Annotated in this window: 46 protein-coding genes, 1 rRNA gene and 2 riboswitches (1 of these 49 running past the window's edge); of the genes, 23 read left to right on the top strand and 24 right to left on the bottom strand. The window is 62.4% G+C overall.

Features of this window, described 5'->3' with window-relative positions:
- Positions 1-803 carry the 3' portion of a DUF1853 family protein gene (locus tag F6S08_RS14205; protein ID WP_074846412.1) on the top strand. It extends 145 nt beyond the left edge of the window, so only the last 803 of its 948 coding nucleotides appear in the window; its start codon lies beyond the left edge, outside the window; the stop codon is at positions 801-803.
- 63 nt (positions 804-866) lie between these two features.
- On the opposite strand, the gene F6S08_RS14200 is transcribed toward F6S08_RS14205, so the two are convergent.
- The 4 genes from F6S08_RS14200 to cobW form a co-directional block, all read right to left on the bottom strand.
- Complete coding sequence (locus F6S08_RS14200) at positions 867-1,469, bottom strand: vWA domain-containing protein (RefSeq protein ID WP_137212488.1); 603 nt, start codon at positions 1,467-1,469, stop codon at positions 867-869.
- 53 nt (positions 1,470-1,522) lie between these two features.
- Positions 1,523-2,521, bottom strand: a complete 999-nt coding sequence (locus F6S08_RS14195) for an ATP-binding protein (RefSeq protein ID WP_065947748.1) — start codon at positions 2,519-2,521, stop codon at positions 1,523-1,525.
- A 125-nt stretch (positions 2,522-2,646) separates the two neighbouring features.
- The gene (gene cobN, locus F6S08_RS14190; protein ID WP_315871766.1) at positions 2,647-6,408 is read right to left on the bottom strand and encodes a cobaltochelatase subunit CobN; all 3,762 of its coding nucleotides are present in this window, start codon (positions 6,406-6,408) and stop codon (positions 2,647-2,649) included.
- Between the two features lie 3 nt (positions 6,409-6,411).
- Entirely contained in the window at positions 6,412-7,473 is a 1,062-nt protein-coding gene (gene cobW / locus F6S08_RS14185; RefSeq protein WP_065927903.1) for a cobalamin biosynthesis protein CobW, read from the bottom strand.
- A gap of 92 nt (positions 7,474-7,565) precedes the next feature.
- A riboswitch (cobalamin riboswitch) is annotated at positions 7,566-7,766 on the bottom strand.
- Positions 7,767-7,808: 42 nt separating this feature from the next.
- A riboswitch (cobalamin riboswitch) is annotated at positions 7,809-8,014 on the top strand.
- 96 nt (positions 8,015-8,110) lie between these two features.
- Between cobW and F6S08_RS14180 the strand changes: the two genes are divergently transcribed.
- The 4 genes from F6S08_RS14180 (at position 8,111) to cobM (ending at position 10,221) form a co-directional block, all read left to right on the top strand.
- Positions 8,111-8,299: a CbtB-domain containing protein gene (locus F6S08_RS14180; RefSeq protein ID WP_027606475.1), complete on the top strand. Its 189-nt coding sequence runs from the start codon at positions 8,111-8,113 to the stop codon at positions 8,297-8,299.
- Positions 8,300-8,310: 11 nt separating this feature from the next.
- Positions 8,311-9,015, top strand: a complete 705-nt coding sequence (locus F6S08_RS14175; RefSeq protein WP_065927904.1) for a CbtA family protein — start codon at positions 8,311-8,313, stop codon at positions 9,013-9,015.
- Positions 9,012-9,404: a cobalamin biosynthesis protein gene (locus F6S08_RS14170; protein WP_315871765.1), complete on the top strand. Its 393-nt coding sequence runs from the start codon at positions 9,012-9,014 to the stop codon at positions 9,402-9,404. The genes F6S08_RS14175 and F6S08_RS14170 overlap by 4 nt, the downstream gene beginning before the upstream one ends.
- 70 nt (positions 9,405-9,474) lie before the next feature.
- Positions 9,475-10,221 carry a precorrin-4 C(11)-methyltransferase gene (gene cobM, locus F6S08_RS14165; protein ID WP_315871764.1) on the top strand — a complete coding sequence of 249 codons (747 nt, stop codon included), beginning with the start codon at positions 9,475-9,477 and terminating at the stop codon, positions 10,219-10,221.
- Positions 10,222-10,727: 506 nt separating this feature from the next.
- Here the strand turns inward: cobM and nfuA are convergent.
- Complete coding sequence (nfuA, locus tag F6S08_RS14160; RefSeq protein ID WP_017136914.1) at positions 10,728-11,312, bottom strand: Fe-S biogenesis protein NfuA; 585 nt, start codon at positions 11,310-11,312, stop codon at positions 10,728-10,730.
- 93 nt (positions 11,313-11,405) lie between these two features.
- Positions 11,406-13,697, bottom strand: a complete 2,292-nt coding sequence (locus F6S08_RS14155; protein WP_315871763.1) for a fatty acid cis/trans isomerase — start codon at positions 13,695-13,697, stop codon at positions 11,406-11,408.
- A gap of 165 nt (positions 13,698-13,862) precedes the next feature.
- Between F6S08_RS14155 and metH the strand changes: the two genes are divergently transcribed.
- Together metH and F6S08_RS14145 are read left to right on the top strand one after the other, a co-directional pair.
- Positions 13,863-17,573 carry a methionine synthase gene (gene metH / locus F6S08_RS14150; RefSeq protein WP_315871762.1) on the top strand — a complete coding sequence of 1,237 codons (3,711 nt, stop codon included), beginning with the start codon at positions 13,863-13,865 and terminating at the stop codon, positions 17,571-17,573.
- 52 nt (positions 17,574-17,625) lie between these two features.
- On the top strand, positions 17,626-17,844 hold the full coding sequence (locus F6S08_RS14145) for a DUF2970 domain-containing protein (RefSeq protein ID WP_027606482.1): 219 nt from the start codon (positions 17,626-17,628) through the stop codon (positions 17,842-17,844).
- Here F6S08_RS14145 and F6S08_RS14140 read toward each other — a convergent pair.
- Positions 17,841-18,908: an ABC transporter substrate-binding protein gene (locus F6S08_RS14140; protein WP_065927909.1), complete on the bottom strand. Its 1,068-nt coding sequence runs from the start codon at positions 18,906-18,908 to the stop codon at positions 17,841-17,843. The two genes, F6S08_RS14145 and F6S08_RS14140, sit on opposite strands and share 4 nt — an antisense overlap.
- Positions 18,909-19,330: 422 nt before the next feature.
- Between F6S08_RS14140 and F6S08_RS14135 the strand changes: the two genes are divergently transcribed.
- From F6S08_RS14135 to poxB, 3 genes are all read left to right on the top strand, one after another.
- Positions 19,331-20,989: a nitrite/sulfite reductase gene (locus F6S08_RS14135; RefSeq protein WP_315871761.1), complete on the top strand. Its 1,659-nt coding sequence runs from the start codon at positions 19,331-19,333 to the stop codon at positions 20,987-20,989.
- Positions 20,973-21,467 carry a DUF934 domain-containing protein gene (locus F6S08_RS14130; RefSeq protein WP_003235539.1) on the top strand — a complete coding sequence of 165 codons (495 nt, stop codon included), beginning with the start codon at positions 20,973-20,975 and terminating at the stop codon, positions 21,465-21,467. The genes F6S08_RS14135 and F6S08_RS14130 overlap by 17 nt, the downstream gene beginning before the upstream one ends.
- 644 nt (positions 21,468-22,111) lie before the next feature.
- Positions 22,112-23,836, top strand: a complete 1,725-nt coding sequence (gene poxB / locus F6S08_RS14125; protein WP_315871760.1) for a ubiquinone-dependent pyruvate dehydrogenase — start codon at positions 22,112-22,114, stop codon at positions 23,834-23,836.
- A gap of 197 nt (positions 23,837-24,033) precedes the next feature.
- On the opposite strand, the gene ddlA is transcribed toward poxB, so the two are convergent.
- Positions 24,034-25,128, bottom strand: a complete 1,095-nt coding sequence (gene ddlA, locus F6S08_RS14120) for a D-alanine--D-alanine ligase (protein WP_065948495.1) — start codon at positions 25,126-25,128, stop codon at positions 24,034-24,036.
- A 44-nt stretch (positions 25,129-25,172) separates the two neighbouring features.
- Positions 25,173-25,811, bottom strand: a complete 639-nt coding sequence (locus tag F6S08_RS14115) for a LysE family transporter (RefSeq protein WP_065924002.1) — start codon at positions 25,809-25,811, stop codon at positions 25,173-25,175.
- Between the two features lie 137 nt (positions 25,812-25,948).
- Here F6S08_RS14115 and F6S08_RS14110 point away from each other — a divergent pair, with 137 nt between their 5' ends.
- On the top strand, positions 25,949-26,758 hold the full coding sequence (locus F6S08_RS14110; protein ID WP_065948496.1) for an AraC family transcriptional regulator: 810 nt from the start codon (positions 25,949-25,951) through the stop codon (positions 26,756-26,758).
- A gap of 6 nt (positions 26,759-26,764) precedes the next feature.
- Here the strand turns inward: F6S08_RS14110 and F6S08_RS14105 are convergent, their stop codons facing one another.
- Entirely contained in the window at positions 26,765-27,340 is a 576-nt protein-coding gene (locus tag F6S08_RS14105; protein ID WP_065924000.1) for a flavin reductase family protein, read from the bottom strand.
- Between the two features lie 110 nt (positions 27,341-27,450).
- Positions 27,451-27,783: a DUF2790 domain-containing protein gene (locus tag F6S08_RS14100; protein WP_065923999.1), complete on the bottom strand. Its 333-nt coding sequence runs from the start codon at positions 27,781-27,783 to the stop codon at positions 27,451-27,453.
- Positions 27,784-28,008: 225 nt separating this feature from the next.
- Between F6S08_RS14100 and F6S08_RS14095 the strand changes: the two genes are divergently transcribed.
- From F6S08_RS14095 to F6S08_RS14085, 3 genes are all read left to right on the top strand, one after another.
- A complete protein-coding gene (locus F6S08_RS14095; RefSeq protein ID WP_315871759.1) occupies positions 28,009-29,328 on the top strand; it encodes an OprD family porin in 1,320 nt (439 codons plus the stop codon).
- Between the two features lie 339 nt (positions 29,329-29,667).
- Positions 29,668-30,342 carry a heavy metal response regulator transcription factor gene (locus F6S08_RS14090; RefSeq protein WP_027606942.1) on the top strand — a complete coding sequence of 225 codons (675 nt, stop codon included), beginning with the start codon at positions 29,668-29,670 and terminating at the stop codon, positions 30,340-30,342.
- Entirely contained in the window at positions 30,339-31,775 is a 1,437-nt protein-coding gene (locus tag F6S08_RS14085; RefSeq protein WP_074843619.1) for a heavy metal sensor histidine kinase, read from the top strand. The genes F6S08_RS14090 and F6S08_RS14085 overlap by 4 nt, the downstream gene beginning before the upstream one ends.
- On the opposite strand, the gene F6S08_RS14080 is transcribed toward F6S08_RS14085, so the two are convergent.
- Genes F6S08_RS14080 through F6S08_RS14070 form a run of 3 tightly spaced genes read right to left on the bottom strand, consistent with a single transcriptional unit; the run spans position 31,699 to position 37,209 of the window.
- A complete protein-coding gene (locus tag F6S08_RS14080) occupies positions 31,699-34,845 on the bottom strand; it encodes a CusA/CzcA family heavy metal efflux RND transporter (RefSeq protein ID WP_137212641.1) in 3,147 nt (1,048 codons plus the stop codon). The two genes, F6S08_RS14085 and F6S08_RS14080, sit on opposite strands and share 77 nt — an antisense overlap.
- Positions 34,846-34,863: 18 nt before the next feature.
- Positions 34,864-35,970, bottom strand: coding sequence for an efflux RND transporter periplasmic adaptor subunit (locus F6S08_RS14075; RefSeq protein WP_065923995.1), 1,107 nt, complete (start codon positions 35,968-35,970; stop codon positions 34,864-34,866).
- A gap of 18 nt (positions 35,971-35,988) precedes the next feature.
- The gene (locus F6S08_RS14070; RefSeq protein WP_315871758.1) at positions 35,989-37,209 is read right to left on the bottom strand and encodes a TolC family protein; all 1,221 of its coding nucleotides are present in this window, start codon (positions 37,207-37,209) and stop codon (positions 35,989-35,991) included.
- Between the two features lie 185 nt (positions 37,210-37,394).
- Between F6S08_RS14070 and F6S08_RS14065 the strand changes: the two genes are divergently transcribed.
- Entirely contained in the window at positions 37,395-38,765 is a 1,371-nt protein-coding gene (locus tag F6S08_RS14065; RefSeq protein ID WP_315871757.1) for a gluconate:H+ symporter, read from the top strand.
- 3 nt (positions 38,766-38,768) lie between these two features.
- On the opposite strand, the gene F6S08_RS14060 is transcribed toward F6S08_RS14065, so the two are convergent.
- Positions 38,769-40,058 carry an MFS transporter gene (locus tag F6S08_RS14060; RefSeq protein ID WP_065923992.1) on the bottom strand — a complete coding sequence of 430 codons (1,290 nt, stop codon included), beginning with the start codon at positions 40,056-40,058 and terminating at the stop codon, positions 38,769-38,771.
- Between the two features lie 185 nt (positions 40,059-40,243).
- Here F6S08_RS14060 and F6S08_RS14055 point away from each other — a divergent pair, with 185 nt between their 5' ends.
- Positions 40,244-41,662: a short-chain fatty acid transporter gene (locus F6S08_RS14055; protein ID WP_027606949.1), complete on the top strand. Its 1,419-nt coding sequence runs from the start codon at positions 40,244-40,246 to the stop codon at positions 41,660-41,662.
- 38 nt (positions 41,663-41,700) lie between these two features.
- Here the strand turns inward: F6S08_RS14055 and F6S08_RS14050 are convergent, their stop codons facing one another.
- A complete protein-coding gene (locus F6S08_RS14050) occupies positions 41,701-42,045 on the bottom strand; it encodes a DUF86 domain-containing protein (protein ID WP_053134107.1) in 345 nt (114 codons plus the stop codon).
- Positions 42,042-42,332, bottom strand: coding sequence for a nucleotidyltransferase family protein (locus F6S08_RS14045; RefSeq protein WP_053134104.1), 291 nt, complete (start codon positions 42,330-42,332; stop codon positions 42,042-42,044). The genes F6S08_RS14050 and F6S08_RS14045 overlap by 4 nt, the downstream gene beginning before the upstream one ends.
- Before the next feature lie 158 nt (positions 42,333-42,490).
- Here F6S08_RS14045 and F6S08_RS14040 point away from each other — a divergent pair, with 158 nt between their 5' ends.
- The 3 genes from F6S08_RS14040 to F6S08_RS14030 all read left to right on the top strand — a co-directional run bounded on the left by F6S08_RS14040 (position 42,491) and on the right by F6S08_RS14030 (position 46,138).
- On the top strand, positions 42,491-44,191 hold the full coding sequence (locus F6S08_RS14040) for an acid phosphatase (protein ID WP_074843611.1): 1,701 nt from the start codon (positions 42,491-42,493) through the stop codon (positions 44,189-44,191).
- 121 nt (positions 44,192-44,312) lie between these two features.
- Entirely contained in the window at positions 44,313-45,482 is a 1,170-nt protein-coding gene (locus F6S08_RS14035; RefSeq protein ID WP_065923990.1) for a hypothetical protein, read from the top strand.
- 143 nt (positions 45,483-45,625) lie between these two features.
- Positions 45,626-46,138, top strand: a complete 513-nt coding sequence (locus F6S08_RS14030) for an SET domain-containing protein-lysine N-methyltransferase (protein ID WP_065948503.1) — start codon at positions 45,626-45,628, stop codon at positions 46,136-46,138.
- Here F6S08_RS14030 and can read toward each other — a convergent pair.
- On the bottom strand, positions 46,135-46,779 hold the full coding sequence (gene can, locus F6S08_RS14025; RefSeq protein ID WP_003188288.1) for a carbonate dehydratase: 645 nt from the start codon (positions 46,777-46,779) through the stop codon (positions 46,135-46,137). The two genes, F6S08_RS14030 and can, sit on opposite strands and share 4 nt — an antisense overlap.
- Before the next feature lie 151 nt (positions 46,780-46,930).
- On the opposite strand from can, the gene F6S08_RS14020 reads away from it, so the two are divergent.
- On the top strand, positions 46,931-47,335 hold the full coding sequence (locus tag F6S08_RS14020) for a serine kinase/phosphatase (RefSeq protein ID WP_065923988.1): 405 nt from the start codon (positions 46,931-46,933) through the stop codon (positions 47,333-47,335).
- A 74-nt stretch (positions 47,336-47,409) separates the two neighbouring features.
- Here F6S08_RS14020 and rimI read toward each other — a convergent pair whose 3' ends face one another.
- Entirely contained in the window at positions 47,410-47,862 is a 453-nt protein-coding gene (gene rimI, locus F6S08_RS14015) for a ribosomal protein S18-alanine N-acetyltransferase (protein ID WP_003188286.1), read from the bottom strand.
- On the bottom strand, positions 47,855-48,598 hold the full coding sequence (locus F6S08_RS14010) for an energy transducer TonB (RefSeq protein ID WP_065923987.1): 744 nt from the start codon (positions 48,596-48,598) through the stop codon (positions 47,855-47,857). The genes rimI and F6S08_RS14010 overlap by 8 nt, the downstream gene beginning before the upstream one ends.
- 187 nt (positions 48,599-48,785) lie before the next feature.
- On the opposite strand from F6S08_RS14010, the gene mksB reads away from it, so the two are divergent.
- Genes mksB through mksF form a run of 3 tightly spaced genes read left to right on the top strand, consistent with a single transcriptional unit; the run spans position 48,786 to position 53,597 of the window.
- The gene (gene mksB, locus F6S08_RS14005; protein WP_065948505.1) at positions 48,786-50,063 is read left to right on the top strand and encodes an Mks condensin complex protein MksB; all 1,278 of its coding nucleotides are present in this window, start codon (positions 48,786-48,788) and stop codon (positions 50,061-50,063) included.
- Positions 50,053-50,760: an Mks condensin complex protein MksE gene (gene mksE / locus F6S08_RS14000; RefSeq protein ID WP_065923985.1), complete on the top strand. Its 708-nt coding sequence runs from the start codon at positions 50,053-50,055 to the stop codon at positions 50,758-50,760. The genes mksB and mksE overlap by 11 nt, the downstream gene beginning before the upstream one ends.
- The gene (gene mksF, locus F6S08_RS13995; protein ID WP_315871756.1) at positions 50,757-53,597 is read left to right on the top strand and encodes an Mks condensin complex protein MksF; all 2,841 of its coding nucleotides are present in this window, start codon (positions 50,757-50,759) and stop codon (positions 53,595-53,597) included. Before mksE ends, mksF begins: the two co-directional genes overlap by 4 nt.
- A 60-nt stretch (positions 53,598-53,657) precedes the next feature.
- Here the strand turns inward: mksF and F6S08_RS13990 are convergent, their stop codons facing one another.
- From F6S08_RS13990 to rrf, 4 genes are all read right to left on the bottom strand, one after another.
- Complete coding sequence (locus F6S08_RS13990) at positions 53,658-55,961, bottom strand: PqiB family protein (RefSeq protein ID WP_065923983.1); 2,304 nt, start codon at positions 55,959-55,961, stop codon at positions 53,658-53,660.
- Positions 55,954-56,577, bottom strand: a complete 624-nt coding sequence (locus F6S08_RS13985; RefSeq protein WP_027606959.1) for a paraquat-inducible protein A — start codon at positions 56,575-56,577, stop codon at positions 55,954-55,956. Before F6S08_RS13985 ends, F6S08_RS13990 begins: the two co-directional genes overlap by 8 nt.
- Positions 56,564-57,223: a paraquat-inducible protein A gene (locus tag F6S08_RS13980; protein ID WP_065923981.1), complete on the bottom strand. Its 660-nt coding sequence runs from the start codon at positions 57,221-57,223 to the stop codon at positions 56,564-56,566. Before F6S08_RS13980 ends, F6S08_RS13985 begins: the two co-directional genes overlap by 14 nt.
- Before the next feature lie 152 nt (positions 57,224-57,375).
- A 5S ribosomal RNA gene (gene rrf, locus F6S08_RS13975) occupies positions 57,376-57,491 on the bottom strand.
- Between the last annotated feature and the right edge of the window lie 180 nt (positions 57,492-57,671).

Here is a 57,671-nt window from a genome sequence, read left to right as displayed (position 1 = left end):
TGCAGGCGCCCGACCGTCTTGAACACTGGCTACGCGCACTCGACCAGGACAGCCGCGCCTTGCAGCACTGGTTGAGCCTGTCACGCACCCGGCGCCTGGGCCTGTACTACGAACGCCTGTGGCAGTTCGCCGTGCAGCATGCGCCGGGGGTGGAGTTGCTCGCCGCCAACCTGCCGATCCGCCGCGCCGGGCACACACTGGGCGAACTGGACATGCTGCTGCGCGACCGCAATGGCGTGCATCACCTGGAACTGGCGATCAAACTCTACCTGGGCCCGCAGGACGGCAACGGCCAGGACACCGCGCAATGGCTGGGCCCAGGCTGCCACGATCGGCTGGACCGCAAGCTGGCGCACCTGGCCCAGCATCAACTGCCGATCTCGGCGCGCGCAGAAAGCCGCGAGGTGTTGGCAGCCCTGGATATTCAGCAGTTTGATGCGCACCTGTGGCTCGGCGGGTATTTGCTCTATCCCTGGCCTGGGCTGGCCGAACCGCCCCAAGGCGCACACCCGCAGCATCTGCGCGGGCGCTGGTTGCATCAGCGGGACTGGCGGGATTTTGTCAGCGCCAGTGCGCCAGGCCGCTGGCAACCGTTGCCCCGGCACGCGTGGCTGGCGCCGGCGCATTACCCGGCGGATGAAGTGTGGAGTGAAGAACAGATGCGGGCCTGGCTGGCAGACCTTGATCCGATGGCGCCTGCGCAGCTGCTGGTGCGCATGGTGCAGAACGGCGCGGATTGGGAGGAAGCCGAGCGCTTGTTCCTGGTGGCGGATCTTTGGCCGAATGTGCCGGGGGCTGGTTGATAGAGTGTGTGGTGTATGTGAGGGCCTCATCGGGGCAAGCCCCCGATGGCTGTGGTACCGCCACTACAACTCATCGATATGCCGATAATCCAACTGCAACCCCACCGCCAGCTCCTGGGCCCGCCCCAACCTGATCGGCCCGCGCTCGATATCCACCAGCAACCCCGCACACGCCAGTAACGGCAACCCGGTAATGTCCTTCAGCCGCCCATCCGTAATCACCAGTACACGCTGCTGCTCGGCCGGATAACGCTTGCGCCGCGCCACCAGCCAATGCCCGGCCTCGGTCAGCGCCGCCAGCAACGGCGTACCACCGCCCGCGCCCAACTGATCCAGCCAGCCCGCCAGGCCTTTCGCAGCTTTCAACCCCTGTACCTGCCACTTCGGCGCCTGGCCGCTGGCGGTCAACAACGCTATGCGCGCCCGTTGCCGGTAAGCATTGTCAAACAGCTGGGCGAGCAAGCCCTTGGCGTCGGTTAATGCACGATGCCGCCGCGTGGACGCCGACGCATCCACGATCACCAGCCACAACTCATGGGCCGAGCGGCTGCGCAGGTGGTAGCGCAGGTCTCCACGGGAGTGCGGCCGGCCGCCGAGCAAGGTGCCCGGCCAGTTGATCGAACCCAGCTGTGCGCTGCGTGCCTTGCCCTGCCTGCCGTTGTCCAGTCGCCCCGCCTTGGGCCGGGCATCCGCCCCCGCGTCAGGTCGGGGGCGAATGCCTAGGGCTTTTTTGGCCAGGTGGGCACGTCTCGGCGCGTGCCAGTAGGCAGGGCCGGTGCGGGCATATCGCCCCATTGGCCTTGGCCGGGCGAGGTGTCCGAGGGTGTCGGCGCCTGCCCTGGCTTGGGTGGACTGGCCGGTGGGGATTGCGCCTGGCGACGGTGGCGCAAGGCGAATTCCGCCACCGCTTCGATGTCTTCTTCGGCAATGGTATCCGCGCCCCGCCACGCCGCATGGGCCCGGGCGCCGCGCAGCCAGACCAGGTCGGCGCGCAAGCCGTCGACACCGGCGGCAAAGCAACGCTCGGTGATCTGCGCCAGGGCCTGATCATCCAGCTCGATACTGTCCAGCCGCGCCCGCGCCTGGGTGCAGCGCTCGCGTAACGCCGCCTGCTGCCCGGCCCACTGGGTGCAGAACGCGGCGGGGTCACTGTCGAAATCCAGGCGCCGCCGGATGATCTGCCCGCGCTCGGCCGGCAGCGTCTGCCCGCTCAGCGCCACGTTAAAACCGAAGCGATCCAGCAACTGCGGGCGCAACTCGCCCTCCTCCGGGTTCATGGTGCCGATCAGCACAAAGCGCGCCGAATGGCGATGGGAAATGCCGTCGCGTTCGATCAGGTTGGTGCCGCTGGCGGCGACGTCGAGCAACAGGTCCACCAGGTGATCGGGCAGCAGGTTGACTTCATCCACATACAACACGCCGCCGTCGGCCTTGGCCAGCACCCCAGGGGAAAACTGCGCGCGGCCTTCGCTCAGCGCGGCATCCAGGTCCAGGGTCCCCACCAGGCGCTCTTCAGTGGCGCCCAACGGCAAGGTGACGAATTGGCCGCTGGCCAGCAGATCCGCCAGACCACGGGCCAGGGTGGATTTGGCCATGCCACGCGGGCCTTCGATCAGCACGCCGCCGATCTTCGGGTCGATGGCGGTCAGGCACAGCGCCAGTTTCAGGTCGTCGGCAGCGACCACGGCGGACAGTGGGAAATGGGGAATATCGGTCATCCGTTCTCTCTTTAAATTCTGCTGTACAAGTAATCACCCGGTCATGAACAAGCTACTTGTGGTGAGCGGGCTTGCCCCGCTCACCACAACAAGCCCGCCAGCCACAACAAGCCGCATCTCGCGTTCTAGCTGTCTTCTTCTATATCCAGCAACAGGTTTTCCAACGCCTCGCGATACGCCCCCGGTTCCTGCCACAAACCGCGCTGCTGGGCTTCGAGCATGCGCTCGGTCATATCACGCAGCGCTGCGGGGTTGTGCTGCTGCGCAAAGGCCCGGGTGTCAGGGTCCAGCAGGTAGGCGTCGGCGAGCAATGCATATTGATGATCGTCGATCAGCGCCGTGGTGGCGTCGAAGGCGAACAGATTGTCCACGGTCGCGGCCATTTCAAACGCACCTTTATAGCCGTGGCGCTTCACGCCGTCGATCCACTTGGGGTTGGCGGCGCGGGAACGGATCACCCGGTTCAGCTCTTCCTTCAAGGTGCGAATCCTCGGCAGGTCCGGCTGGCTATGGTCGCCGTGATAGCTGGCGGCCTTGTCGCCGCTCAGGGTTTCCACGGCGGCGAGCATGCCGCCCTGGAATTGGTAGTAGTCGTTGGAGTCGAGCAGGTCGTGCTCGCGGTTATCCTGGTTCTGCAACACCGCCTGCACCTGGCTCAGGCGCTGGGCAAACTGTGCGCGAGCAGCGGTGCCTTCGTCGGAGCCGCCATAGGCGTAGCCGCCCCAATTCAGGTAGACCTCAGCCAGGTCCTCGCGGCTTTGCCACAGGCGCCCGTCAATGGCGCCCTGCACGCCCGCGCCGTAGGCACCGGGCTTAGCCCCGAAGATACGCCAGCCGGCCTGTTTCGCTGCGGCCTCTGCATCCAGGCCGGAGGCCAGCAACGCCGCGCGCTCACTGCGCACCTTGGCGGCCAGCGGGTTCATGTCGTCCGGCTCATCCAGGGCCGCCACCGCCTGTACCGCCGCGTCGAACAGGCGGATCAGGTTGGCGAAGGCATCGCGGAAAAACCCGGACACGCGCAAGGTGACGTCCACGCGCGGGCGGTCCAGCAGGCTGATCGGCAGGATTTCAAAGTCATCCACCCGTTGACTGCCGGTGGCCCACACCGGCCGCACGCCCATCAGCGCCATGGCCTGGGCAATGTCGTCGCCACCGGTGCGCATGGTGGCCGTGCCCCACACCGACAGGCCGAGCTGGCGCAGGTGATCGCCGTGGTCCTGCAGGTGCCGCTCAAGTATCAGGTTGGCGGACTGGAAGCCGATGCGCCACGCGGTGGTCGTCGGCAGGTTACGCACATCGACGGTGAAGAAATTGCGCCCGGTCGGCAGCACATCCAGGCGCCCCCGGCTCGGCGCACCGCTTGGGCCGGCCGGAACAAAGCGCCCGCCGAGGGCCTCCAGCAAGCCGTGCATTTCCGCCGGGCCGCAGGCATCCAGGCGTGGCGCCACGACGATGCGCAGGCTTTCGATCACCGCCTTCACCTCTTCCCAGCCGGGCTCTTCCAGCTGTTCCAGCGGCCCTTCCAACGCCTGCTCGATCATTCGCGCCGCATACAACTCCAAGCGCTCGCGGGTATCCCCGGCGGTGCGCCACTGCTGCCCATCGATCTTCTGCAACACTGCCGGGCGTCGCCCGGTCCAAGGCTCGGCCAGGGCACAGTCCAGCGGGTCAAAACCCAGCGCGAACGCCTTGGCCAACACGCGCAGCAGGCTCGATTGCGGGCCACGGCCGTCTCCACGCGGGATGCGCAGCAAGGCCAGCAAGGTGTCGATGCGCAAGCGGCCCACGGGGGATTCGCCAAAGATGTGCAGGCCGTCGCGGATCTGCGACTCCTTCAAGTCGCACAGGTAGGTGTCGAGGCGTGGCAGCCAGATAGCGGCATCGGCGTCGCCATCCAGCTCAAGCTCCTGGTCGATGCGGGTTTCGCGCACCAGCTTGAGGATGTCTTTTTGCAGCTCGCGGGCCCGGCGTGGGTCGAGCAGTTGGGCTTCGTAGTATTCGTCCGCCAACAGCTCAAGGTCCCGCAGCGGCCCGTAGGTTTCGGCGCGGGTCAGCGGCGGCATCAGGTGGTCGATGATCACCGCCTGGGTGCGCCGCTTGGCCTGGGCGCCCTCGCCCGGGTCGTTGACGATAAACGGGTAGATGTTCGGCAGCGGTCCCAGCAGCGCATCCGGCCAGCAGTTTTCCGAGAGCCCCACGCCCTTGCCCGGCAGCCATTCGAGGTTGCCGTGCTTGCCCACATGGATCACGCCATGGGCGCCGTAGGTGTGGCGCAACCAGAAGTAGAACGCCAGGTAGCCATGGGGCGGCACCAGGTCCGGGTCGTGATACACCGCGCTGGCATCCACCTGGTAACCCCGGGCCGGCTGGATACCGACGAAGGTCTGGCCCAGGCGCAGGCCGGCAATCATCAGGCGGCCGTCACGGAACATTGGATCGTTGTGCGGCGCGCCCCATCGCTCCAGCACCGCCTGGCGGTTGGATTCAGGCAAACGCTTGAACATCGCCTCGTAGTCGTCCAGGCCGAGGCTTTGATGACAGGGGCGCAGGTCGAGGCTGTCGAGGTCGTTGGTGACGCCGCCGAGCAGGTCATGGATCAGTGCAGTGCCGCTCTCAGGCAGTTGATCCGGCACCGGATAGCCTTCGGCCTGCAGGGCACGCAGGATATTCAGCGCGGCGGCCGGGGTGTCCAGGCCCACACCATTGCCGATACGGCCGTCGCGGGTCGGGTAGTTGGCAAGGATCAGGGCGATGCGTTTATCCTCATTCGGTACCCGTGCCAGCTCGACCCAACGGCGCGCCAGCTCGGCGACGAAATCCATGCGTTCGGGCGCTGCGCGGTAGCACACCACGTCCGACTGGCTGCGCTCGCTGCGCCAGGCCAGATCCTTGAAGCTGATCGGACGGCTGATAATGCGCCCGTCCAGCTCCGGCAAGGCAATGTGCATCGCCAAGTCGCGCGGGCCAAGACCTTGCTCGCTGGCCTGCCAGCCCGGCTGGTTATCCTGGGCGCAGATCGCCTGGATCACCGGGATATTGCGACGAAACGGACGCAGATGCGGGGCTTCGGGGCTGGATTGGGCAAAACCGGTGGTGTTCAGGATCACCGCCGCGCCGACCTCATCCAGCAGGTCCTCGACCACCGCCAGGCAGCCGGGTTCTTTCAAACTGGCCACCGCCATCGGCAACGGGTTAAGGCCCGCCGCCTGCAAGCGCTGGCAGAACACATCGATAAAACCGGTATTGGCCGCCTGCAGGTGCGAGCGGTAGAACAGCACCGCCGCCACGGGCCAATCCGCGTGCCAATCGGTCTGCCAGTCATTGAGGCGAGGGTTGGCTTTGTGCGGGTGATAGATCGCGGTGCGCGGCAAGGTCTGCGGCTCGGCCCACGGGTAATCGCGGTCCAAGTAGCCGCTGGCCAGGCAGCGGAAAAAATCCAGCGCGTTAGCGAGCCCGCCCTGGCGCAGGAAGTGCCACAGGCGGTCGCGCTGTTCGGCACTCACCGTGCTCAGGCCGCTGAGTTCCGGGTCCGGGCGGTCATCCCCCGGCACCAGGATAAGCGTAACGCCGCGCTCGGCCAGCTCAACCAGGCGCTCGATGCCGTAGCGCCAATAACCGATGCCGCCGTGCAGGGAAATCAGGATGACCTTGGCGTGGCGCAGCACCTCGTCGACATACAAATCGACCGAAGCGTGGTTCTGCACCTGCATCGGGTTGGCCAGGCGCAGGCTGGGGTAATCCTCGGGCAACTGCTGGGCCGCTTCGGCCAGCAGCGCCAGGCTGGAATCGCCGCTGCACAGGATCACCAGTTCGGCGGGGGTTTGGCCAAGGTCGGCAATATTGTCGTCCGCGACGAAACCACCGGGCTGAGTCCTGAGCAGGTGCATGGGTTAAACGCTGAGGGCAGCGCGCAGTTGCACTTCGAGGCCCGCCGCGTCCAGCGCCTGGCCGATCAGCACCAGCCGTGTGATGCGCGCTTCGTCGGCGCCCCAGGCACGGTCGAAGTGCTTGTCGAAACGCGTACCCACACCCTGGATCAGCAGGCGCATCGGCTTGTTCGGGATGGCGGCGAAGCCTTTGACCCGCAGGATACCGTGCTGAACCACCAACTGGTTCAGGGCGTCGAGCAGCAGCGCTTCGTCGGCTTGGGGCAGGTCGATGGAGATGGAATCGAAGGCGTCGTGATCATGCTCGTCTTCACCTTCGTGGTGATGATCGTGGTGGCTATGGCGAGCGTCGATATGTTCTTCGGAACCCGCGCCCAGGCCGATCAATACGTCCAACGGCAGGCGACCGCTGCTGGCTTCGATGATCTTCACCGCCGGCGGCAGCTCTTCGGCGACTTCCAGGCGCACACGGGCCAGGTCTTCGGCGCTGATCAGGTCGGATTTGTTGAGGATCACCAGGTCGGCGCTGGCCAGTTGGTCGGCAAACAGCTCGTGCAGCGGCGATTCGTGGTCCAGGTTCGGGTCGAGTTTGCGCTGGGCATCGACCTGATCCGGGAACGCGGCGAACGTGCCGGCGGCCACGGCCGGGCTGTCGACCACGGTGATGACCGCATCAACCGTGCAGGCGCTGCGGATTTCCGGCCACTGGAAGGCCTGCACCAAGGGTTTTGGCAGGGCCAGGCCCGAGGTTTCGATAAGGATATGGTCGAGGTCGCCACGACGGGCGACCAGTTCGCGCATCACCGGGAAGAACTCCTCCTGCACGGTGCAGCACAGGCAGCCGTTGGCCAGCTCGTACACACGGCCGTTGGCCTCTTCTTCGGTGCAGCCGATGGAGCACTGCTTGAGGATCTCACCGTCGATGCCCAACTCGCCGAACTCGTTGACGATTACCGCAATGCGACGGCCCTGGGCGTTGTCGAGCATATGGCGCAGCAAGGTGGTCTTGCCCGAGCCAAGGAAGCCGGTAACGATGGTGACGGGGAGTTTGGCCAGTGTTTTCATCGGATGCCCTTTGGGGCGGGCATACGGGACGATAGGCACTGCGGCGGCGCGCAGAAGCGGATTTCGTCACCGGATCACCCCGCCCGGTTGAATTGGAAAATCGGTGGCGAGGCAGGTCTCCTGGCTTGGGGCTTGCGGGTCTTGCGACCGGCGCCGACTGCGCCTTCCCGCCGCAGTGGCAGTGGCGTGGCAGTCAGATAAACCCTTCACAGTTGCGGGGGCAGCCGCGGCTTGGACCGCGTTCCCTTCTTAGCTTCGGCCTGGGCCGAAGAACCTCGAGGGTGCAAGGCTACAGGGGCTCGCCGCATTTGACTACCGTCCCCGGCCCATGCTCTCCTACACATCTTGTTTCGGGTGCCCTTCACAGGGTGAAACGGGAAACCGGTGAGTCATGGCGTCATGACAAGTCCGGTGCTGCCCCCGCAACGGTAAGCGAGTGAAGCGTCAGATCCACTGTGCCTGTACGGCATGGGAAGGCGACGCTTTATAGACCCAGTGTCCCTCGCAAGCCCGGAGACCGGCCCGAATAACATCGAATAACAAACCCGCGGTGGGCGGGCGCTGTTAACACCCTGCGTGCCTGGCTCGCGGAGTTTGCATGCGCTCGTGTCACCTTGACACCTGAAAGGGACGCGCCATGTCGATCATCAGCAGCACCTCGCACACCGCCAGCAGCTCCGCCACCCTCAGCCAACGCCTGACCGCCGCCATCGGTGCGTCGATCCTCGGCGCGTGCCTGGTGTACTTCGCCGGTTTCTCGCACATCGAGGCGGTGCACAACGCTGCCCACGATACCCGCCACAGCGCCGCGTTCCCGTGCCACTGAGGCCTGCCGACATGATCAAGCGTATTGCGCAAACCGCAGGGTTCACCGGCCTGCTGGCCGCCCTGCTGCTGACCCTGCTGCAAAGCTTCTGGGTCGCTCCGCTGATTCTGCAGGCGGAAACCTTTGAAAAGGCCCCGGCCGCGACTGAAGTGGCCCATGAGCACGCCGCTGGCGCCGCCGCACACACCCACGACGCCGAAGCCTGGGAGCCGGAAGACGGCTGGCAGCGCGTGCTGTCGACCACCGGCGGCAACCTGGTGGTGGCCGTCGGCTTCGCCCTGATGCTGGCCGGCCTCTACACCCTGCGCGCACCGACCCGCACGACCCAAGGCTTGCTGTGGGGCCTGGCCGGTTACGCGACCTTTGTGCTGGCGCCCACCCTGGGCCTGCCACCGGAGCTGCCGGGCACTGCCGCCGCTGACCTGGCGCAACGGCAGATCTGGTGGATCGGCACCGCTGCCTCCACGGCGGCCGGGATTGCGCTGATCGTGTTTGGTCGCAACTGGCTGCTGAAAGTCCTGGGCGTGGCGATCCTGGTGGTGCCGCATGTGATCGGTGCACCGCAGCCGGAAACCCATTCGATGCTGGCGCCGGAAGCCCTCGAAGCGCAGTTCAAGATCGCTTCGCAGTTGACCAACGTGGCGTTCTGGCTGGCCCTTGGCCTGATCAGTGCCTGGTTGTTCCGCCGCAACCGCGACGATCAATACTCGGCATGACCCTGGTGGTCGGCCTGGGTTGCCAGCGGGGTTGTGATGTCGACACCCTGCTGGCGCTGTTCGACAGCGCCCTCGCCGCAGGCGGGATCGAGCGTCAGCGTGTCAGCGCGCTGGCCAGTATTGACCGCAGGCAGGATGAGCCCGGATTACTCGCCCTGGCCCGGTTGCTCAACCTGCCGTTGCAGTGTTTCAGCGCCGGGCAACTGACGGCTTATGAAGCCAGGCTGAGTCACAGGTCCACGGTCGCCTTCGCCCATACCGGCTGTTACGGCATCGCCGAAAGTGCCGCCCTGGCCCTGGCCGAACAGCTCTGCGGCGGCCCTGCCCGTTTGCTGATCACCCGCCAGAAAAACGCCCAGGCCACCTTTGCATTGGCCGGCGCCGGCTAAAATCCCGATAATCGCCCATCCCGATCATGAGCAATCTTCATGCTCGCCCGTTTTTCCACAGGAATCCTCCATGACCGTCTACTTCATCGGCGCCGGCCCCGGCGATCCGGAATTGATCACCGTCAAAGGCCAACGCCTGATCCGCAGTTGCCCGGTGATCATCTATGCCGGCTCGCTGGTGCCGGCGGCGGTGCTGGAGGGTCATCAGGCGCAACAGGTGGTCAACAGCGCCGAACTGCACCTGGAACAGATCATCGAACTGATCAAGACCGCCCACGCCAACGGCCAGGATGTGGCCCGCGTGCACTCCGGCGACCCGAGCCTGTATGGCGCGATTGGCGAGCAGATCCGTTACCTGCGCGAGTTGGGCATCCCCTTCCAGATCATTCCCGGCGTCACCGCAGTGGCCGCCTGCGCAGCGTTGCTGGAGACCGAACTGACCTTGCCGGACATCGCCCAAAGCGTGATCCTGACCCGCTACGCCGATAAAACCCGCATGCCGGCCGGGGAAGACTTCGACAGCCTGGCCCGGCATGGCACCACCATGGCGATTCATCTGGGGGTCAACCATTTGGAGAAGATCGTCGCCGAACTGCTGCCGCACTACGGAGCAGACTGCCCGATTGCCGTGGTACACCGGGCGACATGGCCGGATCAGGATTGGGCCGTCGGCACGCTCAGCGATATTGCCCACAAAGTCGCCGCCAAGGGCTTTCGGCGTACGGCGTTGATTGTGGTAGGTCGGGTACTGGCGAGTGATAGTTTCAGTGAGTCGTCGTTGTATCGGGCAGGGCATGCGCACCTTTATCGACCTTGATGATTTACTTCAAAAAATCAAAGCAATCCATTGATTTAAATGACTAAACACAGAACAAAATGTGGGAGGGGGCTTGCCCCCCCGATGGCCATAGGTATCTACACAACTCTTAAAGGCTGACACATAACTCTGTGGTGAGCGTGCTTGTCGAATCGTCGCACCGCCCGCGCCGGGTTGCGAAGCGGCCCCAATAAGGTCACCGCAGAGTGCCAGAATCAATCGAGGTGAAGGTTTTGGGGCTGCTTCGCAACCCAGCGCGGGGCAAGCCCGCTCACCACAGAAGCCTAATTGCCATAGATTCCGTATTCACTGGAAGTTGTGTAGATACCCATGCCCCGATGGCGGTGTGTCAGCTTCCTCATGAGACGGCTGAGGCACCGCTATCGGGAGCAAGCCCCCTCCCACACTTAATCCTACTTGTTAGATAGATGGCATAACTGTTTGAATTTTAATAATAAAAAACGACGCTCACGGGCGCCGTTTTTTGTTCGCAGTGAACACCTTACTCAGTAGTAGGCGTTTTCTTTCTGCGTGTGGTCTGTCACGTCACGGACGCCCTTGAGCTCCGGAATACGCTCGAGCAAGGTCCGCTCGATGCCCTCGCGCAGGGTCACGTCTGCCTGGCCGCAGCCCTGGCAGCCGCCGCCGAACTTCAATACGGCAATGCCGTCTTCGACGACGTCGATCAGGCTGACCTGACCACCGTGGCTCGCGAGCCCAGGGTTGATCTCGGTTTGCAGATAATAGTTGATGCGCTCGTTGACCGGGCTGTCGGCGTTGACGTTCGGCACCTTGGCGTTGGGCGCCTTGATGGTCAATTGGCCGCCCATGCGGTCGGTGGCGTAGTCGACCACGGCATCGTCCAGGAAGGCTTCGCTGAAGTTGTCGATATACGCGGTGAAGCTTTTCAGCCCCAGGGCGGTGTCTTCAGGTTTCTCTTCACCGGGCTTGCAGTAGGCGATGCACGTCTCGGCGTACTGGGTGCCAGGCTGGGTGATAAAGACGCGGATGCCGATACCCGGGGTGTTCTGCTTGGACAGCAGGTCAGCCAGGTAATCGTGGGCGGCGTCGGTAATGGTTATGGCAGTCATGGAAACTCCTCACAGGCTTGCCGGCAGTTTACGCCAAAATATTACGCAGGTACAAAGTCCGAGTAATTTTGTCGGAAAAGACGCTGACCTCTGTCAGAGGTTTTCATAACGGTTCATATCCAGCACCCCCTCTTCCACCGGCGTCGTCTCGCGGATGTACTGGGACAAATCGTGGAAATACTGCCAGAACAACGGGTGGCTGCGGCGCACGCCCCAGCGGTCGACAATTTTCTCAAAGCGATTGGCGTCCTTGGCCCGCTCCATTTCGGCGACGAATTCGGGCACTTCCTGGGCAGGGATGTTGAACATGAAGTTCGGGTAACTGCTGAGCACTCCAGGGTAAAGGGTCAGTGTGTCCAGGCCCGGCTGATAGCGATAAGCCTCGCCCAGCAGAAATGCCACGTTACTGTGAGCGCGATTGCGCAGCAGGCTGTAGACCACGCGCTTGCCGCTGGCGGTTTCGACGCGCAGCATCGTCGCTTCGGGTAACTGGTCAATCACCTTGAGCCCCGCCGCCGGGCGTGAAGTCAGGCGGCTGAGCGCCTGTTCGGCGTCCTGCAGCGCCGGGTCGATACCGTCGCGCGAACAAAACGCGCCCCCGCAACGGTTGATCGGATCCGGGCTGGCATTCAGGTCACCGTAGCGGGCAAGCAACTGGTTGGCGAAGTCGCGCTTGGGGTCCTTTTTATCCAGGTGCAAGGCAGTAGGCGTGTCGTCGTCGATGGCTTCGTAATCCAGCCACAGCTTGATCTTGCCGCTGTTCTGGTACCAATCATCCATAAACGCATCGCGGCTATCGGCCGGCATCAGGCGCAGGAAGTTCTGCTCGGCACCGTTGCGGATCAGGTCGAAGTACAGCCGGGTCTGGGCCTGGTGCGATACGTTGCCGAACACATCGAAATTGACCACCAGTTGGTAATAGGTGCGCTCGAGCAACGGATAGTCGAACAACCACAGTGTCTGCGGGACTTCACCAATCAGGCCCTTATTGACCGAGGCGCTGTCGAAGTGGCGGAAGATGCTTAACAGGGCATTGTCATTGCCGGCCCACAGGGTCGACCAACTGGGTGCCGGCAACTCGGCATAGCTGTCTCGCCGCAGGGCTTCGTACTGGTTGCGCTTATCGCGGTATTCGAGCCACAGGCTGAGCACACTGCCCACATCGTCATTCTGCCCTGGCATCGCCAGCAACGGCGTGACCTGGCCGCGATAGCGCGCATCGGTGACGTACAGGTCGTGGTCGGGCGCCTGGAACAACGCCCAGAAATTGTCGCGGATCACGTCCGTGGCAATTTGCCCGCGGCACACCGGCCCGCGAATAAACGTGCGCACAAAGTATTCGGCGTTATCCAGCATGAACTGGTAACGCGCCTGGGCCGGAATCGCCTCGAAAGTCTCGAAAGGGTTGGCCCGCCGGCCGGGGCCGTAGCCGGGCAAGGCGCTGACCTGCCAGTCGCCGCTGTAGAACAGGGCTTTGATCCGCGCCATTTTCTCCGCGCTGAGGGGGTAGGTGATGTGGGTCTTGTGGACGATCACCCCTTCCACGGGCCACAGGCGGTAGTACACACGGGTGCCGGGATCGTCATTGGGGCGGCGGGTATTGATCAGGTCAATCGGCTGGCCGCTGGGGGTACGCGAGCGCACCCACTGGAAGAAATGCCCAGGCTCACCGTCTTCGAAATACAGATGCGCAATGAACAGATGCTCGAACAACCAGCGGGCCACCAGGCTTTCCCGCGCGCCGGGGGCGTTGAGCAGGTTCTCCCATTGCAGCACCTGTGCGGCTTCCCGGGCGCTGGGGGCCACGCCTTGCTGGTCAATCGGTGCACCAGAGGCCAGCCAGCGTTGCAGGGTCTGGTACTGCTGGTCACTCAGGCCGGTGACCGCCAACGGCATGCCCTCCTTGGGATGGGCACCGGCATAGGCGTTGAACTCGCCGGGTGTGGCGCACATGTTTTCGCGGTTCAGGCCCAATACGATCTCTTCGGGCAGCCTGGCATTGGGCTTCAGCGCTGCGGTATGCCCCAGCTCCAGCATGCGCGCCATCAGCGCCGCCTGGCTGCCCTGGGCGTCGAGTACCGAATAAAAACCCTTCTGCTGCCACGCCTGCTTGCCGAAGGCGTCATAGAACAAGCGCGTGGTGGGTGTGGCCTGGCTGCGCTCGCCGTCGTAGACCGGCACTTTGGTCGCACCGCGCGCCGCGCCCTCGGCACTGCCCAGGTTGAGCTGGCACGCGGAGTCATAGCACGCATGGCAGGCCACGCACTTCTCGGTGAAGATCGGCTGGATGTCGCGGGTATACGAGATCGCCTGGGGGGGACCTTCTGCCAGAGCGCTACTGGCTATCAATGCCAGGACGGCACTGACGATAAGACGAAGTGACATGTATCCGGTCCCGATTCAAGGCGTGCGGTTTAAAGTGGCGGTGATTCTACCGGGCCATGCCCCCGCTCAACATGAGCGATATTCATGCAAAACCCGGACATACCGCAAATCCGCACAGGTTTGTTATGATCCACGCCCTCCGTAATGCCTGACCAGAGTAGTCCCATGTCCGATCGTAGCGCTCGTCTGCAAGCCCTTCACCACGCCCTCAAGGAACGCATCCTGATCCTCGACGGCGGCATGGGCACGATGATCCAGAGCTATAAACTGGAAGAACAAGACTACCGCGGCAAACGCTTCGCCGACTGGCCGAGCGACGTCAAGGGCAACAACGACCTGCTGGTGCTCACCCGCCCGGACGTGATCGGCGGGATCGAGAAGGCCTACCTGGATGCCGGAGCCGACATCCTCGAAACCAACACCTTCAACGCCACCCGTATCTCCATGGCCGACTACGGCATGGAAGAACTGGCCTATGAACTGAACGTCGAAGGCGCACGCCTGGCGCGCAGGATCGCCGATGCCAAGACCGCCGAGAACCCGGCCAAGCCGCGTTTCGTCGCCGGCGTCCTCGGCCCGACCAGCCGCACCTGCTCGCTGTCGCCCGATGTGAACAACCCCGGCTACCGCAACGTCACCTTCGATGAACTGGTGGAGAACTACACCGAGGCCACCCAAGGCCTGATCGAGGGCGGTGCCGACCTGATCCTGATCGAGACTATCTTCGACACCCTCAACGCCAAGGCCGCGATCTTCGCCGTGCAGGGTGTGTTCGAAGCGCTCGGTATCGAATTGCCGATCATGATCTCCGGCACCATCACCGACGCCTCCGGCCGTACCCTCTCGGGCCAGACCACTGAAGCCTTCTGGAACTCGGTCGCCCACGCCAAGCCGATTTCCGTGGGCCTGAACTGCGCCCTCGGCGCCAGCGAGCTGCGCCCGTACCTGGAAGAGCTGTCCAACAAAGCCAATACCCATGTGTCCGCGCACCCCAACGCCGGCCTGCCCAATGAATTCGGCGAGTACGACGAATTGCCGTCGGAAACCGCCAAGGTCATCGAAGAGTTCGCCCAGAGCGGCTTCCTCAATATCGTCGGCGGCTGCTGCGGCACCACCCCGGGCCATATCGAAGCCATCGCCAAGGCCGTGGCCGGCTACGCGCCGCGCACCATCCCGGACATCCCCAAGGCCTGTCGCCTGTCGGGCCTGGAGCCGTTCACCATTGATCGCAGCTCGTTGTTCGTCAACGTCGGCGAGCGCACCAACATCACCGGTTCTGCGCGTTTCGCCCGCCTGATCCGCGAGGACAACTACACCGAAGCCCTGGAAGTCGCCCTGCAACAGGTGGAAGCCGGCGCCCAGGTGATCGACATCAACATGGACGAGGGCATGCTCGATTCGAAGAAGGCCATGGTGACCTTCCTCAATCTGATTGCCGGCGAGCCGGACATCTCCCGCGTACCGATCATGATCGACTCCTCCAAGTGGGAAGTGATCGAAGCCGGCCTCAAGTGCATCCAGGGCAAGGGCATCGTCAACTCCATCAGCATGAAGGAAGGGGTCGAGCAGTTCATTCACCACGCCAAGCTGTGCAAGCGCTACGGCGCCGCCGTGGTGGTGATGGCGTTCGACGAAGCCGGCCAGGCCGACACCGAAGCGCGCAAGAAGGAAATCTGCAAGCGCTCCTACGACATCCTGGTCAATGAAGTCGGCTTCCCGCCGGAAGACATCATCTTCGACCCGAACATCTTCGCGGTCGCCACCGGCATCGAAGAGCACAACAACTACGCCGTCGATTTCATCAACGCCTGCGCCTATATTCGCGACGAGCTGCCGTATGCGCTGACCTCCGGTGGCGTGTCCAACGTGTCGTTCTCGTTCCGTGGCAACAACCCGGTGCGTGAGGCGATCCACTCGGTGTTCCTGCTGTATGCGATCCGCAACGGCCTGACCATGGGTATCGTCAACGCCGGCCAGTTGGAGATCTATGACCAGATCCCGGCCGAGCTGCGCGATGCCGTGGAAGATGTAGTCCTCAACCGCACCCCGGAAGGCACCGACGCCCTCCTCGCCATTGCCGACAAGTACAAGGGCGACGGCAGCGTAAAAGAAGCCGAGACCGAAGAATGGCGCGGCTGGCCGGTCAACAAGCGCCTGGAACACGCGCTGGTCAAGGGCATCACCACCCATATCGTCGAAGACACCGAAGAATCGCGGCTGTCGTTCGCCCGCCCTATCGAAGTGATCGAAGGCCCGCTGATGTCCGGCATGAACATCGTTGGCGACCTGTTCGGCGCCGGCAAGATGTTCCTGCCCCAGGTGGTGAAATCCGCCCGCGTGATGAAGCAGGCCGTGGCCCACTTGATCCCGTTCATCGAGCTGGAAAAAGGCGACAAGCCGGAAGCCAAGGGCAAGATCCTGATGGCCACGGTGAAGGGCGACGTGCACGACATCGGCAAGAACATCGTCGGCGTGGTACTCGGCTGCAACGGCTATGACATCGTCGACCTCGGCGTAATGGTGCCGGCCGAGAAGATCCTGCAGGTGGCCAAGGAGCAGAAGTGCGACATTATCGGGCTGTCCGGCCTGATCACGCCGTCCCTGGACGAGATGGTGCATGTGGCCCGCGAGATGCAGCGCCAGGATTTCCACCTGCCGCTGATGATCGGCGGTGCGACCACCTCCAAGGCGCACACGGCGGTGAAGATCGAGCCCAAGTACAGCAACGACGCGGTGATCTACGTCACCGACGCCTCCCGTGCGGTGGGCGTGGCCACGCAGCTGCTGTCCAAGGAATTGAAGGCCGGCTTCGTCGAGAAGACCCGCCTGGAATACATCGACGTGCGTGAGCGCACCTCCAACCGCAGTGCGCGCACCGAACGCCTGAGCTACCCGGCGGCCATCGCCAAGAAGCCGCAGTTCGACTGGAGCACCTACGCGCCGGTCAAGCCAACCTTCACCGGTTCCAGGGTGCTGGACAATATCGACCTCAACGTCCTGGCCGAGTACATCGACTGGACCCCGTTCTTTATCTCCTGGGACCTGGCCGGCAAGTTCCCGCGCATCCTGACCGATGAAGTGGTGGGTGAAGCCGCCACCGCGCTGTACGCCGACGCCCAGGAAATGCTCAGGAAACTGATCGACGAAAAACTCATCAGCGCCCGTGCGGTGTTCGGTTTCTGGCCGACCAACCAGGTGCAGGACGATGACCTGGAAGTCTACGGCGAAGACGGCCAGCCGATTGCCAGGCTGCACCACCTGCGCCAGCAGATCATCAAGACCGACGGCAAGCCGAACTTCTCCCTGGCCGACTTCGTCGCTCCAAAAGACAGCGGCGTGACCGACTACATCGGTGGCTTCATCACCACCGCCGGCATCGGCGCCGAAGAAGTGGCCAAGGCCTACCAGGACGCGGGTGACGACTACAACTCGATCATGGTCAAGGCCCTGGCCGACCGCCTGGCCGAGGCCTGTGCCGAGTGGCTGCACCAGCAGGTGCGCAAGGAACACTGGGGCTACGCCAAGGACGAGCAACTGGACAACGAGGCGCTGATCAAGGAGCAGTACAGCGGCATCCGCCCTGCCCCCGGCTACCCGGCGTGCCCGGACCACACCGAGAAAGCCCAGTTGTTCCAACTGCTCGACCCCGAGGCCCGCGAAATGCAGGCTGGGCGCAGCGGCGTGTTCCTCACCGAGCACTATGCGATGTTCCCGGCGGCGGCGGTCAGCGGCTGGTACTTCGCCCACCCGCAGGCGCAGTACTTTGCCGTGGGCAAGGTCGACAAGGATCAGGTGACCAGCTACTCCGCGCGCAAGGGCCAGGACCTGGCCGTGACCGAGCGCTGGCTGGCGCCGAACCTGGGCTACGACAACTAAGCCGGCCTGGATTGTCTATGCTGTCCCTCACACACCTTGTGTCGAGGGACGTATGGACGATCCAGTCAACAACAAGCCGCCGACCTTCTGGCAGATGCTCCACAGCGTCATGGCCGCTGCGTTTGGCGTGCAGAGCGGCAAGAATCGCGCCCGCGACTTCACCCACGGCAAGCCCAGCCACTTCGTGATCCTGGGCATTCTGTTCACAGCAGTATTCGCCTTGACGCTGTTCGGCATCGTCAAACTGGTGCTGCACCTGGCCGGCGTCTAGCGCAGCAGCAGGTGCAGGCTGAACGGGTAACGATAGGACACGGGCTTGTCCTGGGCGGACAACGCGCGGAAATTCACCGACGGTGTCGGCCCCAACAAGCGCCGCGCCTGGCCGGCATCGATCAATTGGAATAGCGCCAACTGCCGGTCGCGTCCGCCATAGGCGCCAATGTCCAGGCCCTTGGCATCGTCATGGACCAACACCATGGCCCAGCCGCCCACGGTGAAATGCCCGGCGACCAGGGACGACAAGCGTCCATCCAGGCGTGCCTGCAGGATCTCCGGCGAGCTGTTGACCGCGCTGAACAGCACGTCCCTGCCCGGTAACCGCCCACTGCCCTGCAGCGCCTGCATGGCGCCCAGCGCCATCTGATCGTTGGCCGACCACACCAGCGCCGTCTGCGGGTAGCGCTTGAACAGTTGCGTCGCTTGTTCGAAGGCGCGTTCGCGGTTCCATTCGCCGTAGACCAACTGACGCAGGCGCACCTCGGGATGCTCGGCCAGCGCCCGACGCATGCCGCGCTCACGCAATTGCGCCCCCGGGGTGGACTTGGTCCCGGAAAACGCCAACAGGTCGAGGGGCTCGCCCGGCGCAACCGGACCGTGCTGGCGCAACAGATCACGGAGCATCAGGTAGCCAGCCTGTTCATCGTCAGCCACCAGGCTGCCGATCAAACGGATGCCACGGCGGGTTCCCAGCAATTGCGCCTGATCGGATGTCAGCGCGCTGTTCACCAGCAGCAGCTTGACGCCACTGCCCTCGGCCATGCGCAGGATCTGCGGTGCAACGTACTGCTCATTCACCAGCACCAGGTAATCGGGCCGCTGGCTGCCTTGCAGCACCTCACGCGCCTGAGCCAGCGTGTTGCCGGCATCACGCTCGCCATAACGCACGCGCAAGTCCAGGCCGAGGTCCTTGGCGGCGGCCTGCATGAATTGCGCGTAGCTGACCCAGAAGGTTTCCGTCGACATGCCCGGGTTGAGAAACACCACCGACGTTGCATGAGCCATCACCCCATACGTCGATCCCAGCAACCAGACACACGTAATCAACACCTTCAACATGGATGCTTGAGCCTCGAAAATAGGCCGCCATGATAGTGGCAATGCCTGAACCAATCGAGGCTCAATCAACGTCCTTTATTGGTGGCTGACCCAGAAAACGGCCGTTCCCACCACCAGAATGATCAGGAACAGAATGGCCCAGGCATCAACGGTACTGTCAGGTTTACGGGCTTTGGTCGGATTGCTCATTGCATCGCCTCTTGTCGGTTTTATAGGTGATTGCACTCAAACACGATCACAGTAAAGTTCACGATTGCCCGCATGACAAATGTGGGTATCGCGATAACCTTTCTCATTAGTCATTTTGGTTATGTGCATATACTCAAACATCACTTTTGCGCATAAACGCAAACTGGTATCGTGCGCCGGCTCCGTTGGGAGTGCGCGGCCGTGCGCGCAGATTTGCCGAGAACAGGACCTATATGTACGTATACGACGAATACGATCAGCGCATCATCGAGGACCGCGTCAAGCAGTTCCGTGATCAGACCCGACGCTACCTAGCAGGTGAACTGAGCGAAGAAGAGTTCCGCCCTCTGCGCCTGCAAAATGGCCTTTATGTCCAGCGCTTTGCGCCGATGCTGCGGGTGGCCGTGCCTTATGGCCAACTGACTTCGCGCCAGACCCGCATGATGGCCAGGATTGCCCGCGACTTCGACAAAGGCTATGCCCACATCAGTACCCGCCAGAACGTGCAGTTCAACTGGCCGGCCCTGGAAGATGTGCCGGATATCCTGGCTGAACTGGCCACCGTGCAGATGCACGCCATTCAGACCAGTGGTAACTGCCTGCGCAACGTGACCACCGACCAATTCGCCGGGGTTGCCGCCGACGAGCTGATCGACCCACGCCCGTGGTGTGAAATCGTCCGCCAGTGGACCACCTTCCACCCCGAATTCGCCTACCTGCCACGCAAGTTCAAGATCGCCATCAATGGCTCGACCTCGGACCGTGCCGCCATCGAAGTACACGATATCGGCCTGGAGCCGGTGTACAACGCGGCTGGCGAGCTGGGTTTCCGTGTCCTGGTGGGTGGCGGCCTGGGCCGTACCCCGGTGGTCGGTGCGTTCATCAACGAGTTCCTGCCGTGGCAGGACCTGTTGAGCTACCTCGACGCCATCCTGCGGGTCTACAACCGCTACGGCCGTCGCGACAACAAATACAAGGCGCGGATCAAGATCCTCGTCAAGGCACTGACCCCTGAGGTGTTCGCCCAGAAAGTCGATGCCGAGATGGAGCACCTGCGCGGCGGCCAGACCACCCTGACCGAAGCCGAAGTGCACCGTGTGGCCAAGCACTTCGTCGATCCCGAGTACAAGGCCCTGGGCAGTCAGGATGCCGAGCTCGCAGCGCTCGACCAGCAGCACCCGGGCTTTGCCCGCTGGCGCACCCGCAACACCCTGGCGCACAAAAAGCCGGGCTATGTGGCGGTGACCCTGTCGCTGAAACCGACCGGTGTGGCACCGGGCGACATCACCGACAAGCAGCTGGACGCCGTCGCCGACCTGGCCGAGCGCTACAGCTTTGGCCAACTGCGCACCTCCCACGAGCAGAACATCATCCTCGCGGACGTTGAGCAGAGCCAACTGTTCACCCTGTGGGGCGAACTGCGCGAAGGCGGTTTCGCCACGCCGAACATCGGCCTGTTGACCGACATCATCTGCTGCCCGGGCGGCGATTTCTGCTCCCTGGCCAACGCCAAGTCGATCCCGATTGCCGAATCGATCCAGCGCCGTTTCGACGACCTGGACTACCTGTTCGACATCGGCGAGCTGGACCTGAACATCTCCGGTTGCATGAACGCCTGTGGTCACCACCACGTCGGCCATATCGGCATCCTGGGCGTGGACAAGAAAGGCGAAGAATTCTACCAAGTGTCCCTGGGTGGCAGCGCCAGCCGCGATGCGAGCCTGGGCAAGATCCTCGGCCCGTCCTTCGCCCAGGAAGCCATGCCCGAGGTGATCGGCAAGTTGATCGACGTGTACATCGAACAGCGCACCGAAGATGAGCGTTTCATCGACACCTACCAGCGCATCGGCATTGACCTGTTCAAGGAGCGCGTCTATGCAGCGAATCATTAAGAACAACGAAGTCCTCGACGAAACCTGGCACCTTTTGCCCAAGGACGCGAGCTTCGACGGCATTTCCAACTGCGACGACCTGATCGTGCCGCTGGCGCTGTGGCGCGAACATGGCCACGCCCTCAAGGCTCGCGACGGCGGCCTGGGTGTGTGGCTGGACGCCGATGAAGAAGCCGAAGAGATCGGCGCTGACGTGGAACACTTCCAGGTCATCGCCCTGAACTTCCCGGCCTTCACCGACGGTCGCAACTATTCCAACGCACGCTTGCTGCGTGACCGCTACGGTTACAAAGGCGAGCTGCGGGCCATTGGCGACGTGCTGCGCGACCAGCTGTTCTACCTGCGCCGTTGCGGGTTCGATGCCTTCGCCTTGCGCGCCGACAAAGACCCGTACGAGGCGCTGGAAAGCCTCAAGGACTTCTCGGTGACGTACCAGGCAGCAACGGATGAACCGCTGCCGCTGTTCCGTCGTCGCTGAGTATCAAATGTGGGGTGGGGGGTTGCTCCCGTGACGGCTCGGGAGTTGACGACTCTCTAACTGATGCCCCGCGCTAAATGTGGGAGGGGCGGTGCGACGATTCGACTTGCCCCCGATGGCGGCCTCTGGGGCGGTGCGACGATTCGACTTGCCCCCGATGGCGGCCTCTGGGCCGACCATGTGCTTGGGTTGGAATGAGTACATATCCGTTGCTGCGGCAACGGCTACTTAGGGTTCCGCTCTTACAGCGGGTCACTTTTGGAAGAGCGCCAAAAGTCCACCAAAAACGCTTCGCCCCACCACTCGGCACCTCGCCCAGGCTCGGTGTGCCCGTAATCCGACAGTGATTTTTTGGGGGGCCCGCCTGAGATCAAGATCTAAAGCAAGATCAAGGGCCGCTCGCTTCGCATCGCAGATCCACGAGGCGCACGGCTACTTGCTCAGCCAGTTCCTTTCCCTGCACTGACCGCTGGCGCGCCCCCCTGGCTGGCGCTGGTGCGCGACCAGTGGTTTATCGCCCGGCGCACCCGGCAATACCGCGCGTCCATGACGCAATCTTCACATTAAAGGCGGAGCATTCGCCGTGATCGAACTGTCCCCTATTGATCAGCAGTTTTTAACCTCACTGACGATTGGAGTTCTTCATGGCGAAAATCAACCTGGCCCAGCAATTGGCGACCACCCTTGAACAGGCGGGGATCAAGCGCATCTGGGGCCTGACCGGCGACAGCCTCAACGGCCTCACCGACGCCCTGCGCACCATGGACAGCATCGAGTGGATGCACGTGCGCCACGAAGAAGTCGCCGCCTTCGCCGCCGGTGCCGAAGCGGCGGCCACGGGTGAACTGACGGTGTGCGCCGGCAGCTGCGGGCCGGGCAACCTGCACTTGATCAATGGCCTGTTCGATTGCCATCGCAACCATGTGCCGGTGCTGGCGATTGCCGCACAAATCCCCTCCTCCGAGATCGGCCTGAACTACTTCCAGGAGACCCATCCCCAGGAACTGTTCAAGGAGTGCAGCCACTTTATCGAGCTGGTCACCAACCCCGAACAGATGCCGCACGTGCTGCACCGTGCCATGCGTTCGGCGGTCCTCAACCGCGGCGTGGCGGTGGTGGTGATTCCGGGGGACGTATCGTTGCTGGAAGTCGAAGACAAGCTCAAGCCCTGGCCGGCCCTGCACGCACCGCGCACCCTGCCGGCGGAACAGGACCTGCAGCGCCTGACCGAGATCCTTGAAAGCAGCGAGAAAGTCACCCTGCTGTGCGGCAGTGGCTGCGCCGGTGCCCACGATCAAGTGGTGGCCCTGGCCGACACGCTGGGGGCACCGGTGGTGCACGCCCTGCGCGGCAAGGAGCATGTGGAATGGGACAACCCATTCGATGTGGGCATGACCGGCCTGATCGGCTTCAGCTCCGGCTACCACGCCATGCTCGACTGCGACACGCTGATCATGCTCGGCACTGACTTTCCGTACCGCCAGTTCTACCCCGCCGATGCCAAAATCATCCAGGTCGACCGCAACCCGCAGGCCCTGGGCCGTCGCGCCACGCTGGACCTGGGCATCGCTGCCGATGTGAGCGAGACCCTCGACGCGCTGCTGCCGCGCCTGACCCGCAAGACCGACCGCAGCTTCCTCGAGACCTCGCTGAAGCACTACGAAAAAGCCCGCCAAGGCCTGGACGACCTGGCGCAACCGTCAAAGGCCAACCGGCCGATCCACCCGCAGTACGTGGCGCGTTTGCTCAGCGAACTGGCGGACGACGATGCAATCTTCACAGCCGACGTGGGCTCGCCGACGGTGTGGGCGGCGCGCTACCTGAAGATGAACGGCAAGCGTCGCCTGATCGGCTCGTTCAACCACGGCTCCATGGCCAATGCCATGCCCCAGGCGATCGGTGCGCAGGCAGCCTTTCCTGGGCGCCAGGTGATCTCGATGTCCGGCGACGGCGGGTTTGCCATGCTGATGGGGGATTTCATTTCACTGGCGCAGTTGAACCTGCCCGTAAAAGTCATCGTGTTCGATAACTCGTCCCTGGGCTTTGTCGCCATGGAAATGAAGGCCGCGGGCTACCTGGATGCCGGCACCGAGCTGAAAAACCCGGACTTCGCCGCCATGTCCAACGCCATGGGCATCCTCGGCATTCGCGTGGAGCAATCCGAAGACCTGGAACCGGCCCTGCGCCGCGCCCTGGCCCATGATGGCCCGGTGCTGGTGGATGTGGTGACGGCCACCCAGGAACTGGTGATGCCGCCGAGCATCAAGCTGGAACAGGCCAAGGGCTTCAGCCTGTACATGCTCAAGGCGGTGATGAGTGGGCGTGGAGATGAAGTGATCGAGTTGGCGCGGACTAACTGGTTGCGCTGATCCAACACTGAGGGAGGGGGCAAGCCCTAACGCCAGTCAGTTAAACCTGTAGTGAGCGGGCTTGCCCCGCGCTGGGCTGCGCAGCAGCCCCAAAACACAGCCCCGGACCTGCCTGGCACACTGCAGCGCTCTTATTGGGGCTGCTACGCAGCCCAACGCGGGACAAGCCCGCTCGCCACAGGTATTTATCCCATCCGTTAACGGCTGATCTTCAACCCCTTCCGCCCCGCATGCCGCTCCAACGCCAGCTCAATCAACCGGCTCACCAGCTCGCTGTAGCTCATGCCCGCTGCCTGCCACAGCTTGGGGTACATGCTGATGCGGGTGAAGCCGGGCAGTGAGTTGATTTCGTTGATCAGCACTTCACCATCGTCGGTCAAGAACACATCGACCCGCGCCAACCCTGCGCACCCCAACACTTCAAACGCCTCAAGGGCCAAGCGGCGGATCCGCTCACTGGCTGCATGGCTGATGTCGGCCGGCACCACCACCTGGGCCGCCTGGCCGTCGATGTATTTGCTGTCGTAGGAGTAAAAGCCGCTGTTCACCACGATCTCGCCACAGCCGCTGGCGACAGGGTTTTCGTTGCCCAGCACGGCGCATTCAATTTCGCGGCCCTCGACCGCCGACTCCACCAGCACCTTTTGATCAAAACCCAGGGCCAGTTCAACCGCGGCGTGGTACTCAGCCTCGTTGCCAACCTTGCTCACACCCACCGAAGACCCCTGGTTGGCCGGTTTGACGAACATTGGCAGGCCGAGTTTATTCACCGCTGTGTCAAAGGAAGTACGCGCGGCGTTGCTGCGGGTCAGGGTGATGAACGGGGTCACGGCAATGCCGGCATCGCGCAGCAGGCGTTTGCTGATGTCCTTGTCCATGCACACTGCCGAGCCGAGCACGTCGGAGCCGACGAAAGGCAGGTCAGCCATGCGCAACAGGCCTTGCAGGCAACCATCTTCGCCGAGGGTGCCGTGGACGATGGGGAAGATCACATCGATGTGTGCCAGCAGCCCGTTGCCGGAGGTTTCCACCACCTGCTGGCTGGCCTTGCCGGGTACCACCGCCAATTCGCGATTGGATTGGTTAAGGGCGATGAGTGCCGGGTTTTCCTGGTTGATCAGGAAGTTCGAGGTGTCGTTGAGGTGCCAGTGGCCGGCCTTGTCGATGCCGATCAAAACCGGCTCGAAGCGTGTGCGGTCGAGTGCATCGACAATATTGCGCGCCGACTGCAACGAGACTTCGTGCTCGGCCGAACGGCCACCAAAAATAATCCCTACCCGCACCTTGCTCATGACCCGGCCTCACTGTTGAAAGTAAGGCTTCTTACCACGGACGGTCAGCGATTCGCTACCAGGTGTGCGCCGAACAACACGTAGCAACCGCCGGCAAAACGGTCGAGCCATTTGCGCGAGCGGCTGTAGAGGTTGGCCATGTGCGCACTGGAAAACACCAGGGCCACGCAGGCATACCAGCTGAACGACAAGCTGGCCATGGTGATCACCGCCAGGGTCAGCAGCATCGGCGACGGCGACGGCGGCATGGTGGAGGCGAAGATGGTGGCGACGAACAATGCGGCCTTGGGGTTGGACAGGTTGCCCAGTAACCCCAGGCGCCAGGCGGAAAACAACGAGCGGCGCGCTTCGTCCGGCAACAAGCTCTGGCCCATCGCCGGTGCCGAGCGCTTGAACAGTTTCAGCCCCAGGTAAATCAGGTAGCAGCCGCCGATGATCTTGAACGCCAGGTACAACATGGGCGCGGCGGTAAACAGCGACTTGATGCCCAGCCCACCCGCCAGCCCCCACATGATCGTGCCGGTAGCCACGCCCGCCGACGCCACCACGCCATGACGGCGCGAACAACTGGCGGCCAACTGCGCGGTATTGAAGAAGTTGGGACCCGGCGTCACCACCGCCACCGTCCACAGCAGGGCCAGCGAGACCAGAGGCGCCACATAGGTGGGGTTGATAAATTCCATTGGGCGGTTCCATCAGCGCAGGGCACGAGCAGGGAGCATAGACCTCGCCCGCCGCCTGCACAAACGTACAAGACCCCGGCAGACAAGGGATGCAGACTGGGTTAACGTGTTTCCACCTCTTTTTGTGACAAGCCACCATGGGCAAACCGACCCGCAACTTCGACTGGCTGCACCGTGCCCCCCATGCCAGCGGCCTGGACCGTATCGAGGCGTACTTCGCCGGTTTCGCCTTCGACCCCCATCGCCACGACACCTATGCCATCGGGCGTACCTTGTCTGGCGTGCAGAGTTTTCACTACCGCGGCGACATGATCCATAGCCTGCCCGGCACCACTATGGTGCTTCACCCCGATGAGACCCATGACGGTCACGCCGGCAGTGACGAGGGTTTCAAGTACCGAATGATTTACGTGGAGCCGTCGCTGATCCAGCAGATCCTTGGCGGCAAGCCGTTGCCGTTTATCCCCAGTGGTTTATCCACTGACCCAAGGCTGTTCCGCGCCAGCGAAGTGCTGCTGCAGAACCTTGATCATCCGATTGACCCGTTGCAGGAACAGGACGCGATGTTCGACCTGGCCCACGCGTTGAGCAACGCCGCTGGCGCCATCGTCAGCCGCAAGACCTTCGATTACGTCGCCGCCGAGCGCGCCCGCGAGTTTATCCACAGCGCCCTGGGCCGCAGCATCACCCTGGACGAAATGGCCGACCACGCCGGCCGCGACCGCTGGGCATTGTCACGGGACTTTCGCGTGCTGTTCGGCACCAGCCCCTATCGCTACCTGACGATGCGCCGGCTGGACCTGGTGCGCAGTCTGCTGGCGCAGGGGCAGTCGCTGGTGGACGCGGCGCTGACCGCCGGCTTCACCGACCAGAGCCATATGACCCGGCAATTTCGCAGCACCTACGGTATGCCGCCGTCGCGATGGGTGAAGATGCTCGGGCGCTGAGTGCGCTTATAGCGAATGCCCATCGATGGGCTCGCCGATGCTCAGGAAATGCCCACCCGCTACATGGTGCAAGGTGCGTAACTGATCATGCCCTTCAAAGTGCCAGCGGCCTTCGCTGAACACGCGCTCGTCGGCATAGGCCGCAACTACTTCGCCGAGGAACAGGTCATAGGTCTGCTGGTTGTGGGGCTCGGGGAGCAAGCGGCATTCCAGCCAGGCTACACAGCCTTCCAGCAACGGCGCCTCCGTGTGTTCACCGCTGAAGGTTTGCAGGCCATAAGCGGCGAACTTGTCACGCTCGGTGCCGGTGGTACTGCCGACCGTCTGCACGAGGTCGACCTGGGCCACACAGGGCACCTGCAGCACGAAGGTGCCGGAGCCTTCCAGCAATTGGCGAGTCCAGGTGGCCTTGTCCAACACCACCGCGACTTTCGGCGGTTCGAAATCCAGCGGCATAGCCCAGGCAGCCGCCATGATATTGCGCTGGCCGTTGTGGGCCGCACTCACCAGTACGGTTGGCCCGTGATTGAGCAAACGGTAGGACTTGGACAACGGAACGGGGCGGCAGTGAGTAGGGCTCATGGAGGATCGGCTCTTCAAACGAAAAAGCCTACGATACCCCAAGCGTCAGCCCTATGGATCAGCTCGACAGTTGGTTAGTGAATCGTCCTACGCGTTGAGCGCCAGCATATTTAACTGCCGTTATTTCGACACACGCCCATGACTTGGTACTCCAACGTAGTGAGCTTGCCGCTGGAGTCTTCATAGGTCATGCGCGAAGGCACGGTACTGCACGCGCGGATCGGCGGCGTCACGTTGACCACCTTGGCAATGTCCAGCTTCATCCCATAGCGATACGCCTGCACTTGGGGCACTGGCTTGCCGTTTCTCACGGCGTAATCGGCCATGGCCTTTTCATTGCGCTCCATCATCAGGGCAAAGGTGCGATCACCGCCGCCTTCGGCCAATGCACCGAAAGACAGGACGGCCGTTAATACACCCAGAGCGGTTTTATAAAAGTTCATCACCTATTCCTCGACTGAAAGTTCAGTGCCGAGACTAACGAACGAACCCTGACGCGATGTTCACCAGAACATTACTTATTTGTTAGGTGGCGACGAGCTTCCAGAATTGTAATGTTCACGCCACCCAATCGTTATCCACGGTTTGCAACTATCAGCCCGGGCCAGATCAATAAGAACGCCCGCCTCCATAAGAAGCTGATAACTGCCAACACCGAGGAGCGAAACATGCGGATCCGTTACTACACCCTTCCCCTTTCACTGATCGCCACATTGCCCCTGGCAGCCGCGGCCGCGGAAGACAAACCTGAAGGGTTTATCGAAGGCAGCAGCGTGAACGTGCTGGCGCGCAATTTTTACTTCAATCGCGATGACCGCAAGGGCCAATCCAGCCCCACCGGTAATGGCTATTCCGAAGCCTGGGCCCAGGGACTGATCGGTAAATTCGAATCCGGCTTTACCCAGGGCACCGTGGGGTTTGGCCTGGACGCCTTCGCCATGGTCGGCGTGAAACTCGACTCGAGCACCGGCCGCAGCGGCGGCAAGGGCTCGTTCGGCGTGCTGCCGGTGGACAGCAACAACCATCCCGAAGACAACTACAGCAAGGTCGGCGGCGCGGCGAAACTGCGGGTATTGGACACGGTGATCAAGGCCGGCGACGTGTTCCCGCTGACTCCCGTGGTGGCCTACGGCGATTCGCGGGTGTTGCCGGAAAGCTTCCGTGGCGTGACCCTGCAGAACACCAGCCTGGAAGGCCTGACCTTGCAGGGCGGGCGTTTGAGCGGCATGAGCCAACCCAACGAAAGCGGCATGAACAAAGGCTTCGCAACGTTTTACGCCGGCCCGGTCGATTCACCTTGGATCGGCTACTTCGGCGGCGACTACACCGTGAACAAACACCTGAGCCTGAGCCTGTACAGCAGCCGCCTGAAGGACGCCTGGGACCAGTACTACGTCGGCAGCGCCGCCAGTTACCCGCTGAACGAAGACGTTTCGCTGTTCGGCGACATCAACTACTACAAGGCCGTGGATGAAGGCAAAAAGCTGCTGGGTGAATTCGATAACAGCATCTGGAGCGCCCGGCTCGGCGTGAAGGTGGGCGCCCACAGCCTGGCCGTGTCGCACCAGCGCAACAACGGCGATGACGACTTCGATTACCTGCGCCAGTCGGACTCGATCTTCCTCAACAACTCGATCCAGTACAGCGACTTCAACTCGCCCAAGGAGCGCTCGTGGATGCTGCGCTACGACCTGGACATGCAGCCATTCGGCATTCCCGGCCTGTCGTTCATGACCCGCTACGGCAAGGGCACCGGCGCCGACTACAGCAACGCCAACGCGGTGTATATGCGCCGCGATGCCGCCGGCGATCCGCTCACCGACCAGCGCCGCTGGGAGCGGGATATCGAAGCCAAGTACGTGGTGCAAAGCGGCAACTTGAAGGATTTATCACTGCGTCTGCGCCAGGCCACCGTGCGCTCAAGTTCATTCGAGTCCGACCTTGAAGAAGTCCGCGTCATTATCGAATACCCACTGGCGGTGCTTTAAGACGCGCTTACATTCACTTGCCGATGCCCTACATCTGTTCACAGGTTGAAGTCTGTCAGAACTGTAATATCGGCCTCACCTTCTCGTTAAGTTGCACTTTTTATACTGCGCATCGAACACTTCTCATCTCTGCGGCTTTTGTGTAGCTCCTTTGGAACAGAGATGAATTTTATACGCCCCAGCCGGGGCGTTTTTTTTGCGTGCCCGGTCAGTGACGAATCGTCGCACCGGCCTGACGCGGCTTGACCCTAAAGCTACTTCAGGCTTCAGAGTTTTCCTACAGCCTATTCAAGCCTCTATGAGGCCATCTCCTTTCGTTTTCCTTGAAGGTAAATCCCCATGCGTATCCTTGTGGTTGAGGACGAGCAGAAAACCGCCGATTACTTGCAGCAAGGCCTGACCGAAAGTGGCTACGTCGTCGATTGCGCCGCCAGCGGCATCGACGGCCTGCACCTGGCCCGGCAGCACACCTACGAACTGGTGATCCTCGACGTGAACCTGCCCAACACCGACGGCTGGGAGGTACTGGAACAACTGCGCCGGGACGGCAACCAGCGCGTGATGATGCTGACCGCGCGCGGCCGCCTGGCAGACAAGATCAAGGGCCTGGACATGGGCGCCGACGATTACCTGGTCAAACCCTTCGAGTTCCCCGAACTGCTGGCCCGTGTGCGCACCTTGCTGCGCCGTAGCGAACATATCCCGCTGCCGGATGTGCTGCGCGTCGCGGACCTGGAGCTGGACCCGCGCCGCCATCGCGCCTATCGCGGCAGCCGGCGTATCGACCTGACCACCAAGGAATTCGCCCTGCTGCATGTGTTGATGCGCCAGGCCGGCGAGGTAATGACCCGCACGCAGATCATCTCGCTGGTGTGGGACATGAACTTCGACTGCGACACCAACGTGGTCGAGGTCTCCATCAGCCGACTGCGGGGCAAGGTCGATGACCAGAGCGAGGTCAAGCTGATCCACACCATTCGCGGCGTGGGTTATGTGCTGGAGGCGCGCCAATGAGGACCAGCAGCCTGTCGATGCGCCTGGGACTGACGGTCAGCCTCATGGGCGCCGGGCTGGTGGTGCTGCTGGCGACCCTGGCCTACCTGGCCTTGACCCATGAGCTGGAAAAGCTCGCGCGCAAGGGCCTGGAAAGCAAGATGGAACAGCTCCAGCACAGCCTCGCGCTGGGCCTGGACACCCACGCAATCAAAGCCCGTCCCCACTCGTTGCTGGACCTGGTGATGGGCCACGACAATTTCTACCTGACCATCGTCGGCACCGCACCCGATAACGCGGTGCTGCTCAGTGTCGGTGCCAAACCCCAGGAACCGTTGCTGACCGACTTCTCCCCCCGGGAAACCCTCGGTTACCTCAACTGGCAAGACCAAGACGGCAACCAGGTACTCAGTGCCTCCAGCCTGATGCGCCTGGCCAGCGGCGAGCGCGTACGGGTGTTGCTGTCGCTGGACCGCAGGGATGACCAGGCCCTGCTCAGTGCCTACCTGCGCGCCACCCTCATCGCCCTGCCGATGCTGCTGATCCTTATCGGCATGGGCGCCTGGTGGCTGGTGCAGCGTGGGTTGGCACCTTTGAAGCAGTTCAGCCATGTCGCGGCCCAGGTAACGACCCAGGACCTGACCCACCGCTTATCCATCGACAACCTGCCCCAGGAGCTGGGCGAGTTGGCGCAAAGCATCAACGTAATGCTGCGTCGCCTGGACGCCGGTGTGCAGCAGCTGTCGCAGTTCTCCGACGACCTCGCCCACGAGCTGCGCGCGCCGCTGACCAACCTGATGGGCAAGGCCCAGGTGACCCTGTCCCGCGAACGGCCCTCGGAGGAGTACAAGGCGGGGCTGGAATCCTGCACCGAGGAAATGGAACGCCTGTCGCGCATCGTCTCCGACATGCTGTTCCTGGCCCAGGTCAGCCATCCGGCGGCGCGTGCCGGATTTGGCCCGGTGTCACTGGGCGAAGAAGCACAACGGGTGATGGCGCTGTTCGCCCTCAGCGCCGAAGACAAACACGTGACCCTCAGCCTGCGCGGCGACGCCTGGGTAACGGGCGATCGCCTGATGATCCAGCGAGCCATTTCCAACCTGCTGTCCAATGCCATCCGCCACACGCCCGAAGGCTCCAGCGTTCTGCTGCTGGTGGAGACCTATGACCAGAGCGCGTCGTTGTCGGTAGGCAACCCCGGGCGTGGCATCGAAGCACACCACCTGCCGCATCTGTTCGAACGTTTCTACCGCGCCGACAGCAGCCGCACCCGCGCCGAAGGTGGCACCGGGCTGGGGCTGGCCATTGTGCAGTCGATCATGCAGCTGCATCAGGGGCACACCGACGTCAGCAGCCAGCCCGGACGGTTCACACGGTTCAACCTGGTGTTTCCTCTTCCCGGCGATGAGCCCACTGGTACAACGCCGGCAGCACCAGCAAGGTCAGCAAGGTAGAAGAAATGATCCCGCCGATCACCACCGTCGCCAACGGACGCTGCACTTCGGCGCCGGTGCCGGTGGCCAGGGCCATGGGGATAAACCCCAGGGAGGCCACCAGCGCGGTCATCAATACCGGGCGCAGGCGGGTCAGCGCACCCTCGTGGATAGCCACCGACAGCGAGCGTCCTTCCTCGCGCAGGTTGCGGATGAAGGCAATCATCACCAGGCCGTTGAGCACCGCCACGCCGGACAAGGCGATAAAGCCCACGCCTGCCGAGATCGACAGCGGAATATCGCGCAACCACAGCGCCATGATCCCGCCGGTCAACGCGAACGGAATCCCGGTAAACACGAGCAGTCCGTCCTTGAGGTTGTTGAACATCATGAACAACAACCCGAACACCAGCAGCAACGCCACCGGCACCACGATCTGCAAACGCTCGGCGGCTTCCTTCAACTGTTCGAACTGGCCGCCCCAGGTGGTCCAGTAACCTGCCGGGACTTTCACCTGCGCCGTGATCGCCGCCTCGGCCTCGTCCACGAACGACCCCATATCCCGCCCGCGCACGTTGGCACTGACGATCACCAGACGCTTGCCGTTCTCGCGGCTGATCTGGTTCGGGCCGAGCACCAGGTCCAGGCTGGCGACCTGGGACAACGCAATGAACCCCAACTGCCCCGCCGCATTCCCGGCCAGTGCCGGCACTGGAATCAACAGCCGCGACAAGCCGTCGATATCAGTACGCAGCGCGTCGGACAAGCGCACGACCATGTCGAAACGCCGGTCACCTTCATACAGGGTACCGGCCTGGCGCCCACCGACGGCGACGGCAATGGTGTCCTGCACATCGCCGACATTCAGGCCAAAGCGCGCGGCCTTGTCACGGTCGATATTGATGGTCAACACCGGCAGGCCGGACGTCTGTTCGACCTTCACTTCCGAAGCGCCATCGAGGCCTTGCAAGGTCTCGGCAATGTCTGCGGCGGTAGTGTTGAGCACCGCCATGTCGTCGCCGAATACCTTCACCGCCACATCACTGCGCACCCCGGAGATCAGCTCGTTGAAACGCAGCTGGATCGGTTGCGACAGCTCGTACGCACTGCCCGGCACAATCGCACTGGCGCGCTGGATATCGGCGATCAGGGTTTCGCGGGATTTATTCGGGTTCGGCCATTGCGCCTTCGGTTTAAGCATCACGTAGCTGTCGGAAATATTCGGCGGCATCGGGTCGGAGGCGATTTCCGCCGTGCCGGTACGGGCGAATACCCGTTCGATTTCCGGCACCTGGGCCATCAAGGTTTTTTCCAGTTGCTGCTGCATCTGCACCGATTGCGTCAGGCTGGTGCCGGGCACGCGCAGGGCCTGTTGGGCGAAGTCGCCCTCACTGAGGCTGGGGATAAACTCACTGCCCATGCGGCTGGCCACCACGCCCGACGCAACAATGGCCAGCACGGCCAAGCCGAACACCAGTGGCCGGCGCGCCATCACCCAATCCAACACCGGCCCATAGGCCCGGCGTGCGGTACGCATCACCAGGTTTTCTTCTTCCTTGACCTTGCCGGTGACGAACAGCGCAATCGCCGCCGGTACGAAGGTCACCGACAAAATCATCGCCCCCAGCAGCGCAATCACCACGGTAAACGCCATGGGGTGGAACATCTTCCCGGCCACCCCGGTAAGGGCGAAGATCGGCAGGTACACGACCATGATGATCAGCTGCCCGAAGATCAGCGCACGCCGCGCTTCCTTGGCCGCCGCGAACACCTCGTGCAGGCGCTCGCTGCGGGTCAGCAAACGACCATGGCGCTGCTGCGCATGGGCCAGGCGGCGGATGGCGTTCTCGACGATCACCACCGCGCCGTCGACGATAATGCCGAAGTCCAGCGCGCCGAGGCTCATCAGGTTGGCGCTGACTTTGTGGGTGAACATGCCGGTAAAGGTGAACAACATCGCCAGGGGAATCACCATCGCGGTGATCAGCGCCGCGCGGATATTGCCAAGGAACAGGAACAGCACCGCGACCACCAGCAGCGCACCCTCGAAGAGATTTTTCTTCACGGTGGCAACGGCTTTTTCGACGAGGTTGGTGCGGTCGTAGACGGTCACCGCCACCACGCCTTCGGGCAGCGAACGGTTGATTTGTTCGAGCCTGGAAGCCACCGCCTGGGACACCGTGCGGCTGTTTTCTCCGATCAACATAAACACCGTGCCCAGCACCACTTCACGGCCGTTTTCCGTGGCGGCGCCGGTCCGCAGCTCACGGCCGATCTCGACCTGGGCGACATTGCGCACACGGATCGGCGTGCCGTCGGACGTGGTGATGACGATATTGGCGATGTCGTCGATGGACGCCACCTGCCCCGGCGCGCGGATCAACAATTGCTCGCCGCTGCGCTCGATGTAGCCGGCACCGACGTTGGCGTTGTTACGCTCCAGCGCCGTGACCAGATCGTTCAAGGTCAGGTTATAGGCCGCCAGGCGCTTGGGGTCGGGGGCGATCTGGTATTCCTTGGCGAAGCCGCCGATGGTGTTGATCTCGGCCACACCGGGCACGTTGCGCAGTTGCGGCTTGATGATCCAGTCCTGGATCACCCGCAGGTCGGTCGGCGTGTAGGGCGTACCGTCGTCCTTGCGTGCGCCCTCCTCGGCCTCCACGGTCCACAGGAAAATTTCCCCGAGGCCGGTGGAAATCGGCCCCATCGCGGTTTCAATCCCCACAGGCAATTGCTCGCGGGCCACTTGCAGGCGCTCGTTGACCAACTGGCGGGCGAAGAACAGGTCGGTGCCGTCCTTGAAGATCACCGTCACCTGGGACAAGCCGGAGCGTGACAGCGAACGGGTCTGCTGCAGCCCCGGCAAGCCGGCCATCGCGGTTTCGATGGGAAAGGTAATGCGCTGCTCGGTCTCAAGCGGCGAAAAACCGGCCGCCGCCGAGTTGATCTGCACCTGTACATTGGTGATGTCGGGCACCGCGTCGATGGGCAGTTTCTGATAGCTGGCAATGCCGACACCGGCCATCAACAGCACCGCCAGCAGCACGATGATGCGCTGCTCGATGGCGAATTGGATAAGGCGCTCAAACATGGGAAATCACTCGCAGGATCAATGGGCGTGCTCGGCCGAGCCCTTGCCCAATTCGGACTTGAGGATGAAGCTGCCGGTGGTGGCCACCTGAGCACCGGCCTCCAGGCCCTGGCGCACTTCGACGTAGCCGTTTTCACTGGCGCCAAGCTCAAGATGGCGGGTGATAAAACCGTCAGGCGTGCGTACGAAGACCGAGGGTTTTTCCTCGACGGTCTGGATCGCCGTTTGCGGCACGGTGACCTTGGCCTGGTAGGTGTCCGTGGCCAGTTGCACGGTGACGAACAGTCCTGGGCGCCAGGCGTCGTCGGGGTTGGGCACCGTCACACGCACGGTGGCGGTGCGTGTTTGCTCGCCGAGCAAATTGCCGACATAGGCCACGCTGCCCTGCACATCGGTGCCCATTTCCGTGGAGCTGACTTTCACCGGTTTGCCGAGCCGGACCTTGTTCAAATCCTTGGGAAATACGCCGAAGGTGACCCACACCTGGGACAGGTCAGACAGCGTGAAGGCGTTACTGGTCTCGCTCACCACCTCGCCGACACCGAGGTGCTTTTCCACCACCACGCCTGTGAACGGCGCACGCAGTTCGTAACGATTGCCGCCGGCCAGCACGGTGTTGCCGCTGAGCGCGGTCATCTTTTGGCGGGCATTGTTCAAGGCGATTTCAGCTTCTTGCAGGGTTTGGCGCGCCAGCAGGTAATCCTGCTCGGCGGAGATCTTGTCCTGCCACAACTGGCGTTCACGCTGGAAGGTAATACGCGCCAGTTCAACCCGACGCTCGCTGGCCGCCAGCTCACTGCGCTGGTCGGAAATCTGCTGGCTGGCGATCACCGCGAGCAGCTCGCCCTTCTTCACCGCCTGGCCAAGATTGACCTTCACGGATTCCACCACACCGGCCGCGCGCGGGACGATATGCGAGGTACGGTCTTCGTCGAAACGCACCTCCCCCGGCAGCGTCAGCAATGTGCTGATCGACCGGGGTTGGGCCTCGGCGAGCTCGATACCGGCGGCCTGGATTTGTTGTTCAGTCAGCTCGAGCGTGCCTTCTTCTTCCTCGGCGTTGGCCACGCCGGACAGCATCAGGCCCAAGGCGACGGCAAGCGCCACGCCGTGTCGTTTATTCATAAGGCACTCCAGAAAAAATCAAAACCGGGCGAGGTCGCCGTAAATCCGTTCGATGCGCAGCCAGGCATCGGTGGCCTGGGCGGTGGCCGCAAGGTATTGGGTGCGCGCCGCGATCAGGGTGCGCTGGGCGTCGAGCACGTCGAGGAAGTTGAACTTGCCCATCTCGAAGCCGCGGGTGGCGCTGTCCACCGCGCGTTGGGCGGCGGGCAGGATCTGCTGGTTGAATGCGCGCACTTCGCTGTTCGCGGTTTGCCACAGGTCCAGGGCCTGGCGCGTTTCGGTACGCAGGCGCAATTCGGCAGCGTTGCGCTGGTCGCGGGCCTGATCGGCACGGCGCGTGGCGGCAAGTACGTTGCCCTGGTTGCGGCTGAACAACGGAATCGGCATCGACACGCCGACCAGGTTCACCCGCTCGCGCACACTGGCGTCGTACTGGCTGCCGATGGACACATCCAGGTCGGGAATACGCTGGGCTTTTTCCAGGCCCACGCTGGCTTCGTTCTGCACGATCTGCAGTTCGGCCAGGCGCAGTTCGGCGGTCTGCTCAAGGCGCGCCAACAGTTGTGTGGCGGACGGCAACGGCGGTGTGGAGTGGCTTGGCGTGGCGACAGTCTGGAAGTCGGTCGCCGCGCTGCCGGTACTGGCGGCCAGGCGGCGATAGGCGTCGGTGAGGCCCATGTGTGCGCGATTGAGTTCGAGGCGGATCTCCGACAACTGCACCTGGGCCCGCGTGGCTTCCACCGGTGAGGATTTGCCGGCAGTCACGCGGCCGTTGGCGACCACCAGCCCGCGCTCGGCCAAGGCCAGGGAGCGCTGCACCAGGTCGAGACGTTCCTGGGCGCGCAGGGCACCGTAGTAGCCGTCGATCACCTCGACGCGCAGCGTGTTGCGGCGCTGTTCCAAGGCCAGTACGGCGGCGTCCTGGGCACGCGTCGCCACGTCAATGCGGGCACCGCGCTTGCCGCCCAGTTCCAGGGTTTGGCTGAGCTTGAGGGTGGTGGTACGCGTATCGCGACGTGTGTCTTCGGCATCCCAGGACGCCACCGGATTGGGGATCAACCCGGCCTGCTGGCGACCGCCCGCGGCGATCTCGATTTCCCATTGCGCGGCCGCCAGGTCGGGGTTGTTGGCGAAGGCGGTTTGCAGGGCCGCGTCGAGGGTGAGGGTTTGTGCCTGGGCAACGCTGGCAGCTCCCCACAACAGCGTCGCCCCCACCAGCTTTCTAACGGAAATTGCCATAACGAGAGTTCCACGCCCATAAAGTAAAAGCCGGGAGAATGTAGCGTTCGCGACTTATCAAAGCGGTGGAGCAAAGATTACAAATCCGACAGCAATGGCTCTGGGGCGGGCGTTATCAGGTATGCTTTTGGGCCAGGAAACAAAAAGAAACAATTTTCCCAACCTGTTCGATAAGGAGTCTCGCCTTGGCGTTATCGACTGCCGCGTGGATGGTTCACGACACCCGTCTCATGCTCTGCGTACTGCTGGCCATCGCCAGCATCATCGTGCTGATCAGCGCGACCAAGTTGCCGCCGTTCCTGTCGATCCTGATCGGCACCTTTATCGCCGGGGTCGGCGCCGGGTTGCCAGCGGAAGAGGTGGCCAAGGCCTTCAGCAAGGGCGCCGGGGCGATCCTCGGTGAAGCCGGGATCATCATTGCCCTGGGCTCGATGCTGGGTGCGCTGATGGCGGAATCCGGCGCGGCCGACCGCATCGCCACCACCCTGCTCGGGCTGGGCAAGGGCAAGTCGTTGCCATGGGTGATGGCGCTGGTGGCGATGGTGATCGGCCTGCCGCTGTTCTTCGAAGTGGGCCTGGTGATGATGGTGCCGATCATCTTTGTGATGGCCAAACGTTCGAACCAGCCGCTGTTGAAAATCGCCATCCCGGCGCTGGCGGGCATGACCACCTTGCACGCCTTGATGCCACCGCACCCAGGGCCGCTGATTGCGGTGGGCGCGTTGCACGCCGACCTGGGCCTGACCATGTTGCTGGGCTTTTGCCTGGCGGTGCCGGCCGTGATCCTCGCCGGGCCGCTCTATGGCAACTGGCTGTCCAAGCGCCTGCATGTGGATGAGCCGGCCGACATCGGCGCGCTGTTCAGCGCCCCGCCCAAGGCCCCGCGCCAGCCGAGCTTTGGCGTGTCATTGCTGATCATTCTGTTGCCGGTGATTCTGATGCTCGGCAGCACCTTGGCCAAAGTCGCGCTGCCAGCGGAAAGCAGCGTGGGCCTGACCCTGAAATTCCTCGGCGAACCGCTGATCGCCCTGGGCCTGGCGGTGATCGCCGCCGTGATCTGCCTGGGCTGGGCCGCCGGGATGCCGCGCGCTGAGGTCGGCAACACCCTGCGCAAGGCCCTTGCCCCCATCGCCGTGTTGCTGCTGACCATCGGCGCCGGCGGCGGCCTCAAGCAAACCTTGCTGGATGCCGGCGTCAGCCAAACCATCAGCAAAGTCGCCGAAGGAGCGCACATGCCGTACCTGCTGCTGGCCTGGTTGATCGCCGTGGCGCTGCGCCAGGCCACCGGCTCGGCCACGGTCGCCACCACCACGACCGCCGGCATCATCGCGCCGATGATGGCCGGGTTGGCGGCGACACAAAGCTCACTGGTGGCGCTGGCGATCGGCGCAGGTTCGGTGTTCTTCTGCCACGTCAATGATGCGGGGTTCTGGATGGTGCGCGAGTACTTTGGCTTGCAGCTGAAGCAGACGATTTGGGTGTGGTCGGTGTTGCAGACGATTGTTTCGGTGGTCGGGTTGGTCGGTACGCTGTTGCTGTGGCACTTCTTGACCTGACCTTCAGGCCGCCAAGGTGTGGCGCTTGCCAAACAGCGCTACACACCCCACCCCCACCGCGCCCATAACCACGCAATACCCCACGCAAATCCACGGGCTGGTCGGCATCAGCGCGATCAGCATCAGCGGCGTGGTACTCGCCCACAGTGCGTAAGCGATGTTGTAGGTGAAGGAAATGCCCGACACCCGCACCTGCGCCGGAAACAGGCCGACCATCACCGACGGCACCGCGCCCACTACCCCGCAACTCAAGCCCGCCAGCGCGTACGCCGCGCCAAGCCAGATGCCGCCGCTGATCAGGCTGGCGTACAGCAGGAAAATACCCACCGGCAGCAGCAGGCTGTAGACCAGCACCGCGCGCCAGGCGCCGATGCGGTCCACCAGCAGGCCGGCGAGGACGCAGCCGATATTCAGGAAGACGATGCCCAGGGCGCTCAAGGCAAAGGTGTGACTGGGGCTCATGCCGAAGGTTTTCTGCATCATGGTCGGGGTGATGACCACCAGCACCACCACGGCGGAGGTGAGCACGCAGGTGAGGATCATCGCCGGCAACAGTACGGCGCGATGGTCACGCAGTACGGTGCGCAGCGGCAGCTCGGCAGCGGCCTGGCGGCGGGCCTGCATTTCGAGGAAGACCGGGGTTTCGCTGAGCCAGCGCCGCAGCCACACGCCGATCACGCCGAACACACCGCCGAGCAGGAAGGGGAAGCGCCAGGCGTAGTCGAGGATTTCGGCCGGGGTGAAGACCTGTGCCAGCAGCGTGGCAGTCAGCGCACCGAGCAGGTAGCCGAAGGTCAGGCCGGCTTGCAGGAAGCCCAGGGCATAACCACGATGGTTGCGCGGTGCGTGTTCGGCGACGAAGGTCCAGGCGCTGGGTACTTCACCGCCCACCGCCGCACCTTGCAGCACGCGCAGCACCAGCAGGATCAGCGGTGCGAAATAACCGATCTGTGCGTAGGTGGGCATGATCCCGATCAGCAGGCACGGCAACGCCATCATCAGGATGCTCAGGCTGAACACGCGCTTGCGCCCCAGGTGATCGGCGAAGTGCGCCATCAGGATGCCGCCCAGCGGACGCGCGAGGTAGCCGGTGACGAAGATGCCGAAGCTTTGCAGCAGGCGCAGCCACTCGGGCATTTCCGCCGGGAAGAACAGTTGGCTGAGGGTCAGCGCGAAGAACACAAAGATAATGAAGTCGTAGATTTCCAAGGCGCCGCCCAGGGCGGCCAGGCCCAGGGTCTTGTAGTCGGAGCGGGAAAAACGCTGCGCCTGTGGAACAGAGGTGGCAGTCATGTTGAGGCTCGGCAGACAAACAAAATGGCGTGCAGGTTATGAGCTGCGCCAGTTGATGGCAATCGCGGCAGATATATTTGTTTTCCTCATGGATCGATGAAGATAACTGCATTCCCATATCAATGGCCGTGGAGGAACATGCCGAAAAATTGCCGACCCCATAATAACTACAAGAGGAAAGACTCGTGGCCGATGCTATCGAAGAAAGCCGCTATGCCCGCTTTGCCCTGCGCTGCTCGAACTTTGCCGAGCGCTGGTTCCCCGACTCCTGGGTGTTCGCCGCCCTCGCCGTGATCATCGTCGCCGTGGCGACCCTGGGCATGGGCGCCGCGCCGACCGAAGCCGCCAAGGCCTTTGGCGACGGGTTCTGGAGCCTGATCCCGTTCACCATGCAGATGGCCTTCGTGGTGATCGGTGGCTACGTGGTCGCCAGCTCGCCACCGGCGGTCAAGCTGATCGACCGCCTGGCGCGTATCCCGAAGAACGGCCGCTCAGCCGTGGCGTGGGTCGCGTTGATTTCCATGGTGGCGTCATTGCTCAACTGGGGCCTGTCCCTGGTGTTCGGCGGCTTGCTGGTGCGTGCGCTGGCCCGTCGTACGGATTTGCGCATGGACTACCGTGCTGCGGGTGCGGCGGCCTATCTTGGGTTGGGCGCGGTGTGGGCGCTGGGGCTGTCGTCGTCAGCCGCACAATTGCAGGCCAACCCGGCCAGCTTGCCGCCGTCGATCCTGTCGATCACCGGGGTGATCCCGTTTACCGACACCATCTTCCTGTGGCAATCCGGCGTGCTGTTGCTGGCACTGATCGTGGTGTCGCTGATCATCGCCTACGCCACCGCGCCCGGCCCCAACAGCGCCCGTGACGCCAAGGCCTGTGGCGTCGACCCGGCCTTCAACCTGCCCAAGCTGCAACCACCGGGCCGCCCCGGCGAATGGCTGGAACACAGCCCGTTGCTGACCATTCTGCTGGCATTGCTGGCGGCGGGCTGGTTGTTCCATGAGTTCTCGACCAAGCCGGCGATCAGCGCGATTTCGGGGCTGAACACCTACAACTTCCTGTTCATCATGGTCGGTGCCCTGCTGCACTGGCGCCCGCGCAGCTTCCTCGATGCGGTGGCCCGTGCAGTGCCGACCACCACCGGCGTGTTGATCCAGTTCCCGCTGTACGGCTCGATTGCGGCGCTGATGACCGTGGTCAAGGGCGGCGACGGCCAGACCCTGGCGCACCATATCTCGACCTTCTTCACGTCCATCGCCTCCCACGACACGTATGCACTGCTGATGGGCGTGTACTCGGCAGTGCTGGGCTTCTTTATTCCGTCAGGCGGCGGCAAGTGGATCATCGAAGCGCCTTATGTGATGCAAGTGGCCAATGACCTGCAATACCACCTGGGCTGGGCGGTGCAGATCTACAACGCGGCCGAGGCGCTGCCGAACCTGATCAACCCGTTCTACATGCTGCCGTTGCTGGGAGTGTTGGGGTTGAAGGCGCGGGATTTGATCGGGTTTTCGTTTGTGCAGTTGCTGGTGCACACGCCGCTGGTGTTGTTCCTGTTGTGGGCGTTGGGGACGACGTTGAAGTATTTGCCGCCCGTCATGCCTTGAATAACTGATGACTGCACCTGTTGTTGCAACAGGTGCAATCACACTGCAGTTACAGGAAGACGCGCCAATAGATCAGGCAGCGCGCTCTGGATGGTGTCCCAAACCACATCAAGGTTGATATCGAAGTAACCGTGGGCGATGCGGTTACGCATTCCCCGCATGCTGCGCCAAGGAATGTGTGAATGAGCCTCAGCGAAGTGCGGGTGCAGATCCATGATTTTCGTCGACGCCTCACCAATGATGATCAGACTCATGACCACTGCTTGTTGAGTACGCCTGTCTTCCAGAAACTCTTCTTTGCTAAGGCCCTCTACAAAACTGATCGCGTCAGCAGTGGCCTGCCTTATGTGATCCAGATAATCCCCGAGGCGATTTGCTGTCATACAGGCCGTGCCTCAGCCAGCACTTTTGCGCGGAACTTCAACGGCAAATCGGCAGGCGTCAGTAGATCGACATTGACCCCTAGCAGGTCCTCAAGCTCGACTTGCAGCCCGCCAAGATCAAACAAAGTGGTTCCCGGCGGCGCATCGACCAGCAAATCAAGGTCGCTGCCTTCTTGGTCGGTACCCAGCAATACAGACCCAAATACCCTTGGGTTTGAGATGCGAAATCGGCCCACCACTTCTCTGACGGCTGCACGTTTTAGATCAAGGGCGGTTGAAGGTTTCACGGTTCACCTCAGTGATGTCCATTATCGGGCAAGTCTAGCAGCGCTGGCCAAGCGTAGACACGTCTTGCTCATCACACCGCTGTCTTCGTTCCGTCACATTGCATTGCTACCGTCCTGCGAAATATCTTGCAACATCTCGCCAGCAAGGACTCCCCGCAATGAGTGATGATCACGAAGACCGCCCTTCCCCAGATTCCATAGCCCAACCGCCGGTAGACACCGGCCGTCGGCGCTTCCTGGGGGGTGCGGCGGTGTTGGGGGTGGGCGCGACCTTGAGTGCCTGCGGCAACAGCAGTGAGGCGCCCGGCAAGCCCGTGGCGCGGCCGCTCACGCCTCAGGAGCTGGACAAGGCGTTGCACGACCAGGTGAAGACCGTGGTGGTGATCTATGCCGAGAACCGCAGTTTCAACAACCTGTTTGCGGACTTCCCAGGCGTTGAGAAACCGCTGTCGGCGCTTTCCGCCGCCGACACACAGCAACGCGACCGCGACGGCAGCCTGTTGACCACCCTGCCCCCGGCCTGGGGCGGTGTGCTGCAAGTGGGCCCGCAAAGCGTGGATGGGGTGACTTACCCCAGCGAAGTGCAATTCCAGGAAAACCTGCCCAACGCCCCGTTCGCCCTCAAGGGCCCGAACGCCGAAGACCTGCCGTTGAGCCTGGTCACCCGCGACTTGTGGCACGTGTTCTACCAGAACCAGATGCAGATCAACGGCGGCAAGAACGACGGTTTCGTCGCCTGGGCCGACTCCGGCGGCCTGGTCATGGGCCATTACGCCCAGAGCCGTTATTCCCTGCGCCTGTGGGATGTAGCCAAGGAGTTTGTGCTCTGCGATAACTTCTTCCAGGGGGCGTTTGGTGGCTCGTTCCTCAACCATCAATACCTGATCAGCGCCACCGCGCCGTTCTACCCGAATGCCGCGCAGTCGGTGGCCAAGGCGCAGATCGCCACGCTGCAAAGCGATGACCCCACCGACCCGCGTCTCAAGCCGCTGGATAAATCCCCGGCGAGCGCCATGACCGGCCCGCCGCAGTTCGGCCCCAGCGCGCTGACCCCGGACGGTTACGGCGTGAACACCCTGGCGCCGCCGTATTGGCCGACCTGGATTCGTGACCCGGAAAACCCGGACTACGCAAAAGCCGACCTGCCCAACGTACTGGTGCCGCAGACCCATGAGCACATCGGCGACAAGCTGTCGAAAAAGAACGTCGACTGGGCGTGGTACGCCGGGGCATGGCAGGCAACGCTGGATCAGTTCAAGGATTCGGGCGGTATCCCGAAGATCCCTAACTTCCAGTACCACCACCAGCCGTTCAACTACTTCAAGCAGCAGGGCCCCGAGAACCGTGCCGAGCGTGACAAGCGCCTGCGCGATGGCGGTTTGGGCGATGAGGCGAGCACCAATAAGTTCTTCGCCGATGCCCAGGCCGGCAAGCTGCCAGCCGTGAGCTTCTACAAGCCCCAGGGCAACCTGAATATGCACGCCGGTTACGCCGACGTGGCGTCGGGCGACCGCCATATCGTCCGCGCCTTGAAGGTGCTGCAGGAAAGCCCGCAGTGGAAAAACATGGTGGTGGTGGTGACCGTCGATGAAAACGGCGGCTGGTGGGACCACGTCGCCCCGCCCAAAGGCGACCGCTGGGGCCCAGGCACACGGGTTCCGGCGCTGGTGGTCTCGCCCTTCGCGCGTAAAGGCACCGTGGACCATACGGTGTACGACACCGCGTCGATCCTGCGCTTGATTACGCGGGTCTTCCAGCTGGAGACCCTGGACGGGCTCAAGCAACGCGATGACGCCATGATTGCCCGAGGCCAGAAACCCATGGGGGATTTGAGCAACGCGTTGCAGTTCAGCGTGTAGGACGCTTATCCAATAGCGACATGCCTGGCGATTTAGCACGCGGTTTTCCTGGCCAACCGCTACTGTGAGGAGGTGGGCTTTCACCCCGCGCAGACGGGCTTTCGCTGACAAGGAATCAAGTATGTTCAAACCGACCAGGTTGTCCTTCACCCTGGCCGCACTGATGGCCAGTGCGGTCGTACACGCCGACATCGAAGTACCGCTGGGCAGCACTCAACGGGTGACCCAGTTGTTCGCTTACCCCAATAACTGCAATGTGATCTGCTTTCGGCCATGGACGCTGGAGCAGACCGCCGAGCACTACCTGAACCAAAGCCTGCAGCGCGATGGCTACAGCCGAGCCAAGGTCAGCGTCAAGAACCATGAAGGGCAGCTCGCCGCGACCTTCAGCGGTGTACCCGACAGTTACGGCCAGCCCCTGACCGCGCTGCTCAATACCGCTGACCTGGCCTACCAGGGCGCGAGCAGACTCAACAGCGACGGCAAGTGGGCGTACAACTGGTACCTGTTCCTGCCACTGGGCATGGCCCTGGAAAACCGCAAGAGCATCGAGTTGCTGCATTTCCCGCCGGATTATTCGCTGACCCAGGCCCAGGATTACCTGGAGTCGGCCACCACCGACCGCTGGGCCAGCCTGCTCACCGATAACGGCGTGCCGGCCACCGAAACCCCGGCCTACCAGACCATCATCGATATCGCCCCCATCGCCGCCCCTTCCAATGCGGGCAAGGACCTGGAGAACGTCTACGGCTACTTCACCGACTACCAGACCCGCATGGTCAGCGAACTGAGCCTGCACCCCAACGGCTCGCTGCCAATGGTCGCGTTCGGCGCGCCGGTGCGCAGTTGGATCAAGCAGCAATACGGACAAACCGTGGGTGTACTGGGCCTGGCGCAGATCAGCCCTGCCGCGGGCAAGACCGTCTCGGTGCTGGGCGCCAACCACCCCAGCTACATCTGGTACGCGGCCAGCCCGGACACCTATGACGGTAACGAGCAGAAAGCCGACGACGCGGGTTTAAAAGTGATGGGCCAGGACTTGAGCGCCGCCTGCTGGCAGGCCGGAATGGGCCAGAAACCCGCGAGCGATCCGAATGTGCTGCTCAAGGCCTGCATGAACACCTGGCAGGTCACGCGCAAAGAGCAGACCTGCGAATTGTTCTACACCTCGGTGCGCAACCTGACCCCGGAACAGGCGAACGCCAAATGCGCCACGCCTTCGATCAAGACGCAGCTCAAGCAACTGAAGAACGCAGCGCCCGCCCCCAGCATCATGGCGCCTGCGCTGTAGACAGCAGAAAATCCGATTTCTACTGTCAAAGTTGACAGTAGAAATCGGCTCCACGTTCAGCGAGTCTTGAGCCGGGCCCATCCGCTGCAAGACTGGTAGTCAGCCACCACCCGCAGGTCGATGCAGCCTAACCAAGGAGAGTTATGAAAACTCAAGCCATGGACCAGGCTAAAACCACTGTGAGTGATGGTTTGTACCCGTTCAAGACACTGCTCGTTGAACAGGGCTATCCCTCGGCCAAGCACTTTAAGGTTGAGCGCGACGGCGGCGGCGTCAGGGCTCGCGTGGGTTTCGACGGCCGCGTGCGCATTGCCCGGGTGTCCGGTTACGCCGTGAACGAGCGACGCCCACGTACGCTGCAGCTGTCCGCCCGCATCCACCTGTATGACAGCTGGTTCTGCGGCCTGCTGCGACACTCCTGCAACCCGAATGTGTTTTTCGACACCACCTACCTGGAGCTATGGACCGTGCAGCCCATAGTCGCTGGCGCCCCGCTGACCCTGGACTACGCCAGTACCGAGGACGCCTTGTTCCGACAGTTCGCCTGCCAATGCGGCGAGCTGAACTGCCGGGGCTGGATCACCGGCAGCACAGAGTGTTTGAACGCCGAAGGCCAGGCGTTCATGACCCATTGGCGCGACCGCAAACGGCCTTAGGCTTCGCCCAGCGGACGCAGGCGATACTGCGGAGGCAGCTGCTCGAAGCCACTGATGGTGGTGTTCAAGCTTTTCCAACGGCCGTCCTTGATGCCGTAGATGCAGCCGTGGATAGACAGGCTCTGCCCACGGTGCCAGGCATTTTGCACAATGCTGGTGTGGCCGACGTTGGCCACCTGCTGGATCACGTTCAGCTCGCACATGCGGTCCACACGTTCCTCTTCGGTCGGCAGTTGGGCCAGCACGTCACGGTTTTCGTAGTAGAGATCGCGGATGGTGCGCAGCCAGCCGTCGATCAGGCCGAACTGGCGGTCCTGCATCGAGGCGCGCACGCCGCCGCAGCCATAGTGGCCGGTGACGAGGATATGTTTGACCTTGAGTACATCGACCGCGTACTGGATCACCGACAGGCAATTGAGGTCAGTGTGCAGCACCACGTTGGCCACGTTGCGGTGTACGAACAGATCACCGGGCAGCATGCCGACGATCTCGTTGGCCGGTACCCGCGCATCGGAACAACCGATCCACAGGTATTCAGGGGTCTGCTGGCGGGCGAGCTTGGCGAAGAATTCGGGATCTTCCTGTTTGATCGCATCCGCCCAGCGTTCGTTGTTATCAAGCAGGTCTTGTAGTTCGTTCATCAGGGAAAGCCTCAGGAATGATGCGCAGCTTTGACAGACGACCGCCCGTCCGGGTCACGCCGATGATAAAGATAGCCGGCGGGCAATTACTTGAATCTTGGGGGGCCATGCCTGTCCACACACTATAAGCCCCACAGTATGAGGATTGGCCATGACTGAATCACGACGTCCCTACGGCGCTACACAGCCCGAACCGATTGACGACAACGAAGACCGCATGGGCTCGATGCGCGAGCTGGATTTTGACGAGGAAGAACCGACGGCGGAGATTGGCAATGAGATCCCCCGTGGCGAGCGAGAACAGCTGATGCCCGACGAACGGGTGCGCGAGGCCGGACTGACCGGGGCTTCAACGGCTGATCATGAGTCGACCGATGATGATATGAGCCCGGAAACCCTGATCCATGAAGACGGTGCGCGGGACGCTCGGGAGGCGGGGGAAGACAACCCGGCGGATTTTGACCTGAGCATTGTCGATGAAGATGACATTGGCGGCGGAAATGGCCTGGATGAAGCGGAACTGGCTGATCTGGACCCGGTAGACGGAAACCGCTGACACTGCGCAAATCCAAATGTGGGAGGGGCGGTGCGACGATTCGACTTGCCCTCCTCCCACATTGGTCCGTGTGTTTAATCGACGAGGGTGCAGGCCATGACAACCGCATCTTCGCGCCCGCCGACAGCCGGGTAGTAGTCCCGGCGACGCCCAATCTCGTTGAAGCCATAGCGCTCATAGAGGCGGAACGCTCCGGTATTGCTGTCGCGCACTTCCAGGAAGCATTCCCGCGCGTTGGCGGCATAGGCGCGGGACATCAGGTGTTCCAGCAGTGCCAGGCCCAGGCCACGGCCCTGGTTTTCCGGCTTGACGGTGATGTTCAGCAAATGCGCTTCATCGAGGATGATCTGCACCACGCCGTGGCCTACCTGCTGCTCGCCTTCGAACATCAGCCAGATCTGGTACTTGCCCAGCCCGTCGAGAAAGATCCCCCGGGTCCAGGGATGGCTGAATGCCGCGTATTCGATTTTCAGCACGGCGTCGAGGTCGGCCTCGGTCATCGGGCGGAAGGATAAAGCCTCACTCATCGGTTGTTTTCCAGCGCGCCATCAGCCGGCGCATGGCTTGCCAGACATCAGCCTTACGCTGTGGCTCTTCCATTAATAATTCCAGGCCCGGCAGGGCCCATACAGAGCCCAGGCCCTCGACCTGCAGTTCGCGGTACCAGGCTTCGGCGTTCGCTTCACCGGCAAACCGTACGGCGGGCAGGCCGATCAGCCACAGGCACACGCAGGGTTCGTCCTCCAGGCGTGCCGAGACGAAGCCTTGCACGAAATCCCGCGCCGCTTCCGGGCCCTGGTCCATGGTGCCGCGTACCAGCAGCGGCCAACGGACCGGGTCGCCGACGATTTGCGGGCTGTCGGGCAGGCCGGCGGCGCGCAGCATGTCCTTGAGCAGCATGTAGGCGGGGTCGCGGGTCTGGAAGCGCTCGCCGGTGGGTAACTCCACCAATAGCAGGCAACGCCCGGCCCGCAATAACTGCAGGGCAAAGCGTGGCGGCGGCACCACGGGGGCCTTGGCAACCGGCGCAGCCGCTTCGGCCACTACGGGCTTGGCCATTGGCCCCGGGCGCGGCACCTCGACCTTGACGCGTTCAACCGCAGGACGAGCGTCCAGTACGGGTTTGACCACGGCCACCGGTGCAGCCGCCTCCTCCCCCGAAACCTCGAACGCCTCATAGGGCTCAAGCGCCGCTAACAGCTCGGGCCGCGACGGGGCGGCGAACGGCAGTTCGGTGCGGGGCAGCCAGTTGACCACCTGCATGGCGGTCAAGTAAGCGCGACGTCGGGACTCGATAAGCACAGCTCGGCCACTTGTGGATAAGTAAAGAGCGGGGATTCTACCGCTGTTCGGTAACAATCGCCCACTGTGCACTGACCGGCTGTGGATAAATCCCGCGCCTGATGCAGTACAATCGCGACTTTTAATCGCCAACCAGCCGGCCATTCCCATGATCGAACCCAAGCGCGTCCTGCGCGCCCTCGCCGAACACTGGGCCTTACTTGAGCCACTGTGCGAACACTTCGACCAAGGCACCCTGAGCCTCGGCGAGCTGCGCGCACAACTGGCCGCCCAACAACTGGACAGCACGCCCCAGGACATCACCAGCCTGCTGGACGTGTGGATTCGCCTGGATATCCTGGTGCCTGTCGCCAAGAGCCCGAACCGTTTCGAGCTCAACGCGCAGATCCACGACTTCCTGGCTTATCTTCGCAAGGAGCACCGGCTTGGCCTGTGCCTGGAGATCGAAGCCTACCTGCGCCATCTTGAGCGCCTGGCCGGTTATATCCAGGATGCCTTCGACATCCGTGATGGCCACGACCTGGCCCGCCAACTGCGCCTGCTCGACATGCGCGTACGCGACGTACTGAAAAAACTCGCCAACGACGAACAGGCCCTCGCGGCCGTGGCCGACCGTGCCAAGACCAGCGACCGGCAGATCCCGCTGCGCCAGCGTTACGCCGAAGTCCTGGCGACCTGGGACGAGTACGTCGAACCGATGATCCAGCTGGTGAACGCCGACGGTGCCTTCGAGCAAGGCGTGCGCAAGGTGGAAAACGTGCTGCTGCGCATGCTCACCGAGCAACAGCGCCTCGGCCACCTGGTGGACGACGACATGCTGCTGCGCACCCACGCGCGCATCCTCGAAATGCAGACCAGCGCCCAGCTGACCTTGCGGCATGCCCGCGAGCTGCTGTTGCCGCTGCGCGAAGAAGCGCGTCGGCACAATGCCGTGACCCGCGGTGCGGCGCTGGCGCTGTCGGCCATCCGCCGTAAAGGCCTGGACGCGGTGCCGCAGGCGGCGATGCCGATGTTTACCCGACCGCAAAGCACCTTCCTCGGCAGTGCCAGCCAGGTCGAGGCCTATGTGTATGCCCTGGCGAACTTCGAGCCGAAACCGGCCCGGTTCCCCAAGGCGCACAAGTCCCACAAGGGCGAAGCCCAGCGCGCACCTCGGACGGTCAAGGAAATGCTCGAGCGCTGCGAAGACGCGCTGCCGATGCCGGACCTGATGACCTGGCTGCTGGAGCAGGAACCGGACGGTGCCACCGACGAATTGCTGTACTGGTTCTCGCGGCTCTCGCGGGAGAAACGCTTCAAGCGCGAGCGCCTGGAACGCCGCGACTACCACACACACGAGCACCAGGTCAGCCTGCGCTCATTCGCCCTGCTCCCGGCCGGCACCGACGCCGCCGAGCATCCTGCGAGTACACCTCATGCATCTTGATCTATCCGAACTGTCCCAGCTGGCGCCGATCTTTCGCGAGCTGTTCAAGGGTTACCACGTCAGCCGCCGCGACCCCGAGCTGTACGCGCAACTGTCGAACTTCCAGGACCAGTACCGCACGCTGTTCAAGGCCCTGGGCTTTGAGCTGGTGTGCGATACCCGTGGCTTCTACTACTTCGTGCCGGACTCCGCGATTGCGAGTGCGCAGGTCAACAAGACCGCCCAGCGCCTGGCGCTGTTCACCTTCATCATTGTCGAGCACCTGGCCGACCAGGGCCGCGACCCGATCGCCGTGCTCGACGGTGGCAGCCTGGGCCGTGACGAGCTGCCGTCGCTGCTGGAAAAGTACCGCGACCTGTTTATCCAGGCCGAAGTGCAGACCCAGGAAGAACTCGAAGAAAAAATCATGCGCCGTATGACCCAGCTGGGTTTTGCCAGCGAAGACAACGGCATTTACCGCTTCCTGCCGCCGATGCACCGCTTCCTCGACGTGTGCCTTTCGGTGCAGCAGGACCGCGACCTGGCGGCCAGCGTACACAGCGTGTTGCCACTGCCGGTGCCGGTGATCATTGACGAAGACAGCGATGAAAAACTGCTGAAGACCGATGACCCGCTGGACCTCAGCGACTTCGCGGACGAAAGCGAAGAAGACGCACTGGCCCGCGCCATTGCCGAAGAACAGGAGACCGACGCATGAGCAAGGAACGCTACGGCATCCGCCGCTTCGCGCTATTGAACACTGCCGGCTACAGCTTGGGCTTGTTCCCGCTGGAAGAACCGCTGTCGGTGTATGGCGCTAATAACCTGGGTAAATCCGCGTCGATCAACGCCTTGCAGTTCCCGATCCTGGCGCGCATGTCGGACATGAGTTTCGGCAAGTACACCCTGGAGCAATCGCGACGCTTCTACTTCGCCACCGACACCAGCTACATCCTGGTGGAAGTCTCCCTGCCCCATGGCCCCCACGTAATCGGCGTGGTCGGGCGCGGCCCGGGCGGTGGTTTCGGGCACCAGTTCTTTGCCTACGCCGGCAAGCTGGACCTGGCCCACTATCAGAAAAACGACACCTGCCTGCGTCAGAAGGAGCTGTTCACCAACCTTGAGCGCGAAGGCCTGAAAGCCTACGAACTCAAGCCGGATGAACTGCGCCGTTTGCTGGTGGGTGGTCATACGTCGATCCCGCTGGACCTGACCCTGATCCCGCTGCGCTCCACCAGTGAGCAAAGCCTGAAAACTTTCCGCGCGTTGTTTATCAACCTGCTGCACATGCGCGAAATCACCGCGGCCAAGCTCAAGCAGCTGTTCCTCGATGCGTTCGAGCACAGCCTGCGTTCGGGTAGTGTGGATTACATCGCAGCGTGCGAAGAAGCCTTCCGCGATGTGCGACGCATGGAGCAGGACTACAACGCCCTGGTCGCTGCCGGCCCGCTGGTGGAAGCCCTGGCCAATGGCGTTCGCCAGCGCGACGCCCTGCGCGGCAAGCTGCATCGCCTGTCGCCGCTGCTGGATTCGCTGCTCGGCACCTGGTCGGACTATGCCAGTGCGCGCAAGGAAGAGCTGACCATCCAGGCCGAGCACTACCGCAACGAGCAGGACGCACTGCAGAACGACCAGCGTGGCGGCACCCAGGAGCTGATGCGCCTGGAGCGGGAAATCAGCGGCATCCAGCGTTGGCTGGGCGAGTTGTCGGTGCTCAAGCATCGCTTTGCCCTGGTGGATGACGTCAGGGTCCTGGAGCAGCAATTGCTGGCGGCCAAGGACGCTCACGATGAACTGGCGGGCGCACTGGCGCAGTCGCGGCAGTTCAGCGCCGAGGATCTGGACGAACGTCTGCGCGATCTGGAAAAACGCTTGAAGTCGGTCAAGCAGCAGCTGGATCACGCGGATAACAACAGCTATGCCAAGCTGCGCGAAGAGTTTTCGCAGCAGGACGTCGAGCGCCTGATGCGCCTCTTCAACAGTTCGTTGTTCAGCCTGCCATTGGGTGAACACGGCATCACGCTGGATGAGGACGGCCAGTGGGTCAAATCCCTGGAGCAGATCCTCGATGGCTTCAAGGGCGAACGTTTTGAAGTGCCGGGGCTGTCCATCGACATCTCCCACATCGAACCACCGGCGCTGCAGGCCCTGGCGGATCGCGCAGCGTTGCGCGACCAAAAGGAACGCCTGGAGAAAGAACTCAAGCAGCTGAAAACCCAGCAAGCCGTGACCTCCGACCGCGCGGCGAGCAAGACCCAGACCGAAACGCTGTACCAGCAGGTGCTGGACGCGCAAAAGGCGCTGGAAGACTTCCGTCGCGCGCAAACCCTGAGTGCCGAAGAAGGCGAAAAACTGGAAAACCTGGCACAGATGGAAGCGGCCCAGGATGAGTTGAAACGATCCAGCGATGCGTTCACCGAGCGCGTCCAGCAACTGTCCGCCAAGCTGCAGCTGGTGGGCCGCCAGATCGGCGATATGGAAGCCAAGCAACGTACGCTGGATGACGCCTTGCGCCGCCGGCAGCTGTTGCCGGCCGACTTGCCGTTTGGCACGCCGTTCATGGACCCGGTCGATGACTCCATGGATAACCTGCTGCCGCTGCTCAATGACTATCAGGACAGCTGGCAGGGCTTGCTGCGTGCCGATGGCCAGATCGAGGCGCTGTACGCTCAGGTGCGCCTCAAGGGCGTGGCCAAGTTCGACAGCGAGGATGACGTAGAGCGTCGCCTGCAATTGTTGATCAACGCTTATGCGCACCGCACCGATGAGGCGCTGACACTGGGCAAGGCGCGCCGGGCGGCGGTCACTGACATTGCACGAACCCTGCGCAATATCCGCAGCGACTACGACAGCCTGGAACACCAGCTAGCGCTGTTCAACCGCGAGATCAACAAGCGTCAGGTGTCCAACCTGCAAAGCTTCCGCATCGTACTCGCGCCGAACAAGGAAGCCCTCAAACATATCGACCAGATCATCCACAGTGCTGGCCAGTACGAAGAAGGCGAAACCCTGTCGGTGTTCGACCTCAGCCAAAGTGCCGAGCAGGACAACAAGAACGAAGAAGCCAAGGAATACCTGGCCCGCCTGGTGGCGGCCAACCATAACCAGTTGGGCCTCAAGGACCTGTTCGAACTGGCTTTCGAGATCACCAAGGTGCACGGTCAGCCGGTGATCCACACCGACATCGACGGCGCGGCGTCCAACGGCACCACCATGACCATCAAGGCGCTGACCAACATGTACTTGTTGCTGCACTTGATGGACCGTGACCAGGCCGGGCGTGTGCGCTTGCCGTACTATCTCGACGAAGCAGCGGATATCGATGAGAAGAACCAGGCGGCGTTGCTGGAAACCAGTTTGCAACTGGGCTTTGTGCCGATCCTCGCCAGTGTGAAGCCACAGGTGTCTGCCCAGGTGGCAATCGACTTGGAAGGCGGCAGCGGGCCGAACGGTATCTACATCGATGAGGCGGACTGGAAGTACATCCGTCGCCATGATGTGGTGAAGGCGACAGTGAATGTGCAGGCGGATGAGCCGGAGCTGGATGAGGTCTGACGTTTTGCGCTGAAATGCAAAAAGGCCGCGATCCGATGGATCGCGGCCTTTTTTGTAGCTTTATTTGCCGAGTGGGATTTTCGGTGCCCAGGTCAGCCATTCCTCTTCGAATTTGTCGAACAGCGGGAAGGTTTGCTGCGGCCGCGCGGCGTTGCCCATACGCTCGCCGTCTGGCGTGGCAAATGCGATACCGCCGGCCACAAGAGTCTCCAGGGACTCGGTGCGCACCGTCGCCCCCTTGAACAGGCCAAAGTCGAGGCCAAAGCCGCTGGTGTTCCAGAAGCGGCTGCCACTGCGTACCAGCGGCGCGTACTTGGGCTCGATGAGGATGTGGATCAGTACACGGTCGGCGGTCTGGCCCAACTCGTAGCCGGTCACTTTGCCCACGGTGACTTCACGGTAGGTCACCGGCACACCTTCCTTCAACGAGCCACGGCGTGCGGCGCTGAGTGTCAGGCTCAGGCCGGCCTCCTGGCGGACAGCTTCAGGGGGTTGGGCCAGTGCGACGAAGCTCTTCTGTGGACCGGCGTTTTTCGCAGCCGGCTGCACCTCGATGTATTGCCCGGTGACCAGGGTTTCCAGGTTGGAGGTTTTCATCAGGCCCAGTTCTGGCTTGACCACCCAGAACTGGCTGCCGACGCGCGCGATGCGGTCCGCTACTTGGGTAATACGTGCGCTGAGCAGCACCGATTGCATATCGGCACTGAGGTCTACGCTCTCGATCTTGCCCACATCCAGGCCTTTGAAACGTACCGGTGTGCCTGGACGCATACCGTCAGCACGCTCGACCCTGATGGTTACCAGGGTGCCATGCTGATTGGCCGCCTCACGGTCGGCAAACAAGCGGAATCGTGGAATGCGCTTTTTCAGCGGTACGTTCGGCTGCGGTGTTTCGAAGGCAATACCGCCGGCCATCAGGCTGGCCAGGGACTCACTCTTCACCTGGATACCACCGGTAAGGCCGCCGGTCAGGGTCACGCCGCTGGCATTCCAGAAACGTGTCGAACCGTTAACCAGGTTTTCGTATTCCTTCTCGATATGAACGCCGATCACCAGCTGCTTGTTCTTGCGCGAGAACTGGTAGCTCTGCACCGAGCCGACCTTGACCTGTTTGTAGAGTATCGGGCTGCCGACATCAAGGGAGCCGAGGTTGTCGGTGAACAGCACCATGTGCAGGCCCGGGGAACGCAGGTCCAGCGGTGGCGCCTTGGCGCGGGCGACGAATTCGCGTTGCGGGGCGCTGCCTTTGTCGCCAGGACGAATGGCGATGTAATTACCTTTGACCAGGGCTTCCAGGCCGGTAATGCCGGCCAGCGAGATGGAAGGTTTGACCACCCAGAACTGGGTGTCTTGAACCAGGTAGTCTTCGGCCAATGGGTCGAGGGTCAGCTCGGCGTTGGCGCTGGACAGGTCCGGGTCGATCTTCAAGGTTTTCAGGCTGCCCACCTGAATGCCTTTGTACATCACCGGTGTACGACCGGCTTGCAGGCCTTCGAAGTCCGTGAGCTTGACCTTGGCCTTGATACCGGCAGCGGCCGCATCGAAATCTTCGTACAGGCGGAACGGCAGGCTCGGATCGGTCGGCGGGCTGTCCTTGCGATTCTCCGGCGTGGCGAAGGCAATGCCGCCGGCGACGATACTGGAGAGGGATTCGCTGCGCACCTTCACGCCGGAGAGATTGGCATCGATGCTGATGCCGCTGGCGTTCCAAAAACGGGTGTGTTTGCGCACAAGGTTGGCGTAGGTCGGCTCGATGTAGACCTTGATCTCGACGGTGCTCTGGTCCTCGGAGAGCAAGTAGCTTTTGACCTGGCCGACCTGTATCTGCTTATAGAACACCGGGCTGCCACGGTTGAGCGAGCCGAGGCGGTCGGCCTTGATGGTCAGGTGCAGGCCAGGCTTGGCGTCGGACAAAGGCGGCTCTTCGGAGAGCGCCTTGAATTTGCGTGTGGGCTCACCGTCACCGGGGCTGGCGGCGATGTAGTTACCCGAGACCAGGGTTTCCAGGCCGGTGATACCGGCAAGGCTGACACTGGGCTTGACCAGCCAGAAACGCGTGTTGGTCTTGAGGTATTGCTCGACATCCTTGTTCATCTCGATGGTGGCAATCACCCCGCGATTATTGCCCTCGTCGTCAAGGGCAAGGGTCTTGACCTTACCCACGGACATGCCTTTGTAGACCACTTCGGTTTTGTTGGCCTGGATGCCTTCGCCGCTTTCAAAGCGCACCTGGATCTCAATACCCTGCTGGGAATAGGCACGCCACCCCAGCCAACCGCCGATGATCAAGGCAATCAGGGGAAGAACCCAAATGGCTGACCAGTTGGAGGCCGGGCGGGTTTTAGCTTTAGGCAAATCACTCATGGTCGTCGTCCGACTCCGTATTATCCCAAATCAGTCGGGGATCAAAAGTTACTGCGGCAAGCATCGTCAAGATCACCACACTGGCGAACGCTGCAGCGCCGAGGTTGGCCTCGACGCTGGCAAGCCGCCCAAAGTTTACGACCGCCACCAGGATGGCGATCACGAAGATATCCAGCATGGACCAGCGGCCAATGAATTCGATAAAGCGGTACATGATAATGCGCTGCTGCGCGGAAAGCGGTTGGTGACGTTGAACCGAGAACAGTAACAGGCCAATGCCCACCAGCTTGAACGTCGGCACCAGGATGCTGGCGATGAACACCACAGCCGCAATCGGGAACATGCCGTGCTGCACCAACTGGATCACACCGGCCATGATGGTGCTTGGCTCGCCCTGGCCGAGGGAGTTGACGGTCATGATCGGCAACAGGTTGGCGGGGATATACAGAATGGCCGCCGTGATCAGCAAGGCCCAGGTGCGAGTGAGGCTGTTGGGGCGACGGGCGTGGATCAGCGCACCGCATCGGGTGCAGGTTTGCTCATCGGTGTCAGGCTCTTGTTTGTTCAGCTCGTGACATTCAGTACAAATCAGAATGCCCGCATCAATCGCCCGCATGATCATCTTCCCCTGACAGTGCTTGCCAGATCTGGTGCGGCGACATCACCACCTCAAGCAGAACCTGAACCATTAATAGGCTGACAAAGCAAACCAGACCCAGGCCGATGGTGATTGAGGCCATGTCGGCGAGTTTCACGATCGCCACCAGTACGCCCATCAAGTAGACCTCCAACATTCCCCAATCTTTCATGTGGTGGTAAATGCGGTACAGCAGCAGGCCGTAACTACGGCCGATCTTCCAACGAATACTGAGCAGCACCGCCAGCTGGCAAAGCAGCTTGAGCAGCGGAATACCCATGCTGCATAGGAACACCACGGCGGCGACGCCTTGCATCCCGGTATCGAATAGACCGACTACGCCACTCCACACAGTGTCCTCTGAGGACTGCCCGAGCAGATTGAGCTGCATGATGGGCAGAAAGTTCGCCGGGACGTAGAGCAACAGCGCGGCGAGTACCAGAGCGAGGCTGCGCTCAACGACATTATGGCGGTGAGCGTAGAGTTCATAACCGCAACGCGGGCATTGGGCTTTTTCACCGAGGGCGAGCATGGGTTTGCGCATCAGCAAGTCGCACTCATGGCATGCCACCAAGTTGTCCAGTGGTAAATCCGACACCTCAAGGGCATCAACCGGATCCGGCATAGGTAGGGCTCTGACTCTAAAAAAGGTTAGGTGCCTATTCTAGTGGTCTGGTTCAGAAATAACTGTGCAAATTTGTCGTGCATCTTTCCGCACTTTCCGACCGCCCAAAACAAAACCCCATCTGCTTTCGCAAATGGGGTTTCGGAATTTAATCTTGACGATGACCTACTCTCACATGGGGAAACCCCACACTACCATCGGCGATGCATCGTTTCACTGCTGAGTTCGGGATGGGATCAGGTGGTTCCAATGCTCTATGGTCGTCAAGAAATTCGGGTACTGAGTCGTGGCCGGCTGGCCTCGCTTCAGCAAATTGGGTATGTGAAAGCTGTCGGTGTTGTGGAAGATATCGAACTTACGGTTAATTGCGTCTTCAGACACCGCAATCTGGCCTTTCGACGCAAATTGCTTGGGTGTTATATGGTCAAGCCTCACGGGAAATTAGTAT

The organism is Pseudomonas sp. JV449 (assembly GCF_032424295.1).
Classification (GTDB): Bacteria; Pseudomonadota; Gammaproteobacteria; order Pseudomonadales; family Pseudomonadaceae; genus Aquipseudomonas; species Aquipseudomonas marginalis.
The sequence above is the reverse complement of the archived record's forward strand: the minus strand, read 5'-3'. Positions and strand labels throughout refer to the sequence as shown.

Coding starts and splice junctions, on each gene's coding strand:
- F6S08_RS14195 (WP_065947748.1), bottom strand. CDS start 2,521: ATGACCGATATTCCCCATTTCCCACTGTCCGCCGTGGTCGCTGCCGAC.
- cobN (WP_315871766.1), bottom strand. CDS start 6,408: ATGCACCTGCTCAGGACTCAGCCCGGTGGTTTCGTCGCGGACGACAAT.
- cobW (WP_065927903.1), bottom strand. CDS start 7,473: ATGAAAACACTGGCCAAACTCCCCGTCACCATCGTTACCGGCTTCCTT.
- F6S08_RS14180 (WP_027606475.1), top strand. CDS start 8,111: ATGTCGATCATCAGCAGCACCTCGCACACCGCCAGCAGCTCCGCCACC.
- F6S08_RS14175 (WP_065927904.1), top strand. CDS start 8,311: ATGATCAAGCGTATTGCGCAAACCGCAGGGTTCACCGGCCTGCTGGCC.
- F6S08_RS14170 (WP_315871765.1), top strand. CDS start 9,012: ATGACCCTGGTGGTCGGCCTGGGTTGCCAGCGGGGTTGTGATGTCGAC.
- cobM (WP_315871764.1), top strand. CDS start 9,475: ATGACCGTCTACTTCATCGGCGCCGGCCCCGGCGATCCGGAATTGATC.
- nfuA (WP_017136914.1), bottom strand. CDS start 11,312: ATGACTGCCATAACCATTACCGACGCCGCCCACGATTACCTGGCTGAC.
- F6S08_RS14155 (WP_315871763.1), bottom strand. CDS start 13,697: ATGTCACTTCGTCTTATCGTCAGTGCCGTCCTGGCATTGATAGCCAGT.
- metH (WP_315871762.1), top strand. CDS start 13,863: ATGTCCGATCGTAGCGCTCGTCTGCAAGCCCTTCACCACGCCCTCAAG.
- F6S08_RS14145 (WP_027606482.1), top strand. CDS start 17,626: ATGGACGATCCAGTCAACAACAAGCCGCCGACCTTCTGGCAGATGCTC.
- F6S08_RS14140 (WP_065927909.1), bottom strand. CDS start 18,908: ATGTTGAAGGTGTTGATTACGTGTGTCTGGTTGCTGGGATCGACGTAT.
- F6S08_RS14135 (WP_315871761.1), top strand. CDS start 19,331: ATGTACGTATACGACGAATACGATCAGCGCATCATCGAGGACCGCGTC.
- F6S08_RS14130 (WP_003235539.1), top strand. CDS start 20,973: ATGCAGCGAATCATTAAGAACAACGAAGTCCTCGACGAAACCTGGCAC.
- poxB (WP_315871760.1), top strand. CDS start 22,112: ATGGCGAAAATCAACCTGGCCCAGCAATTGGCGACCACCCTTGAACAG.
- ddlA (WP_065948495.1), bottom strand. CDS start 25,128: ATGAGCAAGGTGCGGGTAGGGATTATTTTTGGTGGCCGTTCGGCCGAG.
- F6S08_RS14115 (WP_065924002.1), bottom strand. CDS start 25,811: ATGGAATTTATCAACCCCACCTATGTGGCGCCTCTGGTCTCGCTGGCC.
- F6S08_RS14110 (WP_065948496.1), top strand. CDS start 25,949: ATGGGCAAACCGACCCGCAACTTCGACTGGCTGCACCGTGCCCCCCAT.
- F6S08_RS14105 (WP_065924000.1), bottom strand. CDS start 27,340: ATGAGCCCTACTCACTGCCGCCCCGTTCCGTTGTCCAAGTCCTACCGT.
- F6S08_RS14100 (WP_065923999.1), bottom strand. CDS start 27,783: ATGAACTTTTATAAAACCGCTCTGGGTGTATTAACGGCCGTCCTGTCT.
- F6S08_RS14095 (WP_315871759.1), top strand. CDS start 28,009: ATGCGGATCCGTTACTACACCCTTCCCCTTTCACTGATCGCCACATTG.
- F6S08_RS14090 (WP_027606942.1), top strand. CDS start 29,668: ATGCGTATCCTTGTGGTTGAGGACGAGCAGAAAACCGCCGATTACTTG.
- F6S08_RS14085 (WP_074843619.1), top strand. CDS start 30,339: ATGAGGACCAGCAGCCTGTCGATGCGCCTGGGACTGACGGTCAGCCTC.
- F6S08_RS14080 (WP_137212641.1), bottom strand. CDS start 34,845: ATGTTTGAGCGCCTTATCCAATTCGCCATCGAGCAGCGCATCATCGTG.
- F6S08_RS14075 (WP_065923995.1), bottom strand. CDS start 35,970: ATGAATAAACGACACGGCGTGGCGCTTGCCGTCGCCTTGGGCCTGATG.
- F6S08_RS14070 (WP_315871758.1), bottom strand. CDS start 37,209: ATGGCAATTTCCGTTAGAAAGCTGGTGGGGGCGACGCTGTTGTGGGGA.
- F6S08_RS14060 (WP_065923992.1), bottom strand. CDS start 40,058: ATGACTGCCACCTCTGTTCCACAGGCGCAGCGTTTTTCCCGCTCCGAC.
- F6S08_RS14050 (WP_053134107.1), bottom strand. CDS start 42,045: ATGACAGCAAATCGCCTCGGGGATTATCTGGATCACATAAGGCAGGCC.
- F6S08_RS14040 (WP_074843611.1), top strand. CDS start 42,491: ATGAGTGATGATCACGAAGACCGCCCTTCCCCAGATTCCATAGCCCAA.
- F6S08_RS14035 (WP_065923990.1), top strand. CDS start 44,313: ATGTTCAAACCGACCAGGTTGTCCTTCACCCTGGCCGCACTGATGGCC.
- F6S08_RS14030 (WP_065948503.1), top strand. CDS start 45,626: ATGAAAACTCAAGCCATGGACCAGGCTAAAACCACTGTGAGTGATGGT.
- can (WP_003188288.1), bottom strand. CDS start 46,779: ATGAACGAACTACAAGACCTGCTTGATAACAACGAACGCTGGGCGGAT.
- F6S08_RS14020 (WP_065923988.1), top strand. CDS start 46,931: ATGACTGAATCACGACGTCCCTACGGCGCTACACAGCCCGAACCGATT.
- rimI (WP_003188286.1), bottom strand. CDS start 47,862: ATGAGTGAGGCTTTATCCTTCCGCCCGATGACCGAGGCCGACCTCGAC.
- F6S08_RS14010 (WP_065923987.1), bottom strand. CDS start 48,598: ATGCAGGTGGTCAACTGGCTGCCCCGCACCGAACTGCCGTTCGCCGCC.
- mksB (WP_065948505.1), top strand. CDS start 48,786: ATGATCGAACCCAAGCGCGTCCTGCGCGCCCTCGCCGAACACTGGGCC.
- mksE (WP_065923985.1), top strand. CDS start 50,053: ATGCATCTTGATCTATCCGAACTGTCCCAGCTGGCGCCGATCTTTCGC.
- mksF (WP_315871756.1), top strand. CDS start 50,757: ATGAGCAAGGAACGCTACGGCATCCGCCGCTTCGCGCTATTGAACACT.
- F6S08_RS13990 (WP_065923983.1), bottom strand. CDS start 55,961: ATGAGTGATTTGCCTAAAGCTAAAACCCGCCCGGCCTCCAACTGGTCA.
- F6S08_RS13985 (WP_027606959.1), bottom strand. CDS start 56,577: ATGCGGGCGATTGATGCGGGCATTCTGATTTGTACTGAATGTCACGAG.
- F6S08_RS13980 (WP_065923981.1), bottom strand. CDS start 57,223: ATGCCGGATCCGGTTGATGCCCTTGAGGTGTCGGATTTACCACTGGAC.